Below are 54807 nucleotides of genomic sequence, written 5' to 3'. Positions count from 1 at the left end.
AGACGATACACGAGGCGTTCGACGAACTCGACCCTGGCGAGCACCTGACCATCGTCAACGACCACGACCCACAGCCGCTCTTCTACGAGTTCCGGGCCGAACGCGACGCCTTCGACGCCGACGGCTACGACGTGGAGCGCCGCGGCCCCGAGGAGTTCGTGGCGACGCTCCCCAAGAAGTGACGGGGTGAGCGGGCACCTCCGTCGAATCGCACCGAGCCGAAAGATACACCCGTTCCTAATTAGATGTAATTAGCACGGATGACCGATTCGCGCGTTCGTTCGACGCCCGAGGTGCCCCGGCGCGTCGACTACCTGCTCGCGGCGATGGGGTTCGCCCTCTTCGGCGGCCTCGCCGTCGGCGTCGTCTCCGCCGCCTCGCTCGAAGTGGCGGCCGGGGGCGGCTCCGCCCTCGCGGCGTGTCTGCTCGCCGTCGGGCTGGTTCGGTATCCACGGCGGTCGCTCCCGTCAGCCGCCCCGTCGTCTCGCCGCGACGGCCGCGACGACGGCGGCGACCGGAACGCCCACGGCCAGTAAGGGAACCTCGAACGGTCCCACGAACGGGACCGGGAGCGAGACGTTCGCCGAGAGCACACCCAGATTCGGCGTCGGAACGACGACGCCGACGAGGGGGAGCCGCACGCCGCTCGACTCGTTTTCTGCCGGTTCACCGGCGTCGGCGTCGCTGGTATTCGACGCCTCGACGCGTTCGCTGCCACCGTCATCGCCGCCGCTAGTGCCCCTTGTGGGCGTCGCCGTCGGGTCGAGGGCGCCGGCGACGGTAGCGTTCGTCAGGTGTTCGGCGCCGCTGGCGTCGCGGACGCGAACCCGAACCTGCGTCTCGTCGGACGCGGCGTCGAGGCGGGTGTCGAAGGCGCCCTGGTCTCCGAGTTCGACCGGCCGGATGTCGACGATGCGACCCGTCTCGGGGTCGACCGCCTCGACGCTGACCGTGCGGACCTGCCCGTCGACGACGCGGCCCCCGACGGCGACGGCCCGGTCGTCGACGTAGCCGGTTCGGCCGTCGTCGACGGTGACGTTCGGCGCCAGGAACGTCGACAGAGAGTAGTTCCACGTCCGCTCGTTGCCGGCGGTGTCGTTCGTCCCGAGGACGAGATGGTCGGTTCCGGCCGGGTGATAGACGGTCGTATCGATCGTCACGTTCCGGCGGTCGGGATTCGGGGCGGTCGACGCCGGGAAGACGATGGGGTGGCGCGTGGGGTTGGCGTCGGTGTTGGTGGCGTTCGACCGCAAGACTGCGGTGTCGTTCCCCTCCAGCCAGACTGACTGGACCTGCACGCGGTCGGTCGCCCGACCCTCGATGTGGAGTCGGGTCGGCGACAGCCACTCCACGTCGGTGATCGAGAGTGCGGGCGCCCGCTCGTCGTCGACGGCGATCGTGAACTCGTGATCGCGGACGTTGCCGACGGCGTCCTCGGTGAACACGGTGATCCGGTTGCTGCCGGGCACGAGCGCGAGCGACTGCCGGAAGTCGGCACCCGGCGTGGGGAGGAGATGCTGCGCCGTGCCCGTCCGCTCGGTGCCGTTGGCCAGTTCGTATTGGTACGTGTGGTTGATACGGACGGCTTCGACGGCCGAGAGGTCGCGGAGGTTTCCACCGACGGAGACGTTCCCCCGGTTCACCGTCAGTTCCGTCGGCGTCGTGTCGTCGTCCGCAGTCGACGCGTTCGACCCGAACGGCGTCGTGTAGTCGACGACCGGCGCCTCGTCGTCTTTGATCACCGTCGACTCGTGCGTGGCGACGCCGTCGGCCCGCGCGACGACCGTGATCCGATGGGGACCCGTCTCCAGGTCGAGCGTGACGCTCCGGTCGAAGCGCTCGCTCCCCGGCTCGAAGGCGTGGCGGGTGGTGCCGTCGACCCGGATTTCGACGAGCGACACCGGCGAGTCGGCCGACACCGCCACCCGAACCAGCGGGTCCGTCGGCGTGTGGTGGGTTTCACCGAGGTCGAGCGGGGCGGCGTCGACGGTGACGTCGACCGTCGGCGAGTCCGAGTCGGCGGCGACGGCCGGCGAGAGGGCGCCGACACACACGAGCAGGGCGGCGACCACGGCGACGATGCGTTCGTCCATGAGCCGTCTCCGGTCGGGGTGTTGCGGTGACGACTTATGAGTGACCCGGCCCGATTATCAGCGGGTGTATCGGCGGTCGTGGTCAGGACGGCTGCGACGGGCGCGATCCGAGTTCGACCTCCACGGTCCGCTCCGCGCCGTCGCGCAACACGGTCATCGAGACGGTGTCGCCGGGGCGGGTCTCCAGCGCGAGATAGCTCCCGAGCGCCTCCGTCGTGTCCGTCGGCGTCCCGTCGATGGCGAGCAGTACGTCGCCGCCGACGGGGGAGCTCTCGCCGTTCACCACCTCCGCGTCCTCGCTCGGCTGGAGGACGCCGGCCGCGGGACCGTTCGGCGCCACGTCGATGACGAGCAGTCCCCGCGGCTCGTCGAGCCCGTTGGCCTCGGCGACGGCCGGCGTCACCGTATCGAGGGCGACGCCGACGAACGAGTGCTCGTACGATCCGGTCTCGATCAGTTCGGGGAGGATCCGACGAGCGAGGGCGGCGGAGATGCCGAACGCGATGTTGTCGCCACCGCCGGAGTTGATGACGGCGAGCACCCGGCCGTCGAGGCTCATCAGCGGCCCGCCGCTGTTGCCGGGGTTGACCGCCGCGTCCGTCTGGATGGCGTCGGGGATGCTGAACCCCGTCGGCGCGGGAATCGATCGGTCCGTCCCGCTGACGATGCCGGTCGTGACCGAGCCGTCGAGGTCGAACGGGTTGCCGATGGCGACGACCTCCTGCCCGATGGTCGCGGGCGTCTCCGCGAGCGTGAGCGGCGTCGCCGCGTCCGGCAGGTCGCCAGCCTCGATCACGGCGAGGTCGCTGTTGCGGTCGGTGCCGACCACCTCGCCCGTGTACCACCGCCCGTCGCGGGTCCGGAGGTCGACGGCCGTCGCCTCGCCGACGACGTGGGCGTTGGTGACGACGTGGGCGTCGTCGTACACCCACCCCGTGCCGCTCCCCTCTTCGGTCCGGACGAGCAGCACCGAATCGATGGCTTCGCGGTAGACGCGCGTGTACGGGGTCGGTCCGGTCGTCGTCGCGTCGGCCGACCCGTCGCTCCCATCGGCGGCCGACCCGTCGCTCCCGGCGGCGGCCGATCCGTCGGCACTCGGGGCCGTCGATCCACAGCCCGCGAGCCCCGCGGTCAGCGCGATGGCGCCGGCGCGGAGGAATCCACGCCGGCTCGCTCCCTGATCGCTCATCGGTCGATGTGAGGGATACGGGGGGGAATAGGTTGGGGTGGGGTCAGTTCCCTTCGACCAGTCGCCGCAACTGCGCCGGCGGCACCGCGCCCCGCGCCGCGTGACCGTCGTAGGCGAAGGTGGGGACGCCGGTGACGCCCTGCCGCCGCGCCGCGTCGAACAGGTCGTCGATTCGGGAATCGAGCGCCGCGTCGTCGAGGGCGGCGTCGACGACGTTCTCGTCAAGCCCCGCCGTCTCGGCGCAGTCGACCAGCACGTCGCGGTCACCGATGTCGCGGCCGTCGACCCACAGCGCCTCGAAGACCGTCTCGTCGAACGTCAGCCACGTCCCGTAGGGTTCGCTCTCTTTCACGTGCAGGGAGACCACCTGCGCCGGCCGCGAGTCCACGTCCGTCGCTATCTCCTGGGCCATCTCGGCGTCGTACTGCTCGCGGAGCCGGCGGACGTTCTCGCGGGCCTGTTCGTAGTAGTCCGCGTCTTTCCCGTCGTCGACCGAGTGGTCGATGTCGCCGTCCGGACCGCGTTTTTGTGCGCGGAGGTCGAACGGTCGCCAGTCGACTTCCAGCTCCGCCTCGCGCTCGTCCTGATACCGGCCGAGGGACTGCCGTCCGAGATAACAGAACGGACAGACGTAGTCGGAGTAGACGGTGATGCGCTCGCTGGCCTGCGTGTCGCTCATGGGAGTACTTGCTGGGGACCGGACAAAAGAGCGGCCCGGTCGTGGGCGGCCGACGCACGACCCGGAAAAATCGGATGGCTTTATCCGTCGGTCGGCGAACGGGCGACCGATGCAAGGGGGCAGGGTGGCGGGCAGCGGATGATCGGCGTCGAGCGCAGCCGCGACGCCGTTGCCCGGGTGCGGACGGCCGCGAACGAACTCCGTGGCGACGGGCGGGGGTGGGTGCTGGTCGTCGTCGCCGTCGGCTGGGCGCTCGCCATCGGCGTTCGCCTCGTCTTCCCCGCGCTCCTGCCGGCGGTGCGCCGGAGCTTCGGGATGAGCCTCTCGACGGCCGGGTTGCTCATCACCGTCCTGTGGGGCGCGTACGCGAGCATGCAGTTCCCGGGTGGCATCCTCGCCGACCGGTACGGCGAACGGGCCGTCCTCGTCGCCGCAATCGCGCTCGGCGGACTGGGCGTCGTCGCCGTCGCCGCCGCGACGACGACGGTGACGTTCTTCCTCGGCACCGTCGGCGTCGGCGTCGGGGTGGGGCTGTACGGCACCACCCGGCTCACCGTCCTCTCGGACGTGTTCACCGACCGCACGGGCACCGCCATCGGCATCGCGCAGGCGACGGGCAACGTCGGGACGATGGCCCTCCCGCCGCTCGCGGCGACCATCGCCGCCGCCGTCGGGTGGCGACTGGGGTTCGGCGCGCTCGTCCCGGCGTTCGCCGTCGTCGCCGTCGCGCTCGCGCTCGTGATCCCACGACGCTCCGGCGACGCCGACGCGCCGCCCGTCCGACCGCTGTGGGCGGACGTTCGGGCGGTCGGGCGCGCCCTGACGACGCGGGCGCTCGGCCTCGGCACCCTGTGTATGATCCTCATGATGTTCGTCTATCAGTCGTTCACCGGCTTCTACCCGACCTACCTGGTCGTCGAGAAGGGGCTGAGCGAGAGCGGGGCGGCGACGATACTCGGCCTCTTTTTCGCGAGCGCCGTCGTCGTCCAGCCCATCGCCGGCGCGGCGCGTGATCGCGTGGGGACGCGGGTCACGATGACCGCCATCCTCGCCGGCGCCGTCTGCGCGCTCGTCGCCCTGCCACTGGCCGAGAGCCGCGCGGGAATCCTGGCCGTCACCCTCCTCGCGAGCACGCAACTCGCCTTCTGGCCCATCGGCAACACCTACATCGTCGAGACGGTGCCGGACGAGGCGAAGGGGACGGGCTTCGGGCTGGTTCGGACCGGCTTCATCGGCCTCGGCGCGAGCGGGCCGGTCGTCGTCGGCGCACTCGGCGACGCCGGGCGGTTCGACGCCGCCTTCTTCCTCCTCGCCGGCGTCGCGACCGTCGTCCTCGCGCTCGGCCAAGTGTTGCCGCCGGTCGGACGATAGTCGCGTTCGTAAGTCATCACACATCGGATCGCAAGGCTGCGTGCGATCCGACGTGCAAACAGTTCCAAACGCGACTATAGCATCCTCGTGAGCCGCGGTCACTCCACGACGACGACGCCTTTCATCCCGAGGGTCCGGTGGGGCGTGCAGACGTACGTGTACGTCCCCGACTCCGAGAACGTATGCTCGAAGGTGAATCCTTCCTCGGCTGAGAGGTCGCTCTCGAAGCCGCCGCTCTCGGCGGCGACGTTGTGCTGGGCGCCCTGGCCGGTCCACTCCCAGACGACGGTCGTCCCGGACGAGACGCGGACCGCCGGCGGGCCGAACGCGTACGCGCCGCCGTTGCCCTCGGCGCCGACGGCGACGGTCACCTCGTCTCCCCCCGTCTCGTCGACGACGCCGTCGTAGTTGCCGACGTTCTCCATCCAGCCATCGAAGCTGGGGGTGCCGCCGCCACTACCGCCGCCCCCGTCGCCGCTCTCCGTCTCCGTGGCCGTTCCACCGTCGCTCTGACTCTCACCGCCGCCGCCGTCGCTCTCGCTCCCCCCGCCGCCACCGCCACTACAGCCGGCGAGTGCCGTGAGGGCGAGCGTACCTGTCGACAGGACCACCGACCGACGTGTGCAGCGCTTGGATTCGAACATCTTCCCACGTCGCTCCTGGCACCGCTCGGACGCGAGGGTTCGGCCGAACAGGTTCGTGGCGGTCGCCGGGCGGTGGGAACGCGCCCGCGGCGTCACGACAGCCGGTGATACTGCCGGCTGTAAGTCGATCACGAGGTCCGTCACCCCGGGATGACGGACATCGTGAAACAGATACAGCCGACAGTATGCGGAGTATCAGTCCCAGTCCTCGTCGTCGTCGAGCAACCCCATGTCCTCGGCGACGAGGTCGGCGAGGCTCTCGACGATTGCGGGGTCGATTTCCGCAATCGCCTCGCCGTCGTGGACGTTCTCGTTGTGTCGATCGACCGCCTCGGCCACGTCCGGGAGCGGCACCCGCGTCGTCGTCTCGCAGGCCGAACAGACGATGGGCACCGTTGGCTCGTCGTCGCTGGTCATTGGTGTGCAACGCGCACACCTCCGTATAAAATGATCGGTGAGCCGACGTGAGCCGGCGTCCGGTGACCGACGGCGTTAGTCCCCGTCCTCGCCGCGCGCCCGCTCGAACATCGCGAGCGCCTGCTCCCGGCGTTCGCTGTGGTCGACGATGGGGTCGGGATACTCGGGGGCCGTCCGCCGACGCTGGGTCGGGGAGAGCTCGTGCCAGTCGTGGATCAGGTCGGCGTCGACACCGCGGAGTTCGGGGACGTACCGCTTGATGTACTCGGCGTCGGGGTCGTGACGCTCTCCCTGGGTCATCGGGTTGAAGATGCGGAAGTACGGCTGGGCGTCGGTGCCCGTCGACGCCGCCCACTGCCACCCGCCGTTGTCGTTCGCGGGGTTGTGGTCGACGAGTTTCTGCCGGAACCAGTCGTAGCCCTCGCGCCAGTCGAGCAGGAGGTCCTTCGTGAGAAAGGAGGCGACGATCATCCGCACGCGGTTGTGCATCCACGCCTCGCGGCGCAACTGGCGCATCCCCGCGTCGACGATGGGGTAGCCCGTCTCGCCGTCCTGCCACGCCCGCAGGGCGTCGGGGTCCTCGCGCCACTCGATGGGGTGCTCGTAGTCGCGGTAGTTCTCCGTCACCACCTCGGGGTTGAAGTAGAGGACGTGGTGGTAGAACTCCCGCCACGCGAGTTCGCCGCGGAACGTCTCGACCGACTCGCGGGCGGCGTCGTCGGGGGCCCCCTCGCGGGCGCGAACCACCCGGTCGTGGAGGGTGCGCACCCCGACGGTGCCGTGGGTCAGGTGCGCCGAGAGCCGTGAGGTGGCGTCGGCCGCCGGGTCGTCGCGGGCGTCGTCGTAGCGGTAGATGTCCTCGGCACAGAAGTCGTTGAGGCGGTGGCGGGCCTCCATGTAGCCGCCGGGCGGAATCTCGGCTTCCGGCTCGTCGAATCCTAGGTCGTCGAGGGTGGGGATCGGGGTGTCCTCGTCGGGGGCGGCGAGGCGGTCCGCACCCGGCGCCTGCACGGACCCCCGCTTCTCGCGGTCCTGCCACTTCTTCCAGAAGTAGCTGTAGACCGAGTACGGCTCCCCCTGGTTCGTCGTGATCGATCCCGGTTCGTGGTGGAGGTGGTCGTGGACGACGTGGGCGTCGACGCCCATCCCGGCGAGTCGTTCCTCGACTCGGTCGTCCCGGCGGCGGCCCAATCCGGAGTAGGCCTGCGCCCACGACACGCTGTCGGCGTCGTAGTCGTCGGCGAGACGGGCGAGTTCGTCCGGTGCGCGGCCGCGAACGACCACCAGGTCGCTCTCGCGCTGGCGGTACCAGTCCCTGAGGGCGTCGAGGCTGTCGAGGACGAAGGCCACCCGCGGGGGCGCGGCGTGGGAGAGAATCCGGGGGTCGAAGACGTACACCGGGAGGATCGGATCTTCGGCCGGCGTCACCAGCGCGAGGTTGTCCGACGGCCGGAGGTCCGTCCGGTGCCAGTGGAGGCGCATACCGGGCGGTAGGAACGGGTCGTGATAAAGGCTCGACCCGCGGTCAGCGTCGCGACGCCACTTCCCGGGCCATCGTCCGGCAGTGTTCGGCGGCGGCGGGCGCGTCGCCGTCGAGGGTGGCGAGTGCCCGCTCACAGCCGTGCAGGAGGCGGGATCGGAACTCGCCGTCGGGGAGTTTGTTCGTCGCCACCGTCTCGGCGCTCGTGAGGATCTGCCGGGCGGTGTCGGTCGGCGACCCCTCGGCCGACGCCGCGTCGCCGTCGAGCACCCGCGCCCCCTTCTCGAACAGCTGGCCGAGAACGTCCATCACGTCGCCGGAGAACTCGCTTTGCACGTCGCCCCGTAGGGCAGGGAGTCAAAAGACGCCGTCGGTCGGGTCGACCAGCGCCGTCGCTCGGACGGGGAGCGACGAAACCGCGTCGGTGACCGAGTCACTCGACGCAGACGGGGTCGCAGGCCTCCTCGTCGTCGACCGGCGGACCGGGCGGCCGGACGGTGTCGCAGAGCGAGGCGGCGAGCGACCCGCCATCGTAGAAGTCGACGCCGACCTCGACCTCGTCGTACACCTCGGCGTCCGGAACGGGGAGCGGCACCGTCGGCGTCACCGTGATCCGGTGACGGTCGCCGCCGACGGCCTCGGCGTCGACGGTGTAGTCGCCGTCGGGGAACCACTGTTTCGGCCAGCGGGCCACCTCGTCGAACGTCCCCGGCTCGACGCCGGCCGCGAGGAGGACGATCTGTTTGGGCATCAGCGGCCCCGCTCCGCCGCCGTCGCCGCCCAGTAGCCCCGGATCGCCGACGCGTCGAGTGAGGGATCGCTCGGCCGTTCGGCGGCGGTCGACGGGAATCGGCCAACTGTACCCGCGGCCACCGTCGTTCCGACGGGCCCGAGCATCGTTCGCCGTGGTACGTGTCGCATGATGGTCGCCGTCCTGACGCGTGGAGGTGCGAGATGAACGTATCGGCGGAAATCGCCGGAAGAAGGTGGAAAGTGGTGCTCAGTCGGCGGCGAAAAATCGCCCGTGGAAACCGAAGGGAACGGCGTGCGGGAGCGGCGCTCGCGCCAGCAGCGACAGCGTCTCGGCGTCGAAGACGAGGAGGACCGACCGCTCGGCGTCGGTGTCGAGGGCGGGCGCGAGGACGACGCCCGCGTCCTCGGCGTCGGCGCCGGGTCGCTGCACCATCCGGGGTTCCTCGACGTAAACGCCGCGCGCCCACCATTCGGTCGCCATCTCCCGTTCGAGGTCGACTTTCACGAGGCCGTTCGCGCCGCGCCGGTCCGTCGCCTGTGCGTAGGCGTAGCGGTAGGGTCGCGTCCGCACGGATCGGGGGACCGTCGGGAGTTCGCACCCGCCGTCGTAGCGGCGGGCGCGGGTCACGTCCGGATCGGTCGCCGTGGGCTCGAACCGAAAGCGGTCGAGGCGACCGTCGGGCGCCGCGGCGAAGGCGTCCTCGGCCAGCGTCTCGAACGCGAGGGCGTCGACGATGCTCGCGTCCTCGAAGGCGACGAGGTCCATCACCACCTCGTCGTCGGTCTGGTAGGCGTTGACGTGATGGAAGGTGAAGAAGGGGGGAACGACGGGATCGGCGACCAGGTCGCCCGTCTCCCGGTCGACGACGACGAGGCGGGTGCCCCGGTCGTCGTCGTAGTGGAGCGCATCGAGGAAGCCGTCGCCCCACGGCACGAGTATCCGCCACAGGTCGATCCGGAGCGGCGTCTCGACGAGGACGACGTAGTCGCGGGTGACGGCGCAGTCGTGGACGTAGCCCGGCCCCCGTGCGCGGACCGACCCGATCCGTCGGCGCGCTGCCGTCCCCGGATCGACGGCGTAGACGTGATACTGAGCTCGGCGGCCGAACTGGAGGCCGAACCCGACCGTCTCGCCAGTCCGGGGGTCGACCGTCGCGTGCGCCGTCGACAGGTGGAGGGTGAGGTCGTCGGTGAAGCGGAACTCGCCGCGGGTCGCCAGGGTGTCGGGATCGAAGGCGATCCGCCGGGGCGCCTCCGTCTGGGCGACGTAGTGGTCGCCGAAGCGGACGACGTTGACGTTGGCGTTGTCGGTCGACTCCGGCGGGCCGAGCGCCCGGAGCCAGCGGAGCGCCCGCCGGACGGGACTCGGTCCGGACGCGAACTCCGCGGTCCGTTCGCCACGGGTCGCGGCGTCGTACGCCTCGGTCCGGAGGAAGCGGTTCGTGTAGCGGACGGCGCCGTCGGCGACGGCGTACTTCCGGAGCATCGCGAGGCCGTCGAACCAGTGGGTCGCGCGCTCCCCACCGACCTCGAACCGACCAGGACCGTTGCGGATCAGGCGACCCGAGAGCCAGTTGGGGACGGTGCCCTCGACGGGGAGCCGGCGGTCGCTGAACTCGCGGTCGACCGACCGGAATCCCAGTTCGTACGCGTTCGGCGTCGACACGCCGGCCGTTGGGTGGCGGTGCGTATGAATCCCCGACTCGATTCGACTCGACTCGACTCGACCGCGCCGTCACCCTTAGGCCGACCGCGCCCCGTGGGACTCCATGACAGCGGACACGGTGACCGTCGGCGGCGTCGAGGTGCCGGCGGTCGGCCTCGGGACGTGGCGCCTCCGCGGCGACGACTGCCGCCGGGCGGTCGAGACGGCGCTCGAACTGGGCTATCGCCACGTCGACACCGCACAGGCGTACGGCAACGAGCGACGGGTCGGAGCGGCCATCGAGTCGAGCCCGGTGGACCGCGACGACGTCTTTCTCACGACGAAACTAGACGGTGGGAGTCGGCGGAACGGGGCGGTCCAGCGCTCCGTCAGGGAGAGCCTCGACCGACTGGGTACCGACTACCTCGACTGCCTGCTCGTCCACTGGCCGAACGACAAGCCGCCGTTCTCGCCGGTGCGACTGCCCGGCGGCCCGCCGCTGGCCGAGACGCTGACGGCGATGAACGAACTCGTCGACGAGGGGTTGGTCCGGCACGTCGGCGTCTCGAACTTCGACGTGCGCCGCCTCGACGAGGCGCGACGGCTGTCCGACGCCCCCATCTTCACGAACCAGGTGCAGTTTCACCCCTACTGGGACCAGCGACGCCTCCTGTCGTACTGCCGGCGCAACGACGTGTTCCTGACGGCGTACAGCCCACTGTGTCACGGGGGCGTCCTCGACGACGACGTACTCCGGAGGGTCGGCCGTCGCTACGGGAAGACGGCCGCGCAGGTGGCGATCCGGTGGGCGATCCAGCACGAAGGGGTCGCGACCATCCCGAAGGCGACGAGCCGCGACCACCTCGCCGCGAACCGCGACGTGTTCGACTTCGCGTTGACCGAGGCGGAGATGGAGCGGATTCGGCGGCCGTCGAAGCTTCGAACGTTCGCGGGGTTCGCGCGGTCTCGACTGCCGGTGTAACGGTCCGACGGCGCCCCGGCGTGGCGGACGGCGCGTGCCGTCTACACCGGACAGACGTCGAAGCGGATGTCGATACGGCTCTCGAACACGTCGGTCACGATGCCGTCGATGGGTGCGTGGTGGGCGTTGCTGATGCCGTCACCGGGGACGGCGATGGGCTCCCGTCGCTTTACGCGGTCGCCCGGCGACACCAGGGGGTCGGCCGGTTCGACGGGACCGATCGCCGGGTTGGCGGCGAGTGGGACGCCGACGGCGTCGGGGTCGAGTGTCGTCGGCGTCGTCTCGTGATCGCCGCCCCAGTCGCGGGCGTCGAGCACCTCGATTCGCCCGTCGCCGTAGGTGTTGGCCGCGACGGTGTCGGCGTCGAGGACGAGGATGGCGTTCGTGCGCTTCGAGACCCGGAACTCGGCGGGCGTGCCGTCGGTCCGGAACGACCACCCCGGGCCGCCGTGGAGGAGCACCTCGGCGTCCGAGAGGGAGCCGATGGGGCGCCCGGCCGCGTCGAGGAGGTCGGCGGCGGGCGTGCCGATCGGCACGTCGAGAAAGCGGTGCTCGGGGACGTTGCCGGCGACGTGGACGTACGTCCGCGTCGTCGGGATGTCGCGGTCGAGCGCCCGGTACGCGTTCCAGAGCGTCTCGGTGTTCTGGACGATCCAGCCGTGATCCATGGGGAGGTCGTCGCCGCGGACGACGGTCCCCGTGGCGACGTTCAGGAGGATGCTCTCCATGCCGTACTTGTACTCGTCGTCGGTGTACGCGAACACCACCCCCGACTCGTCGTCGGCGTCGACCGGGAGGTCCTCGGGGAGATAGACCGTGGCGTCCGTCACCGCCTCCAACCCCCGTGTCCAGTCGCGATGTTTCAGTTTGGGCGTCACGACCACCGTCTCGAACGCCGACCCGAGCAACGCCTCGAAGAGGGCGGCGAACGCGTGCGCCCGCTCCCTGCCGAGCCACCGATCCATGTAGTAGATCGGTTCGCTCTCCTGGTGGTTGACCAGTAAGTGATCCACGTCGTCGAGCCGCCGCCACTTCGCGTGGGTCGGAAATCCGGCCCCACCCGCCCCCGCGACGCCGGCGTCACGGAGCGTCGTCGCGATCTTCGGCACCGCCATGCCGTCGAGTTGCGAGAGACTCATTCCCACACTACCACGAGTATTGTTAACGAACAACCATATAATTCCGTCGGTCGTCGAGAGGCCTATCGTCGCACGACGACATCGGGCGAACCGTTATGGCTCACGCCGCCCCAGCGACCGCATGGCGCGAGTCACGGACATCTTCGTCGCGGACGCGGGGTCGGAGCCGATGCGATCGGTCGATCACGTCGAGGCCGTCGCGGGCGGCCTCCGCGGCGACCGGTACTGCGAGGGCCGGGGTCACTACACCCCTTTCGACGTCTGCGAGGTGACGCTGATCGCCCGCGAGGACCTCGAACGGATCGACGAGGAACTCGGCCCCTCGCTCGCGGCCGGCGAGCACCGTCGCAACCTCGTCACCGAGGGGGTCGACCTCCACGACCTGCTCGACCACCGCTTCCGGGTCGGGGAGGCGACATTGAGGGGGACGCGGCCCCGCCCGCCCTGTGCGCACGTCGAAGAACTCGCCGAGGTGGAGGGCGTCGCCCGCGCCCTCGGCGACGGACGGGGCGGCATCTGTGCGGAGGTGCTCGACCCCGGCGACATCACCGTCGGCGCCGAGGTGGTGGATCTGGGGTCGACCGACCGCACCGACGAGACAATCGGACGGCTGCGCTCGGAGGAGGACTAACAGACCGGCGCGGGGTCGACGCCCATCCCCCGAAGCGTCTCGGCGTACTCGTCGTACGCGATCCGGACCGTCTCGACGGCGGCGTCGACGGCCCGCTCCCAGTCGGCCTCGCTCTCACAGCACGTCTCGAGGAGTGCCGCCCCATCTTCGACGAGGGCGTCGGTCTCCGCCCGGAACTCGCGGACGGTGTCGGCGGCGGCTTCGTCGGCCTCGTTGACAAAGAAGTTGATCACCTGCAGGAGCGAACGGGAACTCACGAGGGGGCGGGCCACGAGGCCGGCGGCGACGCGTTCGGGCGTCGAGTCGAGGGGGCGGAGGTGGGCGTGCAGGGGGTCGGGGTCCGGATCGACCGCGACGTCGGCCTCGGCCTCGGGGTCGTCAAGCAGTGCCACGACCTGCTCCGCGTGGTCGTGTTCCGTCGCCGCGACTCCCTCGAAGGCCGCGCGGGCGTCGGCGTCGGCCTCGTCGTCGGCCCACGCCTCGAACGTCGCGGCGGCGCGGCGCTCGGCGGCGAGCGTCGCGGACAGAACGTGCTCGCGGTCCAACTGCGCCGCCGTCGTCGCCACGAGCGCCTTCTCCGAACCGAGGCGGTCGAGTTCCGTCGCCGTCCGCTCCCGAACCGTCTCGACGAGCGTGTCGCCGTCCATACCGGTCCTTGGAGCGGGGCGGTCGTTATACTGTCGACGGCGATGCCGTCTGCTCGAGGGACCTCGTTCCTCGCTGTCGACGGCTTTGCCGTCTGCTCGAGGGACCTCGTCCCTCGCTGTCGACGGCTTTGCCGTCCCGCTCTCCCCGACCCCACGCTTAACGCCGACGGGGGCGTACGACGAGTATGGCTACCGACACCGACCGGGCGGGGAGCCTCACGCCCGCGGCCCTCCGCCGCCGTCTCGCCGACGGCGATCCGGTGACGATCCTCGACGTGCGCGACCGCACCGAAATCGAGCGCTGGCGCATCGAGGCGCCCTCGATCACCTACCACCACGTCCCCTACGTGAAGTTCGTCGCCGCTGGCGTCACCGGCGGCGTGGCCGACCTCCTCCCGGCCGACGTGCAGGAGCCCGTCGTCGCCGTCTGTCCCCGCGGCGAGGCGAGCGCCGAGGTGGCCGACCAGCTCGTCGCCGCCGGCGTCGCCGCCGAGAACCTCGCCGGTGGAATGGAGGCGTGGGCGCGGCTGTACGACCGGATCGAAATCGCCGCGGACGCCGACGCGACGGTCTACCAGTACCGCCGTCCCGCGAGCGGCTGTCTCGGCTACGCCGTCGTCGCCGACGGCGAGATGGCGGTTATCGACCCGCTTCGAGCCTTCGCCGACCGCTACGTCGACGACGCGGCCGAACTGGGCGCGACGCTCACCGACGCCGTCGACACGCACGTCCACGCCGACCACGTCAGCGGCGTGCGGGCGCTCGCGGCGCGGGGCGCGACGCCCGTGTTGCCGGCGCGGGCGGTGGAGCGCGGCGTCGCCGACGGGGCGGACTTCCGGACCGTTCGGGACGGCGACGAACTCGCCGTCGGCGACGCGACGCTCCGGGCCGTCGCGCTCCCCGGACACACCACGGGGATGACAGGGATCGCGGTCGGTGACACCCTCCTCACCGGCGACAGCCTCTTTCTCGACGGCGTCGCCCGGCCGGACTTGGAGGAAGACGCCGACCCCGAGGCGCAGGTCCGGGACCTGTATACGACGCTGACCGAGCGCCTGCGCGAGTTCTCCGACGACACGTTGATCGCGCCCGGCCACACCGACGCGGGCGTCGAGGAAGGGACCGCCGTGGCCCGCCTCGGCGACCTGCGGGACCGGCTGTCCGTCTTCGGGATGGACGACGAAGCGTTCGTCGAGCACGTGACTCACGTGGGCGCCGAACCGGCCAACGCCGACCGCATCGTCGCCATCAATCTGGGCCACGAGTCGGTCGACGACGACGAAGCGTTCGAACTGGAGCTGGGGCCGAACAACTGCGCGGCGGGTGGGTGACCGGCCACGCGGTCGGTCAACGAATCGTCTGAGCCTTCTGAAGGCACTTATCCGACGGCGCCGAAGCGCCGCCGATGCACCGACGTGCGTTCGTCGCGAGTGCGGGAGGAACGCTCGCCAGTGTGGCTGGCTGTCTCGGGTGGCGACGGAGGTCCGACGGGCCACCGCCGGAGGACGAACCGACGGGAACGGCGACCCCGACGCCGCGGTCCGGCGAGCCGGCCGCCGGCGTGACCGTCGACGCCCTCCGCCTCCAGTACGGCGTCGTGACGCCGATGTCGCCGGACTCCATCGGCGTCTCGAACACGGACACGCCGTATCTCGTCGCCTCGGTTCGCGTCGACGGCCCGCTCTCGCGGGACGAATTCGGCCTCCGGATGGGCGACGTGCGGTACTCCCCGACCCGGATCGACCGGCTGTACCGGACGGCGTGGGGCGACGACCACTGGTACGAGCGGGGGCGGGACGACGGACTGGTGCTGTTCGAGGCACCGCCGGCGCCGACGAAACACCTTCGATTGACGTGGCCCGGTGGCGAGCGACCGGTCGGCGAGGATATCGTGACGCGGATCGACGCGTCCGCACCAGCGTTCTCGGCCACGCTGGACGTGCCGAGCAGGTACGGTGGATCGACGGCCCCACCGATCACCGTCGAGGTGGCGAACGAGAGGTCGACGGGGAGCCGGTTCCTCGGGGCGCTCAACCGCGGCGGTCCACAGGTCGCCTCCATACCGGTCGCCCGGGTGAGCGAACTCGTGCCGGCCGGCGAGCGAACGACCGTCACCGTCGCCGACTCGTGGAGCGGGCTGCCCGACGACGAACACGTCGGCGACGACGAGGCGGACGTGACCTACCGGCTGTACGTTGCCGGCGGCCAGGCGTCGGCCGAGATTCGGCTCGTGGAGTAGTACCGCACGGCGAGCCCGCACCCTTTATGACCACACCCCGACACCCACGCCCATGTACGACGTCGCGGTCATCCCGGGCGACGGCATCGGGAACGAAGTCGTGGAGGCGGTCGAACCCCTCCTGATCGACGTGGCCGACGGTCACGGCGTGAACGTGGAGACGACGTGGTTCGACTGGGGGAGCCAGCGCTACCTCGACGAGGGGGCGCTCATGCCCGACGACGGACTGGATCAACTGGAGGACTTCGACGCCATCCTGCTGGGTGCCGTCGGCCACCCCGACGTCCCGGACCACGTCACCCTCCGGGGGCTCCGACTCCCCATCACGAAGGGGTTCAACCAGCACGTCTGTAAGCGCCCCGCGTACCTCTTCGAGGGCGTCCAGAGCCCCCTCCGGGGCTACGAGGGCGGCGACATCGACTTCGTGGTCTACCGGCAGAACACGGAGGGCGAGTACGCGGACGTGGGCGGCCGGGAACACCGGGGCTTCGACAACGAGGTGGCGGTGCAGGCGTCGGTGTTCACCCGCGAGGGGACCGAGAAACTGCTTCGGCCGGCGTTCGAGGCGGCGAGCGAGCGCTCGGGGCACCTGACGAACGTCACGAAGTCGAACGCCCAGGCCCACAGCATGGTCTTCTGGGACGACATGGTCGAAGAGGTGAGCGAGGACTACCCCGACGTGGAGGTGGAGCGACTCCTCGTCGACGCCGCGAGCATGGACATGGTCCGCCGGCCGGACGAGTACGACGTGATCGTCGCCTCGAACCTCTTCGGCGACATCCTCACCGACATCGGCGGCGGCATCATGGGGAGTCTCGGCCTCGCGCCGTCGACGAACATCAACCCCGACGGCACCTACCCCTCGATGTTCGAACCGGTCCACGGCAGCGCCTTCGATATCATGGGCGAGGGCGTCGCCAACCCCCTCGGCACCGTCCTCTCGGCGTCGCTCATGTTCGAGCACCTGGAGGAGGCGGCGGTGGCCGAGGCGCTGTGGGCGGGCGTGGCCGACCAGTTGGCCGACGCCGACGCGCCGCGGACGGCGGACATCGGCGGGAGCGCGCGGACGGTGGCCGTGACCGACGACCTGCGCGACCGGCTCGTCTAATCGGCCACGACGGCGGCGACGATGCCGGCGGTCTGTCCGATGCCGACCAGCGCGAGGCCGGCGAGGGTCGCCGCCGATCCGACGAGGGGACCGAGGACGTAGACGACGGCCCCGAGCGCCGAGCACGCGCCGCCGGCGAGATAGGCGCGGGCGGGTCGCGCGCCGCGACGGCCGGTGTCCCACAGCCCGGCGGCGGGCAGGAGCATCCACCCGACGACGGCGGTCCAGAGGAGTCGCTCCGAGGACAGGACGAGGCCGGCGGCGCCCGCGACGGTGAAGACGAACCCGGCGACGATGATCCGCCGCCAGACGAGGAGGGCGCCGGAGCGCATGTCGGTCCACGAGAGCGCGGCGAAGGCGAGGAGGAGCGTCGCCATGACGACGTGGGCGATGAGGAGCGTGCGCGTGGCGACGGCGTCGAGGTGCGCGGCGGTGACGAACGACCACGCGAGGGGGACGAGGACGACGGGGCCGTTCTCGCGGAGGCGACGGAACACGGACGCCGATGGGAGCCGGTTGGGTAAAAGTCCGGGGGCGGTTGCCGAGACGGTGATTCCGACCGCGTGAGCGCGGCCGGAATGGTATAACTACCACGGGCGTGAACGACGCCCCATGCCGCTCCGAACGCGCCGGACCGTCTACTATCTCGCGCTGGTCGTGGCGACGACCATGTTGTTCACGCTCCTCTACAACGTCGGGATGGCGACCTGGGAGGGTCGACCCCAGCCCCTGTATCGCTCGCTCGAAGTCGTGATCCAGAGTTTCACCACCACCGGCTACGGCGAGGACGCGCCGTGGCGGACGCCACAGATGAACCTCCTCGCCATCACGATGCAACTGGCGGGCATCGGCCTCATCCTCACCGCCGTCGACGTGTTCGCGGTGCCGTGGCTCCGCGACGCGCTCACCCCGAGCGCCCCGACGTCGGCGCCGGACCTCCGGAATCACGTCATCGTCTGTGAGCACACCCCACGGACGGACGCGTTCGTCGCGGAACTCGACGCCCGCGACCGGGCGTACGTCCTCGTCGAGGTCGACGAGGAGCGGGCGGGACGGCTCCACGAGGACGGCTACCGCGTCGTCCACGGCGACCCCGAGTCGACCGACGTGCTCCGGGCGGCGGGCATCGAGTCGGCGCGCGCCGTCGTCGCCGACGCCGCCGACGACACGAACGCGAGCATCGCGCTCTCGGCGCGGGACGCCCGGTCGGACGTGCGCGTGATCACGCTGGTCGAGGACGCGTCCCTCGCCCGCTACCACCGGGCCGCAGGGGCGGACGAGGTGCTCTCGCCCAGACAGCTCTTGGGCGAGAGTCTGGCGCGGCAGGTGCCGACGACGGTGACGGCCGACGTGGCCGACGGAATCGAAATCGGCGACGTGGACGACGACTTCGAACTCGTCGAACTCACCGTGGCGGCGGACAGCGACCTCCACGGGAAGACGTTCGGCGAGGCACGCCTGCGCGAGCGGTTCGGCGTGAACGTGATCGGCGCGTGGTTCGACGGCGACTTCCGGACGCCGGTCGGGATGGACGAACGGCTGGCGGCGCGGACGCGCCTCCTCGTGGCGGGCGAGTCGGCACGGATCGAGGCGCTGGGGGCGGCGACCGCCTCGACCGTTCGGCGGTTCGGCCCGCAACGGATCGTCGTCGCGGGCTACGGCGACTCCGGGCGCGCCGCGGCGGCCGCACTCGCGGACACCGGTGCCGAATTGACCGTCCTCGACGCCGCGGAGGCCTCGGACGTGGACGTGGTGGGCGACGCGCGCGACCCCGAGAGGCTCGATGCGGCGGGTATCGGGACGGCGTCGGCGCTGATCGTCACCGTCGGCGACGACACGACGGCCATCTTCGTGACGCTCATCGCCCGCGAATTGAACTCGGACCTCCACATCGTCGTGCGGGCGAACGAGGAGGACGACGTCCAGAAACTGTATCGCGCCGGCGGCGACTACGTGCAGTCGCTGGCGACGATCAGCGGCCGGATGCTCGCCTCCACCGTCTTCGAGGACGAGGAGGTGCTCGCGTACGACAAACAGATCAACGTCGTTCGCCTGCCGGCGGGGTCGCTCGTCGGGAGCACCATCGCCGACGAGCGGGTACGGACGGAGACGGGCTGTACCGTCGTCGCCGTCGTCAGGGAGGGCGCGACCATCACCGACATCGACCCCGAGGCGTTCACCATCGAGACGGGCGACGAGGTGATCATCGCCGGCACCGACGAGGCGACCACACAGTTCGAGCGAACGTTCGGCGTCTGAACCGGCCGCTCGCGCCGCGAGAGCGATGGCTTGAATGGCCGACGGGTCGATACGCCGTGTATGTCGAAGCGGCGGGTACTGTACGTGGGCGACGGAGGGGGCGAAGCGGTCGAGGACCGCTTCGCCGAAGCCGGTGCCGAGGGACGGACGGCGGCGACGGCCGCGGAGGCGCTCGACCGGCTATCGTCGGAGGCCATCGACGGCGTCGTCGCGTCGACCCCGCTCCCCGACACGGACGGGATCAATCTCCTGAAACGCGTCCGTGCGTCCCATCCGAATCTCCCGTTCGTTCTCTTCCCCACGGAGGGGTCGGAAGCGCTCGCCAGCGAGGCGATCGGTGCCGGGGTCACCGACTACGTTTCGGGATCGGACGGCGACCGAGACCGGCTGGTCGAAAGGGTCCTCGACGCGATCGAACCGGTGCCGGATCGCCGGGCCGAACGGGTCGTCGACCTCGTCAGAACGGTCCAGTCGGCGCTCGTGCGGGCACGGACGGCCGAGGACATCGACGAACAGGTGTGTGCGGCCATCGTCGAGACGAAGCCGTACGCCTTCGCCTGGATCGGCGAGTACGACGGGAGCGACGGGCAGGTGACGCCGCGGGCGTCGGCCGGGTTCGAGGCGGGCTATCTCGAATCCATCGACGTGACGGCCGACGGCAGTCGAACGAGCCGAGGGCCGACGGGTCGGGCGGTCGAGAGCCGAGCCATCGAGACGGTCCAGGACATCTCGACGGCGCCGGAGTACGAGCCCTGGCGGGCCGAGGCCCTCGAACGGTCCTATCGCTCCAGCGCCGCGATTCCGCTGCACCACGACGACACGCTCTACGGCGTGTTGAACGTCTACGCCGACCGGACGGGGGCGTTCGATCCGAAGGAGCGGGCGCTGCTGGCCGACCTCGGCGAGACCATCGGACACGCGTACCACCGCGTTCGGATGCAGGAGCTGTACGAATCGCAGTACCGACAGCTGTTCGAGGAGGCGCCGGTGATGGTGGCGCTGACGCGCGATACGGACGACGGGCCGACCATCGAGGACTGCAACCGGCAGTTCGCGGCCAAGCTGGGCTGGTCGCGCGAGGAGTTCCGTGGGTGCCCCCTGACGGACGTGTACACCGAGGAGGCGACGCGAAAACTCCTCGACGGCGACGGCTACGAGCGGGCACTGGCCGGCGAGTTCGTGACCACCGAGCGGACGCTCCGCACGCGAAACGGCGACCGACTGGAGACGCTGTTGCAGGCGACGCCCCGACGGAACACGGACGGCGACGTCGTGGGGACGAACGCCCTCTTTGTCGACCTGACGGAGCGCAAGCGGGCGGAGGAGGTGATCGATCAGGCCGAGGCGATGGAAGCCTCTATCGACGGCATCGGCATCATCGACAAAACGGGCGAGTTCGTCTACGCCAACCGGGCGCACGCGGACATCTACGGCTACGACGGCCCCGAGGCGTTCGTCGGTAACACCTGGCGGATGCTCTACGAGGCCGACGAAATCGAGCGGTTCGACGACGAGGTGATGCCGGCGCTCAGGGCGGGCGAGGAGTGGCGGGGCGAGGCGACGGGCGTCCGCGCCGACGGGAGTACCTTCCCACAGGACCTCTCGCTCACTCCCCTCTCGGACGGCGGCTACATCTGCGTCGTCCGCGACATCACCGAGCGCAAGCAGTACGAACGACGGCTGGAGGGACAGCGCGACAACCTCGAAATCCTCAATCAGGTGGTGCGCCACGACATCCGCAACGACCTGCAGGTCGTCGTCGGCTACGCAACCGTCCTCCGGGAGTTCGTCGACGACGAGGGGCGCGAGCACCTCGAACGCGTGATCGCGAGCGGGCGCGACGCCGTCGAAATCACCAAGACGGCCGCCGACGTGGCCGAGGTGATGCTCAGCGCGACGACGGAGACGAAAGCCGTCGGGCTCAGATACGCCCTCACCGACCGAATCGACGAAGTCGCGGAGACACACGCGAACGCCATCCTGACGACCGAAGGGACGATTCCCGACGTGGAAGTCCCCGCCGACGACATGCTGGGATCGGTGTTCAAGAACCTGCTCACGAACGCCGTCGTCCACAACGACGGCCCGGTCCGGGAGGTGACCGTCTCGGTGACCGTCGACGACGACACCGCCACTGTTCGGGTCGCCGACAACGGCCCCGGCATTCCCGACGCCCGCAAGGACGCCATCTTCGAGGACGGCGAGAAGGGCCTCGACAGCGAGGGGACCGGTCTCGGCCTGTATCTCGTCGAGACGCTGGTCGACCGCTACGGCGGCGACGTGTGGGTCGAGGACAACGAGCCGACGGGTGCGGTGTTCGTCGTGGAACTGCCCGTCGTCGGCTGACCGCGGCCGTGGTGACACCGATGCTACCTGATATCCCCACCGTCGGGGAACGCCTATTTCCGTCGGGGGCCTACGAGTGATGGAGGCACCCGAGGCGTCGGTCCGGGTGGACCGACGCCGACCGAACGTTCCAACACAATGTACGACACAGCCAGCAGCCACCACGCAACGGCCGCCGCGAGCGACCCACGAGTGACCGCCGACGGGGAGAGCTGACGTGAGCGGACCACACCAGGGCCAGCCGCTCGTGACGGCTGGGACGCCCCTCGACGAGGCCGAGGCGGCCGTCGTCCTCGTCCACGGCCGCGGCGCGACGGCACGGAGCATCGTGGGGATGGCCGAGCCGTTCCACCGACCCGGCGTCGCCTACCTCGCGCCGCAGGCGAACCGCAACACGTGGTATCCCAACCCGTTTACCGCGCCGGTCGAGTCGAACGAGCCGGGGCGGACCTCGGGCTTGCGGGCCATCGCGGACGCCGTCGACGAAGCCGGGATTCCGACCGAGCGCGTCGTGCTCCTCGGCTTCTCGCAGGGCGCGTGTCTCGCCAGCGAGTTCGTCGCCCGCAACCCCCGTCGGTACGGTGGCCTCGCCGCCCTCTCCGGCGGCCTGATCGGCGAAACCGTCGACCCCGCGGACTACGAGGGCGACCTGGAGGGAACCCCCGCCTTCTTCGGCTGTAGCGACGTGGACCCCCACATCCCCGAGGAGCGCGTCCACGCGTCGGCCGACGTGTTCGAGCGACTGGGCGCCGACGTGACGAAGCGACTCTACCCGGGCATGGGACACACGATCAATCAGGACGAGAGCGAGTACGTGGCGGCGATGGTCGCCGACCTGCTCGATTAGTCCTCCTTCAGGTTCTCGTCGAGGAATCGCAGCGTCTTCGACCACGCGTCCCGCGTGTCGTTCGGGCGGAAGCTCTCGCCGCTCGGGTTGGCGAAGGCGTGGTTCGCGCCCTCGTAGACGTAGATTTCGCGTTCGACGCCGAGCTCGCCGAGCGTCCGGTCGAACTCGCGGACGTTCTCGACCCCGACGACCTGATCCTCGGAGCCGAAGACCCCGAGGACGGGTTCGTCGATCCGCTGGAGCGTCGACTCGTTGGTCGTGAGCGTGCCGTAGTAGATGACGGTGGCGTTCAGGTCGGCGTCGCTGAGACTCAACTGGAGGCTCTGGCCGCCGCCGAAACACCAGCCGAGGCTGGCGACGCGGTCGGTGGTGTCGGCGCGCTCGCGCAGCCCCGAGACGGCGCTGCTCATCTTCGAGACGGCCACGTCGGGATTCTCGCGGACCTGACCCGATAGCCTGGCCGCCTCCGAGGAGTTCGCCGCCACCTCGCCGTCGTAGAGGTCGACCGCGAAGACGACGTAGCCGTGGCCGGCGAGGATCTCCGCCATGTGCTCGATGTTCTCGTTGAGGCCCCACCACTCGTGGATCATGACGACGGCGGGGTACTCGCCCTCGGCGGCGGGACGAGCGAGATAGCCCGGCGTGCCGTCGACGGTCGTCCGTTCGGTCGTGATGGGTGCGAGATCCTCCGCACCGAAGATGTCGGCGTTGCCGCCGGAGGTGACGGGTTCGCAGGTGCCGTCTTTCTCGATGGCGCCGGGCTGACAGCCCATGTGTTCGGTCGGTGTGTACGTCGCCTCGGCGGTCGGGGTCGGGGTCGTCGTCGCCGTTTCCGTCGGCGTGTCGGTCGGCGCCGCAGTCGGCGTCGACGTGTCGCCGCCGATGACCCCCGAGCAGCCGCTCAGGAGCACCAGCGCGGCGACGAGGACGGGTGCGAGTCGCGTGAGTGACATTTCGTGTGGGGAAAGAAACGGGTCGGGAAAACGGTTCCGCCGGTCACGACCGACCGACCGCGGCCGTTCACTCGTCGACCAGTTCGATCCCCGCGTCGCCGTTCGGCACCATGCAGACGAACGAACTCTCGGCGTCGCTCTCGTTTCGGAACCAGTGGACGGTGCCGGCGGGGATGAGCAGGGAGTCGCCCTCGGACACCGTATGTTCCTCGTCCTCGATGCCGACGACGTACTCGCCGGCGACGGTGTGGACCTCGTGTTCGACGGCGTTGGTGTGTTTCGGCACCTCGGCGCCGGGGTCGAGTCGGTAGCGACGCATCCGGAAGTTCGGCGCGCCGTCTTTCTCGTCGAGGATCACGGCCTTGCGCACGCCGTCGGCCTTCGACAGTTCCGCGTAGTCGGCGTCGCCGGCGCGCTTGATCACGGGAGACGGCTGCTGTTCGCTCATGCGTTCGACTCGTCCGGTCACCCATATAATGGTTCGTCCTACGCGTGGGGGTCGCGTTCCCCGGCCGGCACGACCGTCTCCAGCCAGTTCTCCTCGGGCGGAAGCGGACAGGAGAAGGCGTCGCTGAAGGCACAGAACGGCGTGTACGCGAGGTTGAAATCCAGCGTGACGCGGTCGCCATCGGTCAGTTCGCGGTCCGGGGCGAGTTCCATGTAGCGGCCGCCGCGGTAGGTCTGCTGGCCGGTCGTCTTGTCGCGGAAGGGGACGAACACCTCGTCGTCCCGGCCCTCCTGTCGGTAGCCGTGGAGGGTGTACGACTCGCCGTCGAGCGCGAACTCGAAGGTGACGACGCGGAGATAGCGGACGGTCCGGTCGTCGCTCGTCTCCATGTCGACGGGGGCGGGATCGTCGTGGACGGTGACGGTCGCCTCGACGCGGTAGTCGGGGTCCGGCTCGAAGTAGTCGAGGCCGTCGAAGTCGTCGCGCTCGTCCGGGGGGATGGGGGAGCCACGCTCCTCGGCGAAGACGCGGTCCTTCTCGGCTCGGTTCTCGCGGAGTCGCTCGGTGTAGTCGGTCACGGCACGACTACGTCGTCGACGGTGTTCAGTCCGACGATGGAGTGTGACGAGGACCGTATCAGACGTGATAATCCAATCAATTCGTTTATAGGATGGCCCGTCGAGTGTGGGCACGGAATGGTGTCGAAAGGCGACCTCGGAGTGAGCTATCTCGTCGCCGTGGGGGTCGTGCTGTTCGGCGTCTTCAGCGGGGGGATGCTCCTGCCGGTCGAGGCCGCCCGTTCGCGCTCGCTTCTCGGACTGAGCATGGGGATCATGATCGCCGGGAGCTTCCTCGTCACCGGCATCGGCCTGGCGCGGAGCACGCTCGACGACGAGCGCGTGTGGCGCGTCGCCGGGTGGTCGACGCTCGGGCTGGGCGTGCCCACGCTGCTCGCCGTCCTCGTGATCGTGCTTCTCCCGTCGATGCTCAGGGGGATCGGGTGGCGAAGCGTCGTCCTCGTCAACATCGCCGCGGGCGGCGTCGTCGGCGTCCTGGTCGGCTCGCTCCTCGAACTCCGCGCCGAACACGAACGAACGCGGACGCTCAACCAGCGCAACACGGTCTTTCTGCGGCTCTTTCGACACGACATCCGCACGAGCGTCAACCTCATTCGTGGCCATCTCGACCTCGTGGCGAGCGCCGGGGAAACGCCGCTCGAATCCGCCGACGTGATCCGCGACCACCTCACGCACATCGAGCGCCTGAGCGACGCGGCGAACCGCCTCGACGACCTCGAATCGATGACCGAGACGGAGCCCATCGATTTCGGGGCGCTCGTCCGTGATCGGGTCGACACGATACAGCGCTCGACGAACGCCGTGACCGTCGAGACGGACATTCACCCCGAGTCGTACGTTCGGGCGAACGGTCTCCTCACGTCGGTGGTGGACAACTTGCTTCGGAACGCCGTGGAACACGGGTCCACGAGCCATCCGTCGCCGTCCGAGGCCGACCCGTGGATTCGGGTGACCGTCCGCCCGGACGGCCCTGGGGACACCGTCGTGCTCCGGGTCGAGGACGACGGACCCGGCTTCACCGACACCGAACTCGCCGTCCACGCCGACGCCGAGACGACGGAGACGGCGCTCCGACACAGCGACGGGGTCGGCCTCTGGCTCGTCCGGTGGATCGTCGACGCCTACGACGGCGAGTTCACCGTCGAGAACGGCGACGACGGCGGGGCCATCGTGATCGTCCGGCTACCGACGACCAGCGACGAACCGGCGACGAATCCGGAACTGGAGTCGCCGCCCGAGTCGGTGCTGACCCCACGAGCGAGGTGATCGCCGGCGACACCGAGGCGACGACGATCATATATCTAAAAATACATAATGTTTTTTGATGTTTGATGCGTGCGTCGAGACACCGATGCGTTACTCCGAGACGCACCAGCTGTTCGACCAGGCGTGTGACTTCCCGACCGAACACCGGACTGTCGTCGACCGGCTCGGGGACGTGGTGTTGACGACACAGTCCGGCGACTCCGTTACCGTCGAGGAGGTGCTGGAACTCACCGACGAGACCGATTATCGGTCGGCCGACGACCTCTACACCTCGTTGCTCGCCAACCTCGACGACGAGTTCGTCGGCGTCAAACACTACGACGACCGGTCGGGGTCGACGCCCGGCGAGGAGTCGGTCCGGGGCGACCCCGACCGGCTGTGATCGTCGCCCGCGACGCGTCGGCGCTCCCTGCCTGCGGCGGTTCGGCGCGTTGACCGTGCGAACCGCTCGATCAGCAGATTCATCCCACCGTCGACCCGTGTTCGCGGCATGCACAAGCGGGTCCGGTTCCTCCTCGGCGTCGCACTCGGCGGCGGCGCCCTCCTCCTGTACGCGTGGTCCGTGGGCGTCGGGGGCATCGTCGACCGGGCACGGACCGTCGCGCCGTGGGCGCTGGGCGCGCTCGTCCTCCTCGTCGTCGCGGAGGGCGTGGCCGACGGGATCGGGTTCTGGGCGTCTGTGCGCCCGCTCGGCGGCGGTCTCGACCCGCTCCGGAGCGTCCAGTTCGCGCTCGCCGGCGACTTCTTCGACATCGTGAGTCCGGCGGGGGCCGCGAGCTCCGAACCGATCATGTCCCGGTTCATCAGCGTGGCGACGGGGACCGGCTACAGCGAGGCGCTCGGCGTCCGCGGCGTGGCGAAATACGTCAAGGCGGCCGGGCAGATCCTGCTGTCGAGCGTCGTCGGGGTCGCCGTCCTCCGTGGCGACGCCGCGGGCGTCCTGCGGACGCTCGTCGCCGGCGTCGTCGCGGTGCTCGCGGTCGGCGTCGTCGCCGTCGCCGTCGGCGGCCGCCTCGCCCGCCTGTCGGTCGCGGTACTGACGCCCGTCGCCGCCGCCGTCTCGACGGTCGTCCCGGGCGTCGCGGCCGACCGCGACCGCGTCGCCGACGCCGTCGACCGCTTCCGGTCCCGGGTCGCGGAGTTCGGGGACCGGCCCGCGCTGGTCCTCTTGATCGTCCTCGGCGGACTCCTCGAACAACTGCTCGTCGCCGCGGCGCTGTGGACGCTCCTGACCGCGCTCGGGACCCCCGTGGCCTTCCTCCCGATCCTCGTCGTCGTGCCGCTCCCGCAGGCCGCGACGGTCGTCCCCGTCCCGGCGAGTCTCGGGGCGTACGACCTGCTCCTCGGCGGCGCGCTCGTCGTCACGACGGGCGTCGCGAGCGTCACCGCGGCCACCGCCGTCCTGCTCTTTCGGACCACGAGCCTGGCGTTCGGCCTCTCGACCGGCGGGCTGTGTGCCGCGTTGCTTCGCGGCTGGCGACCGGGGGTGTGAGCGACGCGGCGGCCGACCGGCGGTCGGCGATTACCCCCCGAACCCCCCGGATCACGACCGTCGCGGTCGCCGTCCCGTCCGGTCCCCGAACCGTCACGTCGAACGCGACGGCGACGAGGGCGGTCGAGTTGGCGCGCGTCTGCGTGACGACGCCGTCGTCGACCGCACAGGTGTCGAACGCGCGACCCGGTCCCCCGGGGCAGTCCGTGCGCGCCCAGTTCCGGGCCGCGGAGGCGTTCCAGTCGATGGCGACGGTCACGCCCCGCCCCGTCCCGGACGATTCGAGCGTCGTCACCGTCGAGTTGAGGCGGTCGGTCGCCAGCGCCGCGACGGTTCGGTGGCTGTCCGGATCGGTGCCGTTCGCCACCGCGACCGTCGTGTCGGCGACGGCGCGTTCGAGCGACCGCGTGGCGTCGTCGAGCGACTGCGTGGCATCGGTGTCGGCCGCCTCGCCGGCGACGCCGACGGTCAACTGGGCGTAGGCGAGGAGCATGGGAACCAGCGCGGTGACCACCACCGCCGCCGCGAGCAGGACGAGTTGACCGCGACGCCGCCCGCTCATCCGTACCACACCCGGATCGTGACCGGACCGTAGCGCGTCGGAACCGTCGTCGAGCCGACGGTGGCGGTCGGGGGCTGGGGGTAGCCGACGGAGCCGTGGGGCGTCCGCACCCGAAAGAGCACGTCGGCGGGGAGCAGATCCGTGAGCCGCTCACGGGCCGACCGACGAGTCGCGCCGAACGACCCCTCGGAGCGAGCGAGTGCGGCCAGCCGGGAGTCGCGCCCGCCCGCGGTCGGCTCCGAGGCGAGAGCGGTCGCGGCGTCGTCGGCCAGCGTGTCGAGTTGGGGCGTCGACGGGGACGGTCCCGTCGAGACGACGGTGAAGCCGGCAGCCACACCCATCACGAGGACGACGCCGACGACGGCCTCGACGACGGTCAGCGAGAGTTGCCCCCTAGGCATCGACGGTCACCGCCAACGTGTGCGTCTCGACGGAGGGCCGGCGGTAGGTCACGACGACGCGCCCGGTGGCGTTCGCGCCGGCCCCAGTTCTGACCGTCGTCGGCTCGTATCTGGAGAGGTGGACGGTGGCGTTCGCATCCAGGCCCGCACCGTCGTACAACACGACGCGCCCGTCGGCGCGGACGGTGCGGACGGTGGTGTTCTCCCCGGAGTCGACGGCGACGGTCGCCCGCCCAATGCCCCGCGGAACCCGTACCGTCGACCCACGGGAGAGGTTGACCACCCGCCGCACCGACTCCGAACGGGAGACGACGGTTACCGACCGCCGGACGGTGACGCCACCAACCGGGTTGCCGCGCTCGGCGACCGCCTCGCCGTCGAGGGTGATCCGGAGGGCGGCCCCCTCGGCGGGCGGAGCGAGCGCCTCGACACGGCTCGCGTTCAGCGCCTCGACCGCAGCGGCGTCGAGCGCGTTCGCCCACACCGACGTCGGGGAGTCGGGGGCGACCAGACGGTCGGCGACCGAAGTCGCGGCGTGTCGGTCGAGAGGGTCGCGGTCGGCGCCGGCGAGCGCACCGTCGGCGACGCCGACGCCGACGACGGTCGCCCCGGTCACGAGGACGAGCGCGAGGACGAGCGCGACGAGGTTGGTCTGGGCCCTCACGACAGGATCACCCGCACTCGGCCGCCGGTGGCGCGCACCCGGACGACGGTTCGGTCGTCGCTCTTCCACGCCCCCTCGACGGCGACGACGCGCTCCGGCAGTGCGAGCGGGACGCGCCCGGAGAGGGCGGGGTCGGGGTGGTCGAGGACGAGGGCGCCGTCGACGGTGCGGATCCGGTACGTCGCGCGATCGATGGTGTCGGGAAGGGCGACGGTCCGAGTCACGTCGACGGCGCTCGCTCGCCGCGGGACGGACGCCTCGATGCGGTCGGCGGCGGTCGCGAGGGTGCGGTCGCTCACCTCCGCGGCCGCAGTCGTGCGGTACTCGGGGAGGACGCCGCCGTGGAGGGTGGCGACGAGCGACGCGACGTAGAGGAGAACGATCAGCGCCTCCAGCCCCTTGCCGACGACGGGCGCGAGGGCGCGGTCCCGGTCGCTCACCGCCCCACCTCCAGGTGCAGGTCGTGGACGAAGACGTACGCGTCACGAGCGTCGGGGAAGCGCGCGACGACGCTCGGCACGTCGTCGTCGTCCAGGGAGCGGCGGGTCGTCGTCGCGCCCACGTCGGCGAACCACCGCTCCCAGACGGCGGGTGTCCGCGTCTCGACGGCGACGGCGTAGCCGCCACCGGTCAGATGTCGGCGGTCGTGGGTCACGTTCGTCCGCAGGGTCACCGTCCCCGGGCCGGCGACGGCGACGGCGGGGGCGTCGAGCGTCGACACGTCGAGAAAGAGCGTCCCGTTGCGGACCGCCAGCGACGGCGGTGCGTGGAAGACGGCGCCGGTGCCGGTGCCGCGGACGGTTGCGCCGCCGACGTGCCGGACCCGCCGGTCGCCGGCGGCGAAGACGAGTCCGCCGGCCGCTCGCTCGAACGCGATTCGGTTCCCGACGAGCACCCGAACCGAGCGCTCGACGGTGCGAAGTCGGCCTTCGTGTAGGGAAAGGGTGTGCTCGTGCGGGCCGTACCGTTCGGCGTCGAGGGCGGCGTCCATCGACGCCGCGGCGCCGCGGGCCTCCGCCTCGCTCGCCCCTTCCTCGACGACGGAGCCGACGGCGACGGTCAGCGCCGACATGCTCACCACGGTCACCGCCAGCAGGATGGCCACGCCGACGGGCGCCGACTGCGCGCGGTTTCGGGGAGTCATATCATCCCCGTCGCCACGAAGACGGCGTGACAGACGACCACGAGCGCCCCGGAGTGCAACAGCGCCTCGTAGCGGCCGCGGCTGGCGGTGCCGGCGAACCACCCCGAGGCGAGCATCGTCGCCTGCGTGACGACGTAGAGGCGATAGCGCTCGCGGTCCAGGTCGATGGCCGATCCCTCGATGATGTAGCCGGTAGATCCGCGGATTGAGGCGAGTTGCTCGAAACCGTCGAAGACGTGGAGGCCGACGGCGACGGCGATGCCGACGACCAGCAGAGCGGTCGTCCACCCGACGGCGACGTAGGCGAGCAGGTTGGCGCGGAGTTGGCGCTTCTCGTGGTAGAGTCGACCGATCTCCGTCTGGAGCGTATCGAAGACGGTGCCCGCGTCGCTCCCGGAGTCGAGCGCCCCGGTCACCAGGCCGACGGTCTGTTCGGCCAGCGGCGTCCCGACCGTCTCGACGAAGCGTTCGAGCGCCGCGGTACGGACGTTCTCGTCGAGGCCCGTCTCCGGGGAGGTGAACCCGAGGTTGAGCGCGAGGTCGGCCACGTCGGGGTCGAGTGGCCCGAAGTCTACGTCGCGGGCGACGAGTTCGACCGCGCGGGGAAAGGGACGGCCGAGGTTGACGTGGCCGGAGACGGCGTGGACGAAGTCCTTTATCTCGCGGTCCTTGGCGTCGTCGAGGCGGGCGCGACGGATGCCGACGATGCCGACCGGGAGGGCGTAGGCGGCGTAGCCGAGGAGCGCCACGTCGGCGGGCGGGGAGCCCACGGCGTCGAGGGCGGCGGCGACGGCGACGGCGGGGAGGAGGGCGACGACCGCCGCACTCGCGGGGTTGGTGGCGGCCGTGGCGAGCGTTGCGAGCGCGCCGGACGGGCGGTCGTACTCGACGGTCTGCCCGGGCGGGCGAAGCCCCCCGACGACGATGCTCGCGCCGAGGCCAAGACCGAGGACGAACAGGGCGCTCGCGTAGACGACGATGGCGCGGGCGGTGGTCGTACCGAGCGGCGTCGCGACCGGTTCGGAGAGGGCCGGCGAGATGATGGCGAGGACGGTGAGTACGATGACGAGCAGCGTCGGCAGGACGAGCAGAACCATGAACACCTCCGAGAGGAGTTCGAGGAGGCCGGCGGCGCGCTGGCGGGCGCGGTCCTGTCGGTGGGCGAGCATCCGACTCTCCATCCGGAGGTAGTTCGCGAGTTCGGCCTCCCCCTGCTGGGCGTGTTCGCTGAACTTCAGGAGGAAGGGCGCGAGCAGTTCCCGCGAGGGCGTATCGCGGGCGATGCGTCGGAGGCCTTCGTGGAGGCTCCCGGTGAGGACGGCGGTGTTCAGCACCTTCCGGATCGACACCGCCGTCTCGCCGTAGGGGTCGGTGGCGGCCACTTTCCGGAGCATCGTCCGGTGGCCGTCGCTCCCCGAAGAGAGGACGTGCAGGTAGCGGACGGCGCCGGGGAGGGTGCGCTCGATGTCATTTCGGCGGGCGGTCGCCAGCCAGCGCAGGTAGCCGCCGCCGAGGCGGACGGTCGCGGCCTTCGCGAGGCCGCCGACGGCGACGCCCACGGCCGCGACGACGACGGTCACCGACGGGGCGGGGAGACCGATACCGGCAAGCGGGAGGGCGTCGCCGACGGCCGGGAGCGGGAGGCGGTCACCCACCGTCACCGCGACGGCGACGGCCGGGAGCGCCACGGCGAACGCGACGGCCCACGAGAGCCCGTAGACGCGGGCGAGATACACGTCGAAGCTGAGACGGAGGTCGGTCCCCCGGTAGCGCTTGCGGTCACGGACGTGCCGGCTGTCGTCGGCGTGGCGGGCGAACAGGGCGTAGAGGACGCGGTCGAACGACGACGCGTAGCCCGCCGAGGGCGACTCCGCCGACGGAACTGTCTCGACGGGCATGCCGCCGTCCGCCCGGGGGTCGTCCGTCGTCACGAGCCACCCCCACGACGGCGGGCGACGACTCGGGTCCGGTCGGGCATGGCGCGAGGTGCCGCGCGATGGTATATAAACGTTGGACGGCGCTTCTCAGATTTGATTTCGGCGGCGGGCCGCGGGGCTCAGGCGCCGTCGCCGTCGCCCTCACCCTCCTCGTCGCTGACGACCTCCTGGCCGGGTTCGAGGAGGCAGAAGCCCTCGGAGTCGCCGGCGCGGTGGCCGCGGTAGTTGTTGTTGACGATCACGTTGTCGGCGACGTCGAGGTCGACGATGTAGCCACAGGACTGCATGCCGCTCGTGTCGAGCGTCCAGTGGCCGTCGCCGCCGCCACGGGCCCGGACGGTCGTCGATCCGCCGGGGGTTCGCTCGGTCGGCGTGGCGCCGCCCGCCGGGCCGCCGGGGTGGACCTGGAAGCGGTAGGGTGCCCAGCCGGTCGGCCCGGCGCGGAAGTGTTCGTCGTCGGCGGTGAACGTCCCGCGGACCGTATCGCCGACGGTGAAGAAGCCACACTCGTCGGCCGATTCGGGGGTGCCACTCCCGCCGGGCACCACTTCGGTGATGTCGAGTTCGGCGTCCGGAGCGGTGTTGTCGAGGCGGATCACGGCCTCGGACTCGGTCGTCCCGTCGGGGTAGGTGATGGCGGCGGCGTCGACGGGCGACCCGTCGCCGCGTTTCGCCTCGATCTGCAGGTCGTACACGCCGTCATCGCTCGTGTGCCAGACGGCGAGGAGGTGCTGTTTGACGCCCGGGACGTACGTGTAGAAGCCGTCGCCGTCGACGGTCATGGGCTGGAAGGTTCCGGGGTTCGCGTAGGTGGCGACCCGGAACTCGTTGGTGAGCGGCCGGTAGGCGCTGTCCGGGGCGTCGTGGGGCTTGACCGAGATGCGGTACTTCAGGCTGTTCGGGCCGCTCGCGGACGGGGAGATGCCGTCGGGGCGGCCGGTGATGGTCACGCGCCCGCCGAACGACGCCTCGGTCGCGTTGACCGACCCGCCGCTGGACACGAGCGGGCCGGTCGCGGTGCCGGTCGTGGGGTTCCCCGTCGACTGCTCGATGTCCGTCGGCACCACGTTCCCCAGCGTGCCGACTTCGAGCAGGCCCTCGCCGGGGTCCGGTCCCGGCGGCACCTGGACGAGCGTCTCGTGGCGGTTCCCCCACGTCGGGACGAAGTTGGGGTCGTTCGACGGTGGCTTCCGGTTCCACGACACGACGGCGCGGATCGTGACGAGGCTGGGGCCCTCGTCGCACGGCTGTCGGTGATGACTCAAGTCAGCGGGCAGGTGGACGGCGTACTGGAGGCCGTCGCTCGGGAGTCCCGGGATGTCGTGGACGGTGACCGACCCCGTGCCGACGTGGGTCCACGTCCCGCCGCTCGCCGGCTTCTCCCAGAAGGCGACGTACTCCGGACTGCCGGCGGTACAGAGGCCGCCGGAGTAGCCGGAGGGGCGCTTGATCGTCAGCAGGCCGGTGAGGAGCCCCCGTCGGAAGCCCACACAGTCCAGTTCCTCGTAGCTCGTGTTGCCCGCCGTGTCGAACAGATCGTCGACCAGGTCGTCCAGATCGGGCGCGAGTCCCTCGGGGAGGTCGACCTGCGGACCGTCGGGGTACGGCACCGGGATCGGTCCCGGGAAGGGGGCGGGCGGCGTCGGTCCCTCGGGACCGGACGGTCCGCTCGGGCCCGAGGGGATCGGACCGCTCAGCAAGCGCTTGAACTCCCCGAATCCGGCCCGATGAGCCGGGACGCTCGTCCCCTCGTACGCCGTGAGCAGCTGCGTCGGGGTCGGTGACGGCGGGTCGAACGGCATCGAGGCGTCAAGGTCCACGCCGTCCAACAGGTCGGAGCCGAGCAGGTCCTCGTCGACGAGGTCGCCGACCGTCGGTGCCCGGGGTTCGAGCTGGATGTTCGCCTCGTGACGGTTCCCCCACACCGGACGGAACGTCTCGTCGCCCGCGGGCGGTTCGACCGACCAGCTCAGGATCGCCCGCACCTTCGGCAGGACCGCCGAATCGCACGGGTCGAGCTCCTGCTCTAGCTCGACCGAGACGGCGTAGTCGACGGGCTTCGGCCCCGGCATGTCGTACACGCGGGTCGACGCGACACCCACGTCCTCCCAGTTTCCGTCGCGGTCCCGGTCGACGAAAAAGCGGACGTACTCGACGGAGCCGTCGGTGCAGACGTCGCCGCCGTAGCCGGCGTCGCGCTCGACGCTCACGACGGCTTCGAGCTGGCTCGTGCCCGGGTCGTACCCGACGCACGTGACCGACTCGTAGCGAGTGTCCCCGATTTTCTCGACGACTGGCTCGAAGTCGAGCGACGGTCGGTTGCCGAAGTAGTTGGGGTTCCGCGTCACGAACCGCGCGAACTGCGAGCGCGTCTCCTCGACCTCGGGGGCGTCCACTTCGAGGCCCAGTTCCTCGGCCGTCTCGGCCGTGACGGCCCCCGTCGGCGACAGGCAGTGTTCGTGCTGGAGGTCGGCGACCGCCTCCCGCGTGCGACGGCCGAAGGAGCCGTCGACGGGGCCGACGTCGTAGCCACGATCCGCGAGGCGGTCCTGCAGTTCCGCGACGGCGTCACCCTCGGCGCCGAGCGTCAACGTCATCGCGTGCCACCCGGGGACGGTACCGTCGGGGATGTGCCACGAGCCACGTCGGTCGAACGCGATACGTCTACGTCGGGAGGCGTGGAACGACGCCCCGGTGCCGTATTCCTCATTATTATTCACCGATGAGCCACGGCGGAGCGTACAAATGATACCTGAATAAAACTATTGGCCGATCAACCATTTCGGCGGCGTGAGCGACACGGCCACGCGACGGTTGGCCGTACGCGGCGGCGACGGCCGGACGGAGCAGTTGCCGGCGCTCCGACGGGTCACCGACCGTCCGAGACCCCTCGAAACGGGGCGGGAGCGGGGGCGACGGGGCTGTAGGCCGATACTATAAGACCGAGCCCGATGAAACCCGAGGCGTGACCCTACTGGTGCCATTCGACGGGTCGGCCCTCGCCGAGGCGGCCCTGCGGCGCGCCCGCGAGTTCGCCGACTACCGGGACGAGGCGGTGGTCGCGCTGACGGTCGTCCCCGAGGACGAGTCGTTCGCGACGGACCGTGGCTGGATCGAGCCCGGTGAGCCGTACGATCCCGAGGCGATCTGCACGGAGTTCGAACTGCGCGTCGGGGAGATAGACGCCGACGCGACCTTCCGGTGTGAGCATCCGCCGCCGAGCGAGCATCCGACGGCGACGACCATCGACAACGTCACCCAGACGATCCGGTCGGTCGCCGCGGAGCTCGACGTGTCGATCATCTTCGTCGGGAGCGAGAACGCCGGGCGTGTCTCGATGCCGGTGACGAGCGTCGGCGGCCCGCTCTCGACCGACGCGAAGTACGACGTCCACATCGTCCGGCGGACGGAGTAGGGGTCAGCGGCTCTGTTGAAATCCTATTTTCTCGACACCTTTCTTGCCGGAATAGCCGTTAGGCAGGTTGGGGATTGATACTTAGAGAAATCACCAGTTTCGATGGATATTATGCGAACGTGCTGCATATACAGCGCGTATCTGGTATCGTAGTAGTCCATCGATTCGCTTTCATGCGAATCTCATTCTCTGCCGGTCGAGGGTCGCTGGACCTCCGACCGGCTACCATAATCCCGATCAGTCTACCAGTAAACTACCCCACCCTACTCGCTCACGGCTTCGCCGTTCGCTTCGTTGAGGGTGTCGTCAGAAGCGGAGCCTCTGACTGCTAACCAGAACCTTCGGTTCTGGTGATGGGGCTTTCGCGTGGACTCCCGTTCTGGCCTTCACAGGCAGGCGAATACTCGCCGTTCACGTTCAGCGTCCCGCGATTCAAGCGCACGTTTACGGGTGCGCCTCCGCCCGACGACTTTTGCGCCGAGCGGAGATACTTTACACCGATATTCTTCGCCGCGTTGTAGTCGGCGTTCACTTCATAGCCGCACTTCTGGCAACAGAATCGCTCTTGTGTCTGGCGGTTTTCGCGGAGCGTCGTCCCACACTTGGAACACCGCTGGCTCGTGTATGCGGGACTCACCTGTTCAACCGAGATGCCGACGACTTCGGCTTTGTATTCGACGTACTCGAACAAGCGTCGGAACGCCCACGCGTGGAACTTCTTGGCGTTCGGCATCCGCTCACGAATCCCCGTCAGGTTCTCGAATGCGATCACGTCACAGCCGTTCTCGACGGCTTCCGCGACGAGTTCCTTCGAGACGGTATGTAAGAAGTGGTCGTAGCGACCCGTCTCGGTGCGTCCGACCGACTGGATGGTTTCGTGAGCGGCCCGCGTTCCACGCTGTTGAAGCGACCCCCGTCGTTTCTCGAACTCGCGGTGCCAGTGGTTCAACTCCGATCCGTTCCAGAACGAACCTGTCGAAGTGACGGCGACGTTCTCGATGCCGAGGTCAACGCCGAGGACTGTGCTGTGCCCGTCGTTGCCTTTGTCGGCAGTCTCGGACTCCACGTCCGCCTTTGTTCGGACGTGAAGGTAGAACTCACCGTCGCGGTAGTGGAGTTCCCCACCCGTCACTTCGTAGTCATCGTTGAACAGGTACTCCGAGTGGGGCGTCTCGCGGCTCTCGTCGGGGAGGACGTACTTAACCGTGATACGCCCGTCGACGGTTGAGAGCGTCGCGTGGTCGTCGTTGAACGTCGCACATCGCTTGTCGTAGACGAGCGTCGGGGCAGTGAAGTGCGGCTTCCCTGCATCGTCACCTTGCTTCCACCGAGCGACGACGCTCTGTACGGCGTCGGCGGCCCTGTTGCGAGCGTTCTGAACGAGGTTCGCTTGGAGCCTCGTTTTGGCCCGTACGTCGTCGTAGGTTTCGCGCTGGAGTTCGGCTTTGCTTGTGGTCTTGTACTCGCCTTGCCACGCGTGGTCGACGACGTAGTTGGCGGCCCACAGGAACTCGGAGATGGTTTCGTGGAGAAGGTCGGCGTCGCTGTCGGCCACGTCGAGTTTGACGGGGACGGTGCGACGTATCTCCATCCGTACTTCAGATGTGAGTCTATGTCTTTATATTAGTCACGATTCAGTGGGGGAGTCGGCCAGCCATCGAGCGTGGTTGGTGTAGTACCGAGTCGGTTTCCTCTCCGACCTACTCGCTCGCGACGCTCGCTCCTTGAGGTCGGAGGCTCCTCCTTGCATTACGCTGAATCATCCGCTTCACGTTCGTGGATCCAGACCGTCGAAATTCGGGTCCCCTCAACGTTCGTCACCTCAATGGTGTACCCGTCGACCTCAACGCGATCGCCACGTTCTGGCGCACGGTTGAGTTGCTCGAGTACCAGTCCACCGATGGTTTCGACCTCTTCACTTGTGAAATCTCCCTCGATCGTGTCGTTGATTTTCGATAACGGGACACTGCCGTCGATGTCGTACCCCTCATCGCCACGCCGACGAATCGAGGGTTCACGCTCGTCCATATCAAACTCATCCCGGAGGTCTCCAACGAGCGCCTCGACGACGTCTTCAACCGTTGCAATCCCCTCAAATGCACCCCACTCGTCGATAACTGCGGCCATTTGCTGTTGATCTTCCCTGAACTGCCTCAGGAGATCGCTCAGTGCCATCGTCTCAGGAGCGATGACAATCTCGCGGGCGATGTCGCCGACTATCTCGGCGTCACCGTCCTTCACCTCCGCTCGGAGCACGTCCTTGACGTCTACGAATCCGATCACTTGGTCGCTGTCGTCGGCATCAAGAACTGGATAGCGCGTATGACCAGTCTCAAGGACGATCGACTGGAGGTCGGAGAGCGAGGCATCGGCGGGAACGCTCACCACGTCCGGTCGTGGAACCATGACCTCCCGCACCACGACGTCGTCGAGATCGAAGACCCGCTCGATCATCTTCACCTCTGCAACGTCGATGTCTCCTTCCTCGCCGGATCGAGTCAGCACCCGAAGGAGCTCCCGCTCGCCGAGCGTCTCGTCCGTTTCGGAGGCGGGTGGCACGCCGAGTGCTCGCGTGAATGCGTTGGCAGCCCCGTTGAAGACGACGATTCCTGGATAGAGGATGTAATAGAAGACCTTCATCGGCGGGGCGAGGAACAGGGAGAGTCGCTCGGTCTGGGCGATTGCGAGCGTCTTCGGCGCGAGTTCACCGAAGACGACGTGGAGGAACGTGATGATACTGAAGCCGATTGCGAAAGCGACGAGATGGATGAGACCCGCCGGGAGAATCGGTTCCAATACGGGTTCGATGAGCGCCGCCACGGCGGGTTCGCCGACCCACCCCAACCCGAGCGAGGCGATGGTAATGCCGAGTTGCGTCGTCGCGAGATAGTCGTCAAGGCTCACCATCACTTCTTGGAGCGTCCCCGCGCCGGGGCGTCCCTCCTCAGCAAGTTGTTCGACCGATGTCCCTCGTATCCGTACGAAGGCGAACTCTGCAGCGACAAAAAAGCCGTTCAACACCACCAGAGCCAGCGCAAGGACGACTTGCGCCAGCGAGAGCGCGACATTTACCATCGGTGGGGCTGGGAGCTGGGTTTGCTCGATTGTCGTGTGTCCATATGGGTGCCTCTCGTTCCGTCTACTAAATTATGTGAACTACCCCACCCTACTCGCTCACCGCTGACGCGGTTCGCTCCTTGAGGGTGGGGCTTCCTGTTTCCACGACGCGCTTTCCAGACACAATGGTGTCCACAGGGAGCGCAGTCTCCACAGGCGTTGATTCGGAGTATCCCACTCCTACGTCTTCGAGACCGCGAGAAAGAATATTCCACGCCGCATTCGCGTCCCTGTCCGCCTCGAACCCACACGACGGACACGAGTGTTCGCGAACCCACAGCGGCTTGTCCGTCTTGACGCCGCAGGACGCGCACTCCTTCGTCGTCTCTTTCGGGTCAACTGCGACGAAGTACGTCCCTTCGCGCTCGCACTTGTATTCGAGCATCCGCAGAAACGTCCCCCAAGCCGCTCCTGCCCGGTTCCGCGAGTTGCCCGGCAGTTCGACCAACCCCTTCGCGTCCAAGTCCTCCACAGCCACGAGGTCGTACTCTAGGGCGTAGTAGTTCGACAACTTGTGAAGGAAGTCCCGACGCTTCCGCTTGAGGTCGGAGTGTCGTTCGGCAACGACCTGCCGCTGTTTCTCCCAATTCTCAGAGCCGTGTTCCTTCCGCGAGAGATCGCGTTGAGCGCGTTCGAGTCGTTTGCGCTCCTCGATGAAGTCAGGGCTTTTGATGGCGTACCCGTCGGTGTCGTGTGCGTACTTGAGGATGCCCACGTCGATTCCGACCACCCTCTCGGGGTTCTCCAGCTTCTCTGGTGTATCCTCGTTCACGTCGATACCGAACGTGGCATACCACTCGCCCGTGGGTTCGCGTTTGACCGCGACTTGTTTGATGGTCGCGTTCTCAGGGATGTCTCGGTGGAGGTGAATCGGGATCTCGCCGATCTTGCTCAACCACAACGTGGGCCGACCACTCGTGTTCTTGAGTTCGAAGCCGGACTGGTTGTAGGTGAGCGACCGATACTCCCGGGGTGGTTTCCACTTGAGCATCCCCACGGCGCGTCCGTTCTCCTTCTGTGCTTTGAGCGTTGAGAGGTTGTCGTAGACGCGCTTGACGACCATCTGGAGAACTTTCGAGTGGACATCTCCGAGGTCGTCCCACCACGTTTTGAGGTCGGGGAGTCGCCCCTGCACCTCGTAGCGAGCGGGAATGTCGTCTGCCTCGTTGAGCAGGTGGTGGACGTGATTGTACAGTTGCCTACAAGTATCGACGTGGTGCAGAAGCTCCTCTTCGAGGGCTTCTGACGGGGTGAGTCGATACTTGTAGTTGTAGTGCATAGGCTATTCGTCTGAGTCGGGGTCGGAGACGCGGACGACTTTCACGTCGGCTCCGCGCCAGCGTTTGGGGACGATGACGTGGGCACTATTTCCCGACGGTTTTGCAGTTCCGTCGAGGACTTCTTCTCCTTCGATTTCAAACCTATCCATCACCGATGTATAGACTTTGGATAGACATAAAGGTGGGAGTGGCCTGTGGGCCGAGCGGCGAACGTGTTTGAGAATCGTGCGGCGTTCACGAGAGCAAAGCTCTCGTGTGCAGACGAGACGCGGAGCGTCTCGTCAACGCTGTATCCCCTCCCTACTGCGCTACTCGGTCGCTTCGCTCCCTGCGTTGCTTCTTAAGGAAGAGGACTTAGCGCCTAATTACAGTGAATCGTCAACTTCGTTCGGGTCAGCGGCCCCGCCGGGTCGACACCCGCGCCACCGGGTTTCCCCAGCCGACGAGGGCGCAGCCGAGCAGGCCGCCGTAGGTCACGAGCCCCCACGCCGCCGCGCCGACGAGCCACGGCGCCCGCGGGACGAGGACGGCGGCGGCGACGACGACGGCGACGGCGCTGACGACGGGGACGCCGCGCCGTTCCCAGCCGGTTGCGAGCGTCGGCGACGCGAGGAAGGCCCACTCGAGCACGAGGGCGCCCGCGACGCCGACGGCGGCGGCGAGTGGCCGGAGAAAGGGCGTGACGCCGACAGTGCGGACCCCGACGACGACGAGGGCGGCGAGGGTCAGGACGGCGAGGAGTCCGTCGCGGCGGGCGTCGGCCATACGGGCGGACGGGCCTCGGAGACCAAAGCGTTCACGCCGCCCAGAATCAGCCCTGAAAACTCGGCCAACGCTCATAAGACGCTCGTCCCCCAACGAGTGGTAGATGGACGCCAGTGGCTACCGAGAGAAGATTTACGACATCTTCACCGGTACCGACGGGGACGCCGACGTGACCGCGCGGGTAGAGCGGGCGCTCGACGTCGGAACCGAGTATCTCGGGCTGCCGATTGGCTTTCTCACGCGACTCGACGACGGGTCGCAGGAGATCGTCGCGGCCACGGGGAGACACGAAGGGATTCAGGCCGGGGAGCGCTGCCCGCTGGACGAGGCGTACTGTCGGCGAACGATCGAGGTGAAGGGGACGCTGGCGGTACAGGACGCCACCGCGTCGTCGTCGGTCAGCGACCGGGCGCTGCAGGCGTTCGGGCTGGGGGCCTACATCGGCGTCAAGATCACCGTCGACGACGAGACGTACGGGACGGTCTGTTTCGCCGCCGAATCGGAGCGGTCGGCGCCGTTCGACGAGACGGAGGAGGTCTTCCTCGAACTGCTTGGGAAGCTGATCGGGCAGGCACTCGAACGGCGGCGATACGAGCGGGAACTGGAGGCACGGACCGAACGGCTCGAACACGAGAAAGCGCGGTTCGAGGGCATCGCCGAGACGAGCTTCGACATCCTCTTTCGGCTCGACCGGGCTGGCGCCTTCACCTACGTCTCCTCGGCGGTCGAGCGCGTACTGGGCTACGAACCGGCGGAGCTGATCGACACGCCGTTCGCGGCGTGGCTCGACGGGGCGTCGATAGACGACGCGTTGGGGGCCTTCGATCGGACGGTCGACGGCGAGACGGTCGAGGACCTCGAACTCGACTTCGTCGACGCGGCGGGCGAGCGGGTCGTCGTCGCGGTGAACGCCACGCCGATCCGCGGCGACGACGGAGTGGTCGGGGTGCAAGGCGTCGGTCGGGACGTGACCGCGCGCAAGGAGCGCGAGCGCGAACTGCGGCGGAAGACCCGCGCGATGGACGAGGCGCAGGTGGGCATCTCGATGGCCGACGCCGACGGCGACCTGCCCATCGTCTACGCCAACGAGGGCTTCGAGCGCGTGACCGGCTACGACGCCGCGGAGATTGTGGGCCGGAACTGCCGGTTCCTACAGGGGGAGGCGACCGACGAGTCGACCGTCGCCGAACTCGGCGCCGCCGTCGACGCCGGAGAGCCCGCCTCGGTCGACCTGCTCAACTACCGCGCCGACGACTCGCCGTTCTGGAATCAGGTGCGACTCAGCCCCATCGAAGGGCCGGACGGCGACCTCACCCACTATCTCGGCTTCCAGACCGACGTGACCGAGCGCAAGCGGACCGAACAGCTCGTGCGCCTGCTCAACCGCGTGCTCCGGCACAACCTCCGCAACGACCTGAACGTCCTGCTCGGCGTGGGCAATCATCTCCAGTCCGGGCTGACCGAGGACGACGACGTGAGCGAACTCGGCGACCGGATCGAGCGGACCGCGAACCGACTGATGGGGACGAGCGAACAGGCCCGCGAACTGGAGCGGTACGCGCGTCGCGAGCGCGAGCCCCGACGACTCGACCCCGCGGCGCTGTTCGACGCCGCGACGAACGACCTGCCGGCGGGAGCGACCGTCGACGTCGCGGTCCGGACCGACCGAGATGTCTGTGCCGGTCCCGAACTGGAGCAGGCGCTGACGGAACTCGCCGAGAACGCCGTGACACACGACCCCGGTGACGCGCCGCGGATCGAACTCGAAGCGACGGACGACGGCGAGTGGATCGAACTCGTCGTCAGGGACGAAGGCACCGGTATCGACGACATGGAGGCCGCGGCCATCGACGCGGGCGAAGAGACCGATCTGGTCCACTGCTCCGGGCTGGGGCTGTGGCTGGTCAACTGGATCGTGACGCGCTACGGCGGCTCCTTCGGGATTCGCGCGCGGGACGACGGGACGGGATCGGTCGCGTGCGTCAGACTTCCCGCCATCGACGACGACACGCCGGTCGATGCCGTCGCGCGACGGCCGACCGTCCTCTTCCGTTAACCCTCCGAGACGCGGCTGCCGGCCGCGAGGTGGAGCGAGTAGGCGATGAGTACCAGTCCGGCGAGTTGGAGGATGCGAACGAGGAGCCGGAACACGTCCTGAAACCCGAGGGTGACGACGTGGAAGGCGATCAGTCCCTGCCCGACGACCGCGAGCAGGTAGGTCACGCCGAAGAGGACGATCATGCCGGCGGCGAGATACCGCATCGCGGGCTCGTCGTTGCGGCGGAGGCCGCGGTAGGCCTGATAGCCGATGTAAAGGCCGACGAGGGCGGACCCGGTCGCCGCGACGCCCGCGAGCAGGTCGACGAGTGGGGCGGCGGCCACCATCTCAGAACTCCCCCCAGAGGCGCGTGAGTTCGTCGGCCACGTCCGTCTCGGTTCGGTCGACGGTCCAGTCGATGTCGCCGTCGTCGACGACGAGTTCGAAGCGCTCGATGGCGGCCACGTAGACGGTGTCGTGGTGGCCGTCGCTCCGCGGGCGCGTCCGCTCGTCGAGCAGGTCGGCGTCGACGAGGCGGTCGACCCGGCGGTAGACGGCGGAGGTGGAGACGCCACAGCGCTCGCTCAGTGCCGCCGCCGACAGCGGCTCCGCGCTCGTCGCCGCGAGGATGGTCCGGACGTGCTCGTCGTCCAGCAGGCCGACGAGCGTGGAGAGGTCGGGGTCGTCCGCCACGGATGGATCGGTCATCGGTCCGGGAAATAAATCGCCCGCCCACCTCGGCGGGGCGGGCGCCGGTTCGTCGGTCGGGGGCGATGCGACAATCACGACGACCCCTCCAGCGGCACTGCGAAGACGGGGCGGCGCGTCTCACCGGGACCGTACAGCAGTTCGAGGCGGGCCACCGGTCGGGGGTCGGCGGCCGCGTACGGGTTCGCCGCCTCGTGGTCGATGTCCCCGTGCGGGATGGCTTCGACCGTCGGCGTCGCGGGGAGGGAGAGGGTCACGGCGTCGCCGGCGGCGAGCGTCTCGCCGTCCGTCGGGAGCGGCCGCTGCTCGGCGAGCACCAGCCAGCCGTCCGGCACGTCGGCGTCGAACGTGTAGCCGAGGGCGCTCGTCGGGACCGAATCGCCCGCCTCGTGACGGACGGTCACCGCGGACGCGTCGGTGTCGGAGGCGTACCCCCACGTGATCTGCGGCGGATACGGTGGCGTGATATCGACCGGATCGATGCCCTCGCCCGGGGGGATGCGCCCCTCCACGATCACGAGGCGGCCGTCGATCCGGAAGTCGGAGTGTTCGACTTCGCGGGTCAACACCGTCCCGTCGACGGCGCGGTCCCGGAGTTCCGACTCGGGCGGCGTCCGCCCCTCGGGGTAGAGAAACGTCATCACGTGATACGCGGTGTCGCCGTCGAAGCGGAAGCCTTCACATTTCTGCCAGTAGCGCTCGTCGCTGGGCGGGACGTACTCGACCATGCGGCTCTCACCGACGGTGTCGGTGAGGCGGGCGACGCCGGCGTCGGCGTCGTGGTAGCGGGTCCGCCGGCCGGTGCGGGCGTCGAGCAGCGCGTCGATCCGAGGGTGGTCGTGGACGCGCTCGCTCGACCAGACGACGACGCCGTCGCCGACGGCGGCCCGGCGGGGCACGTCGTCGCGGGTGAAGCGGTCGTAGTCGCCGTCCGATCCCGTGGCGGCGTAGCCACTGTCCGTGAGCGTCTCGCCGACAGCCTCGGCGTCGAACTCGCCCGCGAGCACCGTGCCGAAGGGCGTGTGGAGGAGACGGTCGTAGTTCGCGTAGCCGATTCCGAAGTGATCGAGGTGGCTCAGGAGTCGCTTGCGTGGCGTGGTGAACCGAACGGGCGCGGGGTAGTCGAGGGCGCCGGGGCGGCGGAACAGGTAGGCGTACCCCTCGGCGTCGACGCCGTCGACGGCCGACGGAGCGGGGAGCCACCGTCGGTACCGTGGTGGGTCCGCGTCGGGAACGTCGATGCGGCCGAATCGCTGGGCGGAGCCGAGCGGCGGGAGGGCCGACGTACAGCCGGCCGTCGCGGCGACGAAGCCGGCCGCGACGGCGCCCGCGCCGCGGCGGAGGAACGCGCGGCGCGTGGGGGACGCGTCGTCAGCGGGGGTGTTGGGGACCATCGCAGGAACGCCTACGGCCCACGGGATCATTACGTTCGGTGACGGACCGTGCCACCGCGCAGTTCGTCGAAGGATATATACGTGTGGTCGGGAGGAGGAGTCGTCCGACCGGTCCGCGTCCGTCGCTGATCACTCCAGCTGGTGGTAGTCGAGTTCGTAGCCGGCGTCCAGTGCGTCTCGAACCGCCGCGCTCGGCTCGTCGACGGGCGTCGTCGAGAGCGCCATCGCCCCGAGAGTCCCCCGTTCGACGACGACGTTTCGCCGCCAGTCGGGGTCGGTGTCGGGGTAGTCGGGGCGGTGGTGGGCACCGCGCGATTCGGTGCGCTCGTGGGCGCTCCGGAGGACCGCCTCGGCGACGAGCAGTCCGAACTGGAGGTTCAGCGCGAACTCGAACGAGCGGCTCGTCCGGTCGCCCACGTCGAGGTCTATCGCCCGCCCGCGGAGCGCGGTGAGGGCGTCGAGGCCGGCGACGAGGCCCGCCTCGTCGCGGTGGATGCCGGCGTGATCCCAGAGGATCTCTCGGAGGTCGTCGAGCAGGGTCTCGGGAGGCGTCGAGCCGTCGCTCCCGGCGAGGGTGGCGAGGTCGGCGAAGTGGCGGCGGGCGGCGGTGTGGAGCGTCGCATCGGCGTCGGCATCGTTTCCCTCGGCCAGCCGCGCCGCGATGGCATCGCCCGCCACCTGTCCGTAGGCGATGGTCTCGGCCAGCGAGTTGCCGCCGAGGCGGTTCGCCCCGTGGACGCCCGCCATCGTCTCGCCGACGGCGTAGAGGCCCTCGATGTCCGTCTCGCCGTCGTCGTCGACGACGACCCCGCCCATGCCGTAGTGGGCGGTGGGTGCGACTTCGACCGGTTCGGTCGCCAGGTCGACGCCGAGGTCCGCGAACCGTTCGTCCATCCGGGGGAGGCGCTCGCGGATGAACGCGGGGTCGCGATGGGAGATGTCGAGGTAGACGCCGCCGTACTCGGTGCCGCGGCCGGCCGCGAGTTCGGCGTCGATGGCGCGGGCCACCACGTCGCGGGCGTCGAGTTCCATCTGGTCGGGCGAGTACCGCTCCATGAACCGGTCCCCCTGCGCGTTGTAGAGGTGGCCGCCCTCGCCGCGGACGGCCTCGGTGACGAGGCGGCCGTCCCACTCGTCGCCGTAGCGGGCGCCGACCATGCCGGTCGGGTGGAACTGGACGAACTCCATGTCCATCAGGCGGGCGCCGGCGTCGTAGGCGAGCGCCGGCCCGTCGCCCGTGTTCTCGTCGTCGCGCGAGGAGTGGCGACGGTAGAGGCTCGTGTACCCGCCCGCCGCGAGGACGACGGTGTCGGCCTCGAACAGCAGGAAGTCGCCGGTGTCGAGGTCGGTGGCGGCGGCGCCGACGATTCGTCCCTCGTCGGTGAGCAGTTTCGAGACGAAGACGTTCTCGCGGTAGGGGATCGACAGCGACTGCGCCCGCTCGACGAGCGTCTCCAGCAGCGACTCGCCGGTGTGGTCGCCGGCGAAGGCGGTCCGGCGGAACGACTGCGCGCCGAAGTAGCGCTGGTCGATGTCGCCCTCGTCGGTCCGGCTGAACGGCATCCCCCACGCGTCGAGTTCGCGGAGGAGGCCGGGCATCCGCCGGGTCACCGCCTCCACCTTCGCGGGGTCGTTGAGGTGGTGGCCCTCGTTCAGCGTGTCGGCGGCGTGGACGGCCCAACCGTCCTCGGGGTCGTGGGTCCCGAGGGCGCCGTTGATGCCGCCGCGCGCCCACGTCGTGTGGGCGTCGCCGTGGCGCCGCTTGCCGACGACGAGGATATCGGCGGGATCGACGCCGCGATCGACCAGTTGGATGGCCGTCCGGGCGCCGGCCGCGCCGGCGCCGACGATCAGGACGTCGACGGCGTGGGTTTCGTAGTCGACCGAACGCGAGTCGTCGCTCGGCGGTCGGGAGGATTCGGTCATACCTACTCTAGGGCCGAGAGCGGCATCACCCCCGCGACGCGGCCACAGAGGGTGGCCACGCGTCCGATTCGGGGAGCGATTTCGTGACGAACGGCGGTCCCGGTCCGTCGGAGCGTCAGCCTCTTTTGACGACGTATCGGCGGATGGCGACGGCGACGACGACGCCGTAGACGAGGGCGGGACCGAATCCGACGACGGCGGCGAGCGTCGTCGGATCGGTGTCGGGGAAGACGGGGTACACCGCCGGCAGGAGGACGCGGATGGAGCCGACGATGATCACGAAGCCGACGGCGACGACGACCAGAACGCCGACGACGGCCAGGGCCATCGTCGGGGCGTCGCGTCGGATCGACGAGAGCGGATCGGTCACGGTGGTCCCCCGTGGGAGTCGGCGGTCCACGGCGGACACGCACTCGGGGCGATTCTCGACGGTATCATCGTCTACACACGGGACCCGACGGCCGTATATCTGCCGCCCGGACGGGATTCGAAGGGATCACTTCGATTCGAGTTCTCACGAATGATTCCGAAAGCCAGTGACCTATATGTGCCGAGGCCGAAGTACACCGAACGAATGGAGCGAGTGTCGGCACGGACGAGTGGTACGGTCATCGCCGTGGCCGGGCTCGTGCTCGCAGTCGTACATCTGCAGTCGGCCGTCCGGCTGCGGGCGTCTCCGCGGCTGCTCGTGGTCGAGGCGGTGGTCCCGCTGGTGTTGGCGCTGATCGTGGCCGGCATCGGCGGACTGCTCCGCGAGGAACGACTCGGCCCGGCGCCCTTCGCCGACCGGACGCTCGGCTGGACCGTGGTTGGAACGGTGGCGCTCGTCGTCGCCGTGGGCTGGCTGTTCGCCGACGCCGCGATCCGTGGCCAGTCGGTACCCGGGGCGAGGCGCACGGTGCTCAACGCCGCCACGCTCGGCGCCGTCGTCGGTCTCGTCGTCGGCATCTACGACGCCCGCGGGCAGTGCCAGCGCCGACGCGCCGAGCAGTTGACCCGCATCAACGACACGCTCCGCATCGCGACCCAGGAGATGGTAAACGCCACCGAACGGGACGAACTCGAAGCGGTGGTCTGTGAGCGACTGACCGATACCGGGATCTACGACGGCGCGTGGATCGGCCGCTACGTCCCCGGCGACGAGTTCGTCCGGCCGTCGGCGTGGGCAGGGCACGACGACAAGTACTTCGAGCCACTGGAGGTTGCCATCGACATCGACAGTCAGACCGAAGGGGGACCGGGCAGCGAGGCGATCCGAACGGGGGATCTCCAACCCATCCAGAACGTGTTCGCGGAGCCGAGCCTGGAGCCGTGGTGGGACATGCTGGCAGAGAAAGGCGTCGAGTCGATGGCGGTCGTCCCGCTCGTCGGGAGCGAGCACGCCCACGGGTTCCTGACCATCTACGCCAACCGCGCCAACGTGTTCGACACCCGGGAGTGTGAGGCGCTCGCCGAACTCGGCGAGAGCATCGGGCACGCCATCGACTCGATGACGGCCCGGAAGCAACTCGGCCGACGCGAACGGGAACTCGCCAGACAGAACGAGCGCCTCGACGAGTTCGCGAGCGTCGTCTCCCACGACCTGCGCAATCCCCTGAACGTCGCCCACGGCAACCTCGAACTCGCGCGGATGGACGTGGACGACGACCGTCTCGGCCGGGTGGCGGACGCGCTCGACCGCATGGACGAACTGATCGACGACCTGCTCACGCTGGCGCGGTACGGGCGGACCGTCGACGACGTCCAGCCCGTCGACGTCCGGTCGGTCGCCGAACGGGCGTGGGCGACGACCGAAACCGAGGGTGCCCAGCTCCGATTCGACGACGACCCGGGAACCGTCGAGGCCGACGAGAGTCGACTCACGCAGGTGTTCGAGAACCTGTTTCGGAACAGCGTGGAGCATAGCTCCACGAGTAGCCGGGCGGAGCCCGGCGACAGCGTCGAACACGGCTCCACTGGTAGCCGGACGGAGTCCGACGACAGCGTCGAGCATGGCTCGACGAACCGTCGGCCGGCCGCCGACGAAGGGGTGGAGTTCACTCGCGGCGGGGAGACGGACGCCGCCGTGACCGTCACCGTCGGGCGCACCGCGGACGGGTTCTACGTCGAAGACGACGGTCCCGGCATCCCCGAATCGGAGCGCGACCGGGTGTTCGAAGGGGGATACACCACCGCCGACGGCGGGACGGGGTTCGGCCTCAACATCGTCCGGACCGTCGCGGAGGCACACGGCTGGACCGTGGCCGTGACCGAGGGAGCGGCCGGCGGCGCGCGATTCGAGTTCACCACCACCGGCGCCGAGGCGACGAGGCGGGAGCGCTGACCGGGAGAACAGTTTAGCGTCGATGGTGCGTAGCACGAACCGGCATGACCTCCGACCGTGTCGTCGAACTCCTGCGTAAGGCGTACGGCGACGAAATAGAGACCGTGATGAACTACCAGACGAACGCGATCGTTCTCGACGGCGTTCGGGCCGAGGAGATCAAGGAGAGCCTCCAGCAGGACATTCAGGAGGAACTGGGCCACGCCGAACAGCTCGGACAGCGCCTCAAACAACTGGACGCGCGCCCGCCGGGATCGGCCGACTTCGTCGCCCGACAGGACTCCCTCCAGCCGCCCGAGGACTCGACGGACGTGCTCTCGGTCATCCGCGGCGTCCTCGACGCGGAAGAGGACGCCATCGAGACGTACCGTGCACTCATCGATGCGGCCGAAGAGGCGGACGATCCGGTGACTGAGGACCTCGCAGTGACTATTCTCGCCGACGAAGAGGCCCACCGCACCGAATTCCGCGGATTCGAAAAGGAATACCGGACCGAGTAGTTCCGGCGGCGGGACAACCGGTCCCCGGAACTTCCCTCTCCTCACGGCGGCACGATGACCGCCCGACCCTCGATGTCGCCGTGTTCGAGGCGTTCGGCGACGGTGTTGATCTCGTCGAGGTCGTAGCGGGAGGTCCGAAGCTCCACGTCGCCGCGGTCGACGAGGGCGACGAGTTCCTGCAGTTCGGCGTACCGGCCCACGAGCGTCCCGCGGTACGCGAACTCGCCGTTGACGAGCGCCTGCGACGGTTCGTGGATGTGGCCGCCGTAGCCGACGACGTGGTGGTCGCCGCCCGCGGCGACGATGTCGGGGGCGTAGCCCGTCGTCACGTCGGCGCCGACGAAGTCGATGACTTGCTGGGCGCCGGCGCCGTCGGTGATCGCCTCGATTTCGGCGGCCACGTCGACGCTCGACGGATCGACGGCGTGGTGGGCGCCGAGGTCCGTCGCGAGGTCACGGGCCGCCGCCTTGAGGTCGAGGGCGGTGATCTCCGCGGCGCTCATGGCGTCGAGACACTGGAGACCGATGTGACCGAGGCCACCGACGCCGATGACGACGGCGTGGTCGCCGGGGTTCAGTTCGGCCACCGCCTTCTTCACCGCGTGGTAGGCGGTGATGCCGGCGTCGGCGTGGGGCGCGATGTCCGCGGGGTCGACGCCGCCGGGGAGCGGGATCACCGCCCGCTCGTTCGTGTGGAGATACTCCGCGAACCCCCCGTCGGTCGTCAGCCCCGGGAACTGGGCGTTCTCGCAGTACATGTCCTCGCCCAGCCGACAGGGCCGACAGGTGCCACAGGTCATGTGCGGGTGACAGATCACCCGATCGCCCACGTCGACGATGTCGACGTTCTCGCCCACCTCGACGACCGTCCCGGCGTTCTCGTGGCCGAGCGTCATCGGGAGTGGCTGGGGGGCGTACTCCTCCCACATCCCCTCGATGATGTGGTTGTCGGTCTGACACCATCCGGCGCCCTCCACCTCGACGATCACGTCGTCGGGGCCGTCGGCGGTCGGCCGGTCGACGTCGTCGATGGAGAGCGCGTCGCTCATCTCCTCCGTGTACGCGTGCAGTCGTGCCGCGAGCATGTGTGAGGCGTTCACTCGCGTCGACAAAAGCGTTCCTCCGCCGACATTCATGAACGACCACAATAGTTATTTGTTGTCATTCCTCACGGTCGGTCGTAGTATGTACGAGTACGAGGGAGAGGACGTGTTCGTCATCGACTCGCATCTCCACCTCTGGGATGCGACCGAGGAGAACATCGTCCACGAGGGCGGCGAGCAGTTCATCCAGTGTTTCTACGACTACCACACGGCGTTCACGCCGGAGGAGAAACAGTGGTCGCTGGAGGAGTACCGCAAGTACGGTGCCGACCGGATGAAACAGGATCTGTTCGGCAACGCCGCGGTCGATATGGGTATCTTCCAACCAACCTACCTCACCGACTTCTACGACGAGGGGTTCAACACGGCCGAACAGAACGCCGAACTCGCCGAGGAGTATCCCGAACGGTTCGTCCTCAACGGCACCTTCGACCCGCGGGACGGTGAGGAGGGGCTCGAATACCTGGAGGAACTGAACGACAAGTACGACCTGCAGGGGGTCAAGCTCTACACGGCCGAGTGGCGCGGCGACTCGAAGGGATGGCGCCTCGACAGCGAGGAGTCCTTCAAATTCCTAGAGAAGTGCGCCGAACTCGGCATCCGGAACATCCACCCGCACAAGGGGCCGACGATCCGGCCGCTCAACCGCGACGCCTTCGACGTGGCGGACGTGGACGACGCCGCCACCTCGTTCCCCGAACTCAACTTCGTCGTCGAACACGTCGGCCTCCCCCGACTGGACGACTTCTGCTGGATCGCCGCTCAGGAGCCGAACGTCTACGGCGGCCTCGCCGTCGCGGCGCCGATGGCCGTCCACCGCCCCCGGAAGTTCGGCGAGATCATGGGCGAACTCCTCTTCTGGCTGGGCGAGGACCGCCTCCTCTTCGGCTCCGACTACGCGCTCTGGAACCCCGACTGGCTGGTCGACGTGGTGATGAACGCCGAACTGACCGACGAACAGCGGGACGAGTACGGCGTCGAACTCGATCTGGAGACGAAAAAGAAGATCATGGGCGAAAACGCCGCGGAGCTGTACGACATCGACATTGAGGCCAAAAAAGAGGAGTTCGAGTCCGACGACGTGACCGAGGAGTTCGGCCTCGCGGACCACTACGCCGGGTCGAGTGCGGCGCCGGCGGACGACTGATGGCGGTGGATTCGCGGGGCGGTGACGGCAGAGTGACCGAAGCGGCGGTCCGAGAGCGACTCGACCGCGTCACCGACCCCGAACTCGACACCTCCATCGTCGAACTGGAGTACATCGACGAGATTCGGATCGACGGCGACGAGGTGGACGTCGCCATGACCCTCCCGACGGCGTGGTGTTCGCCCGCCTTCGCGTGGATGATGACGACCGACGCCCGCGACGAAGTGGAGGCGCTTCCGGACGTCGACCGCGCGCGGATCGACCTCCGCGAGCACATGCACGAACGGGAGATCAACCGCGGCGTCAACGAACGCCTCTCGTTCGGCGAGGCGTTTCCCGACGCCGACGGGAGCGTCGAACCCGTCCGCGCCGAACTCGACGAGAAGGCGCGGATCGCCCGCCAGCACGACGCCACCGGCGCACTCCTCGACGCCGGCCTCGACGGCGGACAGATCGTCGCTCTGACGCGCGCCGATCTCGATCTCGATCTCGACGGCGACGACGACGCCCGCGTCTGGGTCCGCGACGGCGGCCTCGCGGTGACCGTCGACGCCGACCCGCTGGAGCGGTATCTGGAGAAAGCCGAGGCGACCGGTCTCCTCGACGACGACCACCCCGAACTGTTCCGGACGCCGGAAGGGGAGCCGATCGATCCCGACCAGTTCGAGACGGTGCGCCACCGGACCCGGCTGGCCGGCGTCAACATGAGCGGGCAGGGATCGGTCTGTGACGCGCTCCACGAATCGCGCCGCGCCGAGGACCGCCCGCCGCTGTCGATGCGGTCGGACTAACGGCGGTCCGGCGTCGGTTCAGACCCGGGCGGCGCCGCCGACGCGCGTCGTCCGGGAGACACCGTGGCTTTCACACCGTCGCGACGAGTACGCCGTTGGGAACGGTGTCGCTCGCATCCATCGGGCTGAGTGCCTTCGCGCTGGGACTGCTGGGACTCGGCTACGTGTTCGCGTTCCGCGTCGAGACGGCGCTCGCCGTCCAGCGGCGGTACGCGGAGGCGCTGAGTTCGATGCCGCCATCGGAGCATCCCGACTACTACGAGGACACCCGCGAGCACCGGACGTGGGTGTTCCGACTGGGCGGGGCGGTGTTGCTCGGCGTCGGCGCCGTCCTGCTCTCGATGGTGGTGTACGGGACGCTGTTCGTCGCGTCGTTTCCGTAGCGGCGTCGGGGACGCCGACGGGCGTCGACCGGTGACCTACAACAGCCCCTTCGGTCCCGGCGGCGGTCCGCTGGGGCCGTCGCGTTCGCCGTCGCCCTCGTCGTCCGGTTCGCCGTGACCGGATTTTTCCAGTCCGTACCGGCCGCGGGCGGCGAAGTCCCGCGGGTCCCAGCCACACACGGGGCAGGCGCCCTCGTCGTAGTCGAAGTCGACGCCGCAACCGAGACACTCGTTCTCGGCGCCCATCAGTCCCGTTCTCCGATACCAGCCCGACCGAGCCCGTAGCGACCACCCTGTCGCCACGTCTCGGGGCGCCAGCCGCAGTTCGGGCAGGCGTCGTGTCGGTAGTCGAACGGTTCGCTACACCGTTGACAGTCGGCCGTCAGTGTCATGTGTGTAACGGTAGCACGGATCGAACCTAAGGATTTCGCCGGGTGGTCGCCGACGGAACACGTAAACCCCCCTCGGTCGAACGACGACCATGGCGGGCCAACCGGTCTTCGAAGTTTACGAGGACAGGGGCGAGGAGTGGCGGTGGCGACTCGTCGCGTCGAACGGCAACATCGTCGCCGACAGTGCCGAGGGCTACGCGTCGAAACAGGGGGCGAAACGCGGCATCCGGTGTGTCAAACGGATCGCCCCCGACGCCGAGGTAGAAGAGGAGTGAGGGAGGTCATGGAACTGACGGTGTACGGCCCACTCCGCGCCGCGACGGGCACAAAACGGGTCCGCGTCGACCCCGACGGCGGAACGGTCCGCGCGGTCGTCGAGGCGGTCGTCACTGCCTATCCCCGCGCCGAGTCCCACCTCGTCGATTGCGACGGTACGCTCCGCCCGAGCGTCCGCGTCACGGTGGACGGCGAGCGGGCGAGCCTCGACGACGACTGCCCGCCCGACGCCGAGGTGGCGCTGTTTCCGGCGATGCGTGGCGGGACGCGGTAGCCTACAGGTCGTACTGCGCCCGTACGGTGTCGGCCAGCCCCACCGCCGCCAGTTTCTCCATCGGCGCCAGCATCGACAGCTGGACCACACCGGGGAGACGCGCGATCTCGACGCCGCCGGAGAACGTACACCGGGCGCGAACCTCGCCTTCGGTCATGTCCAGCAGTGTGCCGGCGCGGTCGAACGCGTTGTCGGTGGCGTCGTTGATCGTCGCGCCCGAGCCGATCACCTGGATGGGCGCTGCGTCGACTACCTCGTCGACGCCGTACTGGTCGGCCAACTCGGCGCCCGTCTCGCGGTCGGCGTCGGTGTAGGGTTTGGCGATGGGCGGCAGGTCCGCCTCGTTGGGGAGGAGGAGCGGCCCGTCGATGTCCAGTCCCTTGATCACCTCCACCTCCAGTTCGGTCCGCCCGCTCACGTCCGTCGTATGCAGGGAGAGTTCGCCGTCGCCCTGATTGGCGTGCAGGTCGCCGACGTAGAGGCCGGCACCGTCGATTTTCACCGGACAGATCAGCGTCGCGCCCGGGCGCACGTCGTTCGAGTCCATGTGGCCGTCGGTGCGGTCCGCCAGCGCCTCCTCGTCCGGCAGCCCCCAGTCGTGACCGGCGCCGATGAGGAACTGCCCGAAGTCGCCGGCGTTGTGGGAGTCCGGGAACTCGCGGGGTGGCGTCGTACCGATGTTGCCGATGAACGGTCTGAGATGGCCGAGCGTGCCCGGAATCTCGTCGGGTTTGTAGAGGAGGATGGGGTGCTGGCGGGAGTGTTCGGGCAGGGCCATCGCCTCGTCGGCGCGCTCCGCGAGGTCGGTCGCCCCCTCGTCGCCGACGGCCAAGCCGACCGAGCGGTCGTCGTCGAAGGCGACGGTGTAGCCGAACTCGAAGCCGAAGGAGGAGGCGTTGGCGCCACACTCCGCGCATTTGATCGACTCCTCGCCGATGCCCTCGACGACGCTCTCTGGCCACTCGGTCCCACACTCGGGACAGCGGTGGTCGACGAAGGGGTCGTCGCCGAAGGCCCCCTCGCGTTCGGCCATACTCCCGGTGCTCGTGGCGACGCTCGTC

General features: G+C 69.2%; 60 protein-coding genes (2 of these 60 running past the window's edge). 23 read left to right on the top strand and 37 right to left on the bottom strand.

Annotated elements, in window-relative coordinates; genetic code table 11:
• Together DU484_RS05700 and DU484_RS05695 are read left to right on the top strand one after the other, a co-directional pair.
• Window positions 1–182, top strand: partial view of a DUF2249 domain-containing protein gene (locus DU484_RS05700; protein ID WP_114585207.1) — the 3' portion only. Its footprint begins 46 nt before the window's first position; the window shows 182 of its 228 coding nt (coding positions 47–228); the start codon falls outside the window, past its left edge; the stop codon is at window positions 180–182.
• A 78-nt stretch (window positions 183–260) separates the two neighbouring features.
• Window positions 261–536, top strand: coding sequence for a hypothetical protein (locus DU484_RS05695; RefSeq protein ID WP_114605348.1), 276 nt, complete (start codon window positions 261–263; stop codon window positions 534–536).
• Here the strand turns inward: DU484_RS05695 and DU484_RS05690 are convergent.
• The 3 genes from DU484_RS05690 to DU484_RS05680 all read right to left on the bottom strand — a co-directional run bounded on the left by DU484_RS05690 (window position 468) and on the right by DU484_RS05680 (window position 3961).
• Window positions 468–2093: a hypothetical protein gene (locus DU484_RS05690; protein ID WP_114605347.1), complete on the bottom strand. Its 1626-nt coding sequence runs from the start codon at window positions 2091–2093 to the stop codon at window positions 468–470. The two genes, DU484_RS05695 and DU484_RS05690, sit on opposite strands and share 69 nt — an antisense overlap.
• An 82-nt stretch (window positions 2094–2175) precedes the next feature.
• Window positions 2176–3282: a S1C family serine protease gene (locus DU484_RS05685; protein ID WP_114605346.1), complete on the bottom strand. Its 1107-nt coding sequence runs from the start codon at window positions 3280–3282 to the stop codon at window positions 2176–2178.
• Between the two features lie 43 nt (window positions 3283–3325).
• Window positions 3326–3961, bottom strand: coding sequence for a DsbA family oxidoreductase (locus DU484_RS05680; protein WP_114605345.1), 636 nt, complete (start codon window positions 3959–3961; stop codon window positions 3326–3328).
• Window positions 3962–4099: 138 nt separating this feature from the next.
• On the opposite strand from DU484_RS05680, the gene DU484_RS05675 reads away from it, so the two are divergent.
• Complete coding sequence (locus tag DU484_RS05675) at window positions 4100–5332, top strand: MFS transporter (RefSeq protein WP_114605344.1); 1233 nt, start codon at window positions 4100–4102, stop codon at window positions 5330–5332.
• Window positions 5333–5430: 98 nt separating this feature from the next.
• Here the strand turns inward: DU484_RS05675 and DU484_RS05670 are convergent, their stop codons facing one another.
• The 7 genes from DU484_RS05670 to DU484_RS05645 all read right to left on the bottom strand — a co-directional run bounded on the left by DU484_RS05670 (window position 5431) and on the right by DU484_RS05645 (window position 10292).
• Window positions 5431–5976, bottom strand: a complete 546-nt coding sequence (locus tag DU484_RS05670; protein WP_114606717.1) for a halocyanin domain-containing protein — start codon at window positions 5974–5976, stop codon at window positions 5431–5433.
• 195 nt (window positions 5977–6171) lie between these two features.
• Window positions 6172–6393: a hypothetical protein gene (locus DU484_RS05665; protein ID WP_114585202.1), complete on the bottom strand. Its 222-nt coding sequence runs from the start codon at window positions 6391–6393 to the stop codon at window positions 6172–6174.
• A 75-nt stretch (window positions 6394–6468) separates the two neighbouring features.
• Window positions 6469–7875, bottom strand: a complete 1407-nt coding sequence (locus tag DU484_RS05660) for a cryptochrome/photolyase family protein (protein WP_114585201.1) — start codon at window positions 7873–7875, stop codon at window positions 6469–6471.
• A gap of 43 nt (window positions 7876–7918) precedes the next feature.
• A complete protein-coding gene (locus tag DU484_RS05655; RefSeq protein WP_222844880.1) occupies window positions 7919–8209 on the bottom strand; it encodes a hypothetical protein in 291 nt (96 codons plus the stop codon).
• 97 nt (window positions 8210–8306) lie between these two features.
• Entirely contained in the window at window positions 8307–8624 is a 318-nt protein-coding gene (locus tag DU484_RS05650) for a hypothetical protein (RefSeq protein WP_114585200.1), read from the bottom strand.
• On the bottom strand, window positions 8624–8794 hold the full coding sequence (locus DU484_RS19420; RefSeq protein ID WP_157969264.1) for a hypothetical protein: 171 nt from the start codon (window positions 8792–8794) through the stop codon (window positions 8624–8626). The genes DU484_RS05650 and DU484_RS19420 overlap by 1 nt, the downstream gene beginning before the upstream one ends.
• Window positions 8795–8873: 79 nt before the next feature.
• Window positions 8874–10292, bottom strand: coding sequence for a carotenoid oxygenase family protein (locus DU484_RS05645; protein ID WP_114605343.1), 1419 nt, complete (start codon window positions 10290–10292; stop codon window positions 8874–8876).
• Window positions 10293–10395: 103 nt separating this feature from the next.
• Here DU484_RS05645 and DU484_RS05640 point away from each other — a divergent pair, with 103 nt between their 5' ends.
• Entirely contained in the window at window positions 10396–11253 is an 858-nt protein-coding gene (locus DU484_RS05640) for an aldo/keto reductase (RefSeq protein ID WP_114605342.1), read from the top strand.
• 41 nt (window positions 11254–11294) lie between these two features.
• Here the strand turns inward: DU484_RS05640 and DU484_RS05635 are convergent, their stop codons facing one another.
• Window positions 11295–12392 carry an NADH dehydrogenase subunit gene (locus DU484_RS05635; protein ID WP_114605341.1) on the bottom strand — a complete coding sequence of 366 codons (1098 nt, stop codon included), beginning with the start codon at window positions 12390–12392 and terminating at the stop codon, window positions 11295–11297.
• 121 nt (window positions 12393–12513) lie between these two features.
• Between DU484_RS05635 and DU484_RS05630 the strand changes: the two genes are divergently transcribed.
• Window positions 12514–13023 (top strand): MOSC domain-containing protein, encoded by a 510-nt coding sequence (locus DU484_RS05630; RefSeq protein ID WP_114605340.1) that lies wholly within the window; start codon window positions 12514–12516, stop codon window positions 13021–13023.
• Here the strand turns inward: DU484_RS05630 and DU484_RS05625 are convergent.
• Complete coding sequence (locus tag DU484_RS05625; protein WP_114605339.1) at window positions 13020–13670, bottom strand: rubrerythrin family protein; 651 nt, start codon at window positions 13668–13670, stop codon at window positions 13020–13022. The genes DU484_RS05630 and DU484_RS05625 overlap by 4 nt on opposite strands.
• 185 nt (window positions 13671–13855) lie before the next feature.
• On the opposite strand from DU484_RS05625, the gene DU484_RS05620 reads away from it, so the two are divergent.
• The 3 genes from DU484_RS05620 to DU484_RS05610 all read left to right on the top strand — a co-directional run bounded on the left by DU484_RS05620 (window position 13856) and on the right by DU484_RS05610 (window position 17017).
• On the top strand, window positions 13856–15001 hold the full coding sequence (locus tag DU484_RS05620) for an MBL fold metallo-hydrolase (RefSeq protein ID WP_114605338.1): 1146 nt from the start codon (window positions 13856–13858) through the stop codon (window positions 14999–15001).
• A 74-nt stretch (window positions 15002–15075) separates the two neighbouring features.
• Window positions 15076–15909 (top strand): hypothetical protein, encoded by an 834-nt coding sequence (locus DU484_RS05615; RefSeq protein ID WP_114585193.1) that lies wholly within the window; start codon window positions 15076–15078, stop codon window positions 15907–15909.
• Window positions 15910–15961: 52 nt separating this feature from the next.
• Window positions 15962–17017 carry an isocitrate/isopropylmalate dehydrogenase family protein gene (locus DU484_RS05610; RefSeq protein ID WP_114585192.1) on the top strand — a complete coding sequence of 352 codons (1056 nt, stop codon included), beginning with the start codon at window positions 15962–15964 and terminating at the stop codon, window positions 17015–17017.
• Here DU484_RS05610 and DU484_RS05605 read toward each other — a convergent pair.
• The gene (locus DU484_RS05605) at window positions 17014–17514 is read right to left on the bottom strand and encodes a hypothetical protein (RefSeq protein ID WP_114585191.1); all 501 of its coding nucleotides are present in this window, start codon (window positions 17512–17514) and stop codon (window positions 17014–17016) included. The two genes, DU484_RS05610 and DU484_RS05605, sit on opposite strands and share 4 nt — an antisense overlap.
• Window positions 17515–17629: 115 nt before the next feature.
• Between DU484_RS05605 and DU484_RS05600 the strand changes: the two genes are divergently transcribed.
• The 3 genes from DU484_RS05600 to DU484_RS05590 all read left to right on the top strand — a co-directional run bounded on the left by DU484_RS05600 (window position 17630) and on the right by DU484_RS05590 (window position 22469).
• On the top strand, window positions 17630–19276 hold the full coding sequence (locus DU484_RS05600; protein ID WP_114585190.1) for a potassium channel family protein: 1647 nt from the start codon (window positions 17630–17632) through the stop codon (window positions 19274–19276).
• A 60-nt stretch (window positions 19277–19336) separates the two neighbouring features.
• The gene (locus tag DU484_RS05595; RefSeq protein WP_114605337.1) at window positions 19337–21622 is read left to right on the top strand and encodes a PAS domain S-box protein; all 2286 of its coding nucleotides are present in this window, start codon (window positions 19337–19339) and stop codon (window positions 21620–21622) included.
• Between the two features lie 217 nt (window positions 21623–21839).
• Window positions 21840–22469: an alpha/beta hydrolase gene (locus DU484_RS05590; protein ID WP_114585188.1), complete on the top strand. Its 630-nt coding sequence runs from the start codon at window positions 21840–21842 to the stop codon at window positions 22467–22469.
• Here the strand turns inward: DU484_RS05590 and DU484_RS05585 are convergent.
• The 3 genes from DU484_RS05585 to DU484_RS20305 all read right to left on the bottom strand — a co-directional run bounded on the left by DU484_RS05585 (window position 22466) and on the right by DU484_RS20305 (window position 24448).
• Entirely contained in the window at window positions 22466–23422 is a 957-nt protein-coding gene (locus tag DU484_RS05585) for a dienelactone hydrolase family protein (RefSeq protein ID WP_114585187.1), read from the bottom strand. The two genes, DU484_RS05590 and DU484_RS05585, sit on opposite strands and share 4 nt — an antisense overlap.
• 67 nt (window positions 23423–23489) lie before the next feature.
• Window positions 23490–23870 carry a cupin domain-containing protein gene (locus DU484_RS05580; RefSeq protein WP_114585186.1) on the bottom strand — a complete coding sequence of 127 codons (381 nt, stop codon included), beginning with the start codon at window positions 23868–23870 and terminating at the stop codon, window positions 23490–23492.
• A gap of 38 nt (window positions 23871–23908) precedes the next feature.
• Window positions 23909–24448 carry a DUF1684 domain-containing protein gene (locus tag DU484_RS20305; RefSeq protein WP_245957291.1) on the bottom strand — a complete coding sequence of 180 codons (540 nt, stop codon included), beginning with the start codon at window positions 24446–24448 and terminating at the stop codon, window positions 23909–23911.
• A 117-nt stretch (window positions 24449–24565) separates the two neighbouring features.
• Here DU484_RS20305 and DU484_RS20300 point away from each other — a divergent pair, with 117 nt between their 5' ends.
• The 3 genes from DU484_RS20300 to DU484_RS05565 all read left to right on the top strand — a co-directional run bounded on the left by DU484_RS20300 (window position 24566) and on the right by DU484_RS05565 (window position 27206).
• Window positions 24566–25714 (top strand): sensor histidine kinase, encoded by a 1149-nt coding sequence (locus DU484_RS20300; protein WP_262342865.1) that lies wholly within the window; start codon window positions 24566–24568, stop codon window positions 25712–25714.
• A 58-nt stretch (window positions 25715–25772) separates the two neighbouring features.
• Window positions 25773–26096 (top strand): DUF5789 family protein, encoded by a 324-nt coding sequence (locus DU484_RS05570; protein WP_222844879.1) that lies wholly within the window; start codon window positions 25773–25775, stop codon window positions 26094–26096.
• Window positions 26097–26204: 108 nt separating this feature from the next.
• Window positions 26205–27206 (top strand): lysylphosphatidylglycerol synthase domain-containing protein, encoded by a 1002-nt coding sequence (locus DU484_RS05565; RefSeq protein ID WP_114605334.1) that lies wholly within the window; start codon window positions 26205–26207, stop codon window positions 27204–27206.
• Here DU484_RS05565 and DU484_RS05560 read toward each other — a convergent pair.
• From DU484_RS05560 to DU484_RS05530, 7 genes are all read right to left on the bottom strand, one after another.
• Entirely contained in the window at window positions 27097–27768 is a 672-nt protein-coding gene (locus DU484_RS05560) for a DUF7261 family protein (RefSeq protein WP_114605333.1), read from the bottom strand. The two genes, DU484_RS05565 and DU484_RS05560, sit on opposite strands and share 110 nt — an antisense overlap.
• Window positions 27765–28169, bottom strand: coding sequence for a DUF7262 family protein (locus DU484_RS05555; protein ID WP_114605332.1), 405 nt, complete (start codon window positions 28167–28169; stop codon window positions 27765–27767). Before DU484_RS05555 ends, DU484_RS05560 begins: the two co-directional genes overlap by 4 nt.
• On the bottom strand, window positions 28162–28833 hold the full coding sequence (locus DU484_RS05550) for a DUF7263 family protein (protein WP_114605331.1): 672 nt from the start codon (window positions 28831–28833) through the stop codon (window positions 28162–28164). Before DU484_RS05550 ends, DU484_RS05555 begins: the two co-directional genes overlap by 8 nt.
• Window positions 28830–29273, bottom strand: coding sequence for a DUF7266 family protein (locus DU484_RS05545; protein WP_114605330.1), 444 nt, complete (start codon window positions 29271–29273; stop codon window positions 28830–28832). Before DU484_RS05545 ends, DU484_RS05550 begins: the two co-directional genes overlap by 4 nt.
• Entirely contained in the window at window positions 29270–29977 is a 708-nt protein-coding gene (locus DU484_RS05540; RefSeq protein ID WP_114605329.1) for a DUF7289 family protein, read from the bottom strand. Before DU484_RS05540 ends, DU484_RS05545 begins: the two co-directional genes overlap by 4 nt.
• Window positions 29974–31875, bottom strand: coding sequence for a type II secretion system F family protein (locus DU484_RS05535; RefSeq protein WP_114606715.1), 1902 nt, complete (start codon window positions 31873–31875; stop codon window positions 29974–29976). The genes DU484_RS05540 and DU484_RS05535 overlap by 4 nt, the downstream gene beginning before the upstream one ends.
• Before the next feature lie 158 nt (window positions 31876–32033).
• Window positions 32034–34634, bottom strand: a complete 2601-nt coding sequence (locus tag DU484_RS05530) for a peptidoglycan-binding domain-containing protein (protein WP_157969502.1) — start codon at window positions 34632–34634, stop codon at window positions 32034–32036.
• Between the two features lie 245 nt (window positions 34635–34879).
• Between DU484_RS05530 and DU484_RS05525 the strand changes: the two genes are divergently transcribed.
• Window positions 34880–35329 (top strand): universal stress protein, encoded by a 450-nt coding sequence (locus DU484_RS05525; protein ID WP_114605327.1) that lies wholly within the window; start codon window positions 34880–34882, stop codon window positions 35327–35329.
• Window positions 35330–35657: 328 nt separating this feature from the next.
• Here DU484_RS05525 and DU484_RS05520 read toward each other — a convergent pair whose 3' ends face one another.
• The 5 genes from DU484_RS05520 to DU484_RS05500 all read right to left on the bottom strand — a co-directional run bounded on the left by DU484_RS05520 (window position 35658) and on the right by DU484_RS05500 (window position 40491).
• A complete protein-coding gene (locus DU484_RS05520; protein WP_114605326.1) occupies window positions 35658–36920 on the bottom strand; it encodes an RNA-guided endonuclease InsQ/TnpB family protein in 1263 nt (420 codons plus the stop codon).
• Between the two features lie 158 nt (window positions 36921–37078).
• Window positions 37079–38404: a hemolysin family protein gene (locus DU484_RS05515; RefSeq protein WP_114605325.1), complete on the bottom strand. Its 1326-nt coding sequence runs from the start codon at window positions 38402–38404 to the stop codon at window positions 37079–37081.
• A 91-nt stretch (window positions 38405–38495) separates the two neighbouring features.
• A complete protein-coding gene (locus tag DU484_RS05510; protein ID WP_114605324.1) occupies window positions 38496–39725 on the bottom strand; it encodes an RNA-guided endonuclease InsQ/TnpB family protein in 1230 nt (409 codons plus the stop codon).
• 3 nt (window positions 39726–39728) lie between these two features.
• Window positions 39729–39878 carry a DUF2080 family transposase-associated protein gene (locus DU484_RS05505; protein ID WP_114585475.1) on the bottom strand — a complete coding sequence of 50 codons (150 nt, stop codon included), beginning with the start codon at window positions 39876–39878 and terminating at the stop codon, window positions 39729–39731.
• A gap of 241 nt (window positions 39879–40119) precedes the next feature.
• Window positions 40120–40491, bottom strand: coding sequence for a hypothetical protein (locus DU484_RS05500; RefSeq protein ID WP_114605323.1), 372 nt, complete (start codon window positions 40489–40491; stop codon window positions 40120–40122).
• A gap of 103 nt (window positions 40492–40594) precedes the next feature.
• Here DU484_RS05500 and DU484_RS05495 point away from each other — a divergent pair, with 103 nt between their 5' ends.
• Window positions 40595–42547, top strand: coding sequence for a PAS domain S-box protein (locus DU484_RS05495; RefSeq protein WP_114605322.1), 1953 nt, complete (start codon window positions 40595–40597; stop codon window positions 42545–42547).
• On the opposite strand, the gene DU484_RS05490 is transcribed toward DU484_RS05495, so the two are convergent.
• From DU484_RS05490 to DU484_RS05470, 5 genes are all read right to left on the bottom strand, one after another.
• Complete coding sequence (locus tag DU484_RS05490) at window positions 42544–42876, bottom strand: DUF7521 family protein (RefSeq protein ID WP_114605321.1); 333 nt, start codon at window positions 42874–42876, stop codon at window positions 42544–42546. The genes DU484_RS05495 and DU484_RS05490 overlap by 4 nt on opposite strands.
• Before the next feature lies 1 nt (window position 42877).
• Window positions 42878–43237 carry a winged helix-turn-helix domain-containing protein gene (locus tag DU484_RS05485; RefSeq protein WP_114605320.1) on the bottom strand — a complete coding sequence of 120 codons (360 nt, stop codon included), beginning with the start codon at window positions 43235–43237 and terminating at the stop codon, window positions 42878–42880.
• A gap of 74 nt (window positions 43238–43311) precedes the next feature.
• Window positions 43312–44631: a hypothetical protein gene (locus DU484_RS05480; RefSeq protein WP_114605319.1), complete on the bottom strand. Its 1320-nt coding sequence runs from the start codon at window positions 44629–44631 to the stop codon at window positions 43312–43314.
• A gap of 129 nt (window positions 44632–44760) precedes the next feature.
• Entirely contained in the window at window positions 44761–46557 is a 1797-nt protein-coding gene (locus DU484_RS05475) for an L-aspartate oxidase (protein ID WP_114605318.1), read from the bottom strand.
• Between the two features lie 115 nt (window positions 46558–46672).
• Window positions 46673–46966, bottom strand: coding sequence for a hypothetical protein (locus DU484_RS05470; protein ID WP_114605317.1), 294 nt, complete (start codon window positions 46964–46966; stop codon window positions 46673–46675).
• A gap of 165 nt (window positions 46967–47131) precedes the next feature.
• Between DU484_RS05470 and DU484_RS05465 the strand changes: the two genes are divergently transcribed.
• Both DU484_RS05465 and DU484_RS05460 read left to right on the top strand, forming a co-directional pair.
• A complete protein-coding gene (locus tag DU484_RS05465; protein WP_114605316.1) occupies window positions 47132–48880 on the top strand; it encodes a receiver/sensor box histidine kinase in 1749 nt (582 codons plus the stop codon).
• Between the two features lie 44 nt (window positions 48881–48924).
• The gene (locus DU484_RS05460; RefSeq protein ID WP_114585154.1) at window positions 48925–49380 is read left to right on the top strand and encodes a ferritin-like domain-containing protein; all 456 of its coding nucleotides are present in this window, start codon (window positions 48925–48927) and stop codon (window positions 49378–49380) included.
• A gap of 41 nt (window positions 49381–49421) precedes the next feature.
• Here the strand turns inward: DU484_RS05460 and DU484_RS05455 are convergent, their stop codons facing one another.
• Window positions 49422–50465, bottom strand: coding sequence for an NAD(P)-dependent alcohol dehydrogenase (locus DU484_RS05455; protein WP_114605315.1), 1044 nt, complete (start codon window positions 50463–50465; stop codon window positions 49422–49424).
• 100 nt (window positions 50466–50565) lie between these two features.
• On the opposite strand from DU484_RS05455, the gene DU484_RS05450 reads away from it, so the two are divergent.
• From DU484_RS05450 to DU484_RS05440, 3 genes are all read left to right on the top strand, one after another.
• Window positions 50566–51630, top strand: coding sequence for an amidohydrolase family protein (locus DU484_RS05450; RefSeq protein ID WP_114585152.1), 1065 nt, complete (start codon window positions 50566–50568; stop codon window positions 51628–51630).
• Window positions 51630–52421: a metal-sulfur cluster assembly factor gene (locus tag DU484_RS05445; protein WP_114605314.1), complete on the top strand. Its 792-nt coding sequence runs from the start codon at window positions 51630–51632 to the stop codon at window positions 52419–52421. Before DU484_RS05450 ends, DU484_RS05445 begins: the two co-directional genes overlap by 1 nt.
• Window positions 52422–52525: 104 nt before the next feature.
• Entirely contained in the window at window positions 52526–52804 is a 279-nt protein-coding gene (locus tag DU484_RS05440; protein WP_114585150.1) for a hypothetical protein, read from the top strand.
• 36 nt (window positions 52805–52840) lie between these two features.
• Here DU484_RS05440 and DU484_RS05435 read toward each other — a convergent pair whose 3' ends face one another.
• Both DU484_RS05435 and DU484_RS19930 read right to left on the bottom strand, forming a co-directional pair.
• Complete coding sequence (locus DU484_RS05435; protein ID WP_114605313.1) at window positions 52841–53050, bottom strand: hypothetical protein; 210 nt, start codon at window positions 53048–53050, stop codon at window positions 52841–52843.
• The gene (locus DU484_RS19930) at window positions 53050–53196 is read right to left on the bottom strand and encodes a hypothetical protein (RefSeq protein ID WP_187347768.1); all 147 of its coding nucleotides are present in this window, start codon (window positions 53194–53196) and stop codon (window positions 53050–53052) included. The genes DU484_RS05435 and DU484_RS19930 overlap by 1 nt, the downstream gene beginning before the upstream one ends.
• An 89-nt stretch (window positions 53197–53285) precedes the next feature.
• Between DU484_RS19930 and DU484_RS05430 the strand changes: the two genes are divergently transcribed.
• Both DU484_RS05430 and DU484_RS05425 read left to right on the top strand, forming a co-directional pair.
• Window positions 53286–53471, top strand: a complete 186-nt coding sequence (locus tag DU484_RS05430) for an HVO_2922 family protein (RefSeq protein ID WP_114585148.1) — start codon at window positions 53286–53288, stop codon at window positions 53469–53471.
• An 8-nt stretch (window positions 53472–53479) separates the two neighbouring features.
• Window positions 53480–53746 (top strand): ubiquitin-like small modifier protein 1, encoded by a 267-nt coding sequence (locus tag DU484_RS05425; protein WP_114585147.1) that lies wholly within the window; start codon window positions 53480–53482, stop codon window positions 53744–53746.
• A gap of 1 nt (window position 53747) precedes the next feature.
• On the opposite strand, the gene DU484_RS05420 is transcribed toward DU484_RS05425, so the two are convergent.
• Window positions 53748–54807, bottom strand: partial view of an acetamidase/formamidase family protein gene (locus DU484_RS05420; protein WP_114605312.1) — the 3' portion only. It continues 245 nt past the right edge of the window; the window shows 1060 of its 1305 coding nt (coding positions 246–1305); the start codon falls outside the window, past its right edge — the gene reads right to left on this strand; it ends in the stop codon at window positions 53748–53750.

Source organism: Haloplanus rubicundus, from assembly GCF_003342675.1.
Lineage (GTDB): Archaea > Halobacteriota > Halobacteria > Halobacteriales > Haloferacaceae > Haloplanus > Haloplanus rubicundus.
This window is presented reverse-complemented; position numbering and strand designations above follow the sequence as displayed.

Bases quoted from the DNA above. Each gene is read 5' to 3' on its own strand.
- DU484_RS05620 (WP_114605338.1), top strand. From the start codon at position 13,856: ATGGCTACCGACACCGACCGGGCGGGGAGCCTCACGCCCGCGGCCCTC.
- DU484_RS05490 (WP_114605321.1), bottom strand. From the start codon at position 42,876: ATGGTGGCCGCCGCCCCACTCGTCGACCTGCTCGCGGGCGTCGCGGCG.
- DU484_RS05465 (WP_114605316.1), top strand. From the start codon at position 47,132: ATGGAGCGAGTGTCGGCACGGACGAGTGGTACGGTCATCGCCGTGGCC.
- DU484_RS05640 (WP_114605342.1), top strand. From the start codon at position 10,396: ATGACAGCGGACACGGTGACCGTCGGCGGCGTCGAGGTGCCGGCGGTC.
- DU484_RS05520 (WP_114605326.1), bottom strand. From the start codon at position 36,920: ATGGAGATACGTCGCACCGTCCCCGTCAAACTCGACGTGGCCGACAGC.
- DU484_RS05690 (WP_114605347.1), bottom strand. From the start codon at position 2,093: ATGGACGAACGCATCGTCGCCGTGGTCGCCGCCCTGCTCGTGTGTGTC.
- DU484_RS05650 (WP_114585200.1), bottom strand. From the start codon at position 8,624: ATGCCCAAACAGATCGTCCTCCTCGCGGCCGGCGTCGAGCCGGGGACG.
- DU484_RS05615 (WP_114585193.1), top strand. From the start codon at position 15,076: ATGCACCGACGTGCGTTCGTCGCGAGTGCGGGAGGAACGCTCGCCAGT.
- DU484_RS05630 (WP_114605340.1), top strand. From the start codon at position 12,514: ATGGCGCGAGTCACGGACATCTTCGTCGCGGACGCGGGGTCGGAGCCG.
- DU484_RS05670 (WP_114606717.1), bottom strand. From the start codon at position 5,976: ATGTTCGAATCCAAGCGCTGCACACGTCGGTCGGTGGTCCTGTCGACA.
- DU484_RS05455 (WP_114605315.1), bottom strand. From the start codon at position 50,465: ATGCTCGCGGCACGACTGCACGCGTACACGGAGGAGATGAGCGACGCG.
- DU484_RS05515 (WP_114605325.1), bottom strand. From the start codon at position 38,404: ATGGTAAATGTCGCGCTCTCGCTGGCGCAAGTCGTCCTTGCGCTGGCT.
- DU484_RS19930 (WP_187347768.1), bottom strand. From the start codon at position 53,196: ATGACACTGACGGCCGACTGTCAACGGTGTAGCGAACCGTTCGACTAC.
- DU484_RS05660 (WP_114585201.1), bottom strand. From the start codon at position 7,875: ATGCGCCTCCACTGGCACCGGACGGACCTCCGGCCGTCGGACAACCTC.
- DU484_RS05600 (WP_114585190.1), top strand. From the start codon at position 17,630: ATGCCGCTCCGAACGCGCCGGACCGTCTACTATCTCGCGCTGGTCGTG.
- DU484_RS05445 (WP_114605314.1), top strand. From the start codon at position 51,630: ATGGCGGTGGATTCGCGGGGCGGTGACGGCAGAGTGACCGAAGCGGCG.
- DU484_RS05665 (WP_114585202.1), bottom strand. From the start codon at position 6,393: ATGACCAGCGACGACGAGCCAACGGTGCCCATCGTCTGTTCGGCCTGC.
- DU484_RS19420 (WP_157969264.1), bottom strand. From the start codon at position 8,794: ATGCGACACGTACCACGGCGAACGATGCTCGGGCCCGTCGGAACGACG.
- DU484_RS05595 (WP_114605337.1), top strand. From the start codon at position 19,337: ATGTCGAAGCGGCGGGTACTGTACGTGGGCGACGGAGGGGGCGAAGCG.
- DU484_RS05685 (WP_114605346.1), bottom strand. From the start codon at position 3,282: ATGAGCGATCAGGGAGCGAGCCGGCGTGGATTCCTCCGCGCCGGCGCC.
- DU484_RS05535 (WP_114606715.1), bottom strand. From the start codon at position 31,875: ATGCCCGTCGAGACAGTTCCGTCGGCGGAGTCGCCCTCGGCGGGCTAC.
- DU484_RS05585 (WP_114585187.1), bottom strand. From the start codon at position 23,422: ATGTCACTCACGCGACTCGCACCCGTCCTCGTCGCCGCGCTGGTGCTC.
- DU484_RS05570 (WP_222844879.1), top strand. From the start codon at position 25,773: ATGTTTGATGCGTGCGTCGAGACACCGATGCGTTACTCCGAGACGCAC.
- DU484_RS05580 (WP_114585186.1), bottom strand. From the start codon at position 23,870: ATGAGCGAACAGCAGCCGTCTCCCGTGATCAAGCGCGCCGGCGACGCC.
- DU484_RS05460 (WP_114585154.1), top strand. From the start codon at position 48,925: ATGACCTCCGACCGTGTCGTCGAACTCCTGCGTAAGGCGTACGGCGAC.
- DU484_RS05695 (WP_114605348.1), top strand. From the start codon at position 261: ATGACCGATTCGCGCGTTCGTTCGACGCCCGAGGTGCCCCGGCGCGTC.
- DU484_RS05500 (WP_114605323.1), bottom strand. From the start codon at position 40,491: ATGGCCGACGCCCGCCGCGACGGACTCCTCGCCGTCCTGACCCTCGCC.
- DU484_RS05675 (WP_114605344.1), top strand. From the start codon at position 4,100: ATGATCGGCGTCGAGCGCAGCCGCGACGCCGTTGCCCGGGTGCGGACG.
- DU484_RS05495 (WP_114605322.1), top strand. From the start codon at position 40,595: ATGGACGCCAGTGGCTACCGAGAGAAGATTTACGACATCTTCACCGGT.
- DU484_RS05485 (WP_114605320.1), bottom strand. From the start codon at position 43,237: ATGACCGATCCATCCGTGGCGGACGACCCCGACCTCTCCACGCTCGTC.
- DU484_RS05430 (WP_114585148.1), top strand. From the start codon at position 53,286: ATGGCGGGCCAACCGGTCTTCGAAGTTTACGAGGACAGGGGCGAGGAG.
- DU484_RS05565 (WP_114605334.1), top strand. From the start codon at position 26,205: ATGCACAAGCGGGTCCGGTTCCTCCTCGGCGTCGCACTCGGCGGCGGC.
- DU484_RS05610 (WP_114585192.1), top strand. From the start codon at position 15,962: ATGTACGACGTCGCGGTCATCCCGGGCGACGGCATCGGGAACGAAGTC.
- DU484_RS05435 (WP_114605313.1), bottom strand. From the start codon at position 53,050: ATGGGCGCCGAGAACGAGTGTCTCGGTTGCGGCGTCGACTTCGACTAC.
- DU484_RS05510 (WP_114605324.1), bottom strand. From the start codon at position 39,725: ATGCACTACAACTACAAGTATCGACTCACCCCGTCAGAAGCCCTCGAA.
- DU484_RS05555 (WP_114605332.1), bottom strand. From the start codon at position 28,169: ATGCCTAGGGGGCAACTCTCGCTGACCGTCGTCGAGGCCGTCGTCGGC.
- DU484_RS05475 (WP_114605318.1), bottom strand. From the start codon at position 46,557: ATGACCGAATCCTCCCGACCGCCGAGCGACGACTCGCGTTCGGTCGAC.
- DU484_RS05450 (WP_114585152.1), top strand. From the start codon at position 50,566: ATGTACGAGTACGAGGGAGAGGACGTGTTCGTCATCGACTCGCATCTC.
- DU484_RS05625 (WP_114605339.1), bottom strand. From the start codon at position 13,670: ATGGACGGCGACACGCTCGTCGAGACGGTTCGGGAGCGGACGGCGACG.
- DU484_RS20300 (WP_262342865.1), top strand. From the start codon at position 24,566: ATGGTGTCGAAAGGCGACCTCGGAGTGAGCTATCTCGTCGCCGTGGGG.
- DU484_RS05480 (WP_114605319.1), bottom strand. From the start codon at position 44,631: ATGGTCCCCAACACCCCCGCTGACGACGCGTCCCCCACGCGCCGCGCG.
- DU484_RS05540 (WP_114605329.1), bottom strand. From the start codon at position 29,977: ATGACTCCCCGAAACCGCGCGCAGTCGGCGCCCGTCGGCGTGGCCATC.
- DU484_RS05560 (WP_114605333.1), bottom strand. From the start codon at position 27,768: ATGAGCGGGCGGCGTCGCGGTCAACTCGTCCTGCTCGCGGCGGCGGTG.
- DU484_RS05425 (WP_114585147.1), top strand. From the start codon at position 53,480: ATGGAACTGACGGTGTACGGCCCACTCCGCGCCGCGACGGGCACAAAA.
- DU484_RS05680 (WP_114605345.1), bottom strand. From the start codon at position 3,961: ATGAGCGACACGCAGGCCAGCGAGCGCATCACCGTCTACTCCGACTAC.
- DU484_RS05635 (WP_114605341.1), bottom strand. From the start codon at position 12,392: ATGAGTCTCTCGCAACTCGACGGCATGGCGGTGCCGAAGATCGCGACG.